Source organism: Novosphingobium sp. RL4, from assembly GCF_035658495.1.
Taxonomy (GTDB): domain Bacteria; phylum Pseudomonadota; class Alphaproteobacteria; order Sphingomonadales; family Sphingomonadaceae; genus Novosphingobium.
The window spans coordinates 1,079,338-1,137,008 of the sequence record NZ_CP141944.1 but is presented as its reverse complement, the minus strand read 5'-3'; the positions used below and the strand labels follow the sequence as shown (position 1 = coordinate 1,137,008).

Annotated in this window: 44 protein-coding genes and 1 pseudogene (2 of these 45 only partly in view); 29 read left to right on the top strand and 16 right to left on the bottom strand. The window is 63.1% G+C overall.

Features of this window, described 5'->3' with window-relative positions:
* Positions 1 to 1,167: the 3' portion of a diguanylate cyclase gene (locus tag U9J33_RS05565; protein ID WP_324698426.1), read on the top strand. The gene continues 621 nt to the left of window position 1, outside the view; only the last 1,167 of its 1,788 coding nucleotides appear in the window; the start codon falls outside the window, past its left edge; the stop codon is at positions 1,165 to 1,167.
* Between the two features lie 22 nt (positions 1,168 to 1,189).
* Here the strand turns inward: U9J33_RS05565 and U9J33_RS05560 are convergent, their stop codons facing one another.
* From U9J33_RS05560 to U9J33_RS05550, 3 genes are all read right to left on the bottom strand, one after another.
* The gene (locus U9J33_RS05560; protein WP_324698424.1) at positions 1,190 to 2,098 is read right to left on the bottom strand and encodes a glycosyltransferase; all 909 of its coding nucleotides are present in this window, start codon (positions 2,096 to 2,098) and stop codon (positions 1,190 to 1,192) included.
* 58 nt (positions 2,099 to 2,156) lie between these two features.
* Positions 2,157 to 2,729: an acyltransferase gene (locus U9J33_RS05555; protein WP_292636229.1), complete on the bottom strand. Its 573-nt coding sequence runs from the start codon at positions 2,727 to 2,729 to the stop codon at positions 2,157 to 2,159.
* Positions 2,730 to 2,830: 101 nt separating this feature from the next.
* Positions 2,831 to 4,282 (bottom strand): TolC family protein, encoded by a 1,452-nt coding sequence (locus U9J33_RS05550; RefSeq protein WP_324698421.1) that lies wholly within the window; start codon positions 4,280 to 4,282, stop codon positions 2,831 to 2,833.
* A 291-nt stretch (positions 4,283 to 4,573) separates the two neighbouring features.
* Between U9J33_RS05550 and U9J33_RS05545 the strand changes: the two genes are divergently transcribed.
* Positions 4,574 to 6,415, top strand: a complete 1,842-nt coding sequence (locus U9J33_RS05545; protein WP_324698419.1) for a type I secretion system permease/ATPase — start codon at positions 4,574 to 4,576, stop codon at positions 6,413 to 6,415.
* A gap of 107 nt (positions 6,416 to 6,522) precedes the next feature.
* The gene (locus U9J33_RS05540; RefSeq protein ID WP_324698417.1) at positions 6,523 to 7,773 is read left to right on the top strand and encodes an HlyD family type I secretion periplasmic adaptor subunit; all 1,251 of its coding nucleotides are present in this window, start codon (positions 6,523 to 6,525) and stop codon (positions 7,771 to 7,773) included.
* A 68-nt stretch (positions 7,774 to 7,841) separates the two neighbouring features.
* Here the strand turns inward: U9J33_RS05540 and U9J33_RS05535 are convergent, their stop codons facing one another.
* Entirely contained in the window at positions 7,842 to 8,021 is a 180-nt protein-coding gene (locus U9J33_RS05535) for a hypothetical protein (protein WP_324698415.1), read from the bottom strand.
* A gap of 55 nt (positions 8,022 to 8,076) precedes the next feature.
* Between U9J33_RS05535 and U9J33_RS05530 the strand changes: the two genes are divergently transcribed.
* Genes U9J33_RS05530 through U9J33_RS05510 form a run of 5 tightly spaced genes read left to right on the top strand, consistent with a single transcriptional unit; the run spans position 8,077 to position 14,463 of the window.
* The gene (locus U9J33_RS05530) at positions 8,077 to 9,261 is read left to right on the top strand and encodes an outer membrane beta-barrel protein (RefSeq protein WP_324698412.1); all 1,185 of its coding nucleotides are present in this window, start codon (positions 8,077 to 8,079) and stop codon (positions 9,259 to 9,261) included.
* Positions 9,262 to 9,289: 28 nt separating this feature from the next.
* Entirely contained in the window at positions 9,290 to 11,521 is a 2,232-nt protein-coding gene (locus tag U9J33_RS05525; protein ID WP_324698409.1) for a GumC family protein, read from the top strand.
* The gene (locus U9J33_RS05520) at positions 11,518 to 12,642 is read left to right on the top strand and encodes a glycosyltransferase (RefSeq protein WP_324698407.1); all 1,125 of its coding nucleotides are present in this window, start codon (positions 11,518 to 11,520) and stop codon (positions 12,640 to 12,642) included. The genes U9J33_RS05525 and U9J33_RS05520 overlap by 4 nt, the downstream gene beginning before the upstream one ends.
* A gap of 29 nt (positions 12,643 to 12,671) precedes the next feature.
* On the top strand, positions 12,672 to 13,220 hold the full coding sequence (locus U9J33_RS05515) for a polysaccharide biosynthesis/export family protein (RefSeq protein ID WP_324698405.1): 549 nt from the start codon (positions 12,672 to 12,674) through the stop codon (positions 13,218 to 13,220).
* Positions 13,221 to 13,245: 25 nt separating this feature from the next.
* Positions 13,246 to 14,463, top strand: coding sequence for a glycosyltransferase family 4 protein (locus U9J33_RS05510; RefSeq protein WP_324698403.1), 1,218 nt, complete (start codon positions 13,246 to 13,248; stop codon positions 14,461 to 14,463).
* An 83-nt stretch (positions 14,464 to 14,546) separates the two neighbouring features.
* On the opposite strand, the gene U9J33_RS05505 is transcribed toward U9J33_RS05510, so the two are convergent.
* Positions 14,547 to 15,272 (bottom strand): sugar transferase, encoded by a 726-nt coding sequence (locus tag U9J33_RS05505; RefSeq protein WP_324698401.1) that lies wholly within the window; start codon positions 15,270 to 15,272, stop codon positions 14,547 to 14,549.
* 726 nt (positions 15,273 to 15,998) lie between these two features.
* Here U9J33_RS05505 and U9J33_RS05500 point away from each other — a divergent pair.
* Genes U9J33_RS05500 through U9J33_RS05490 form a run of 3 tightly spaced genes read left to right on the top strand, consistent with a single transcriptional unit; the run spans position 15,999 to position 19,429 of the window.
* A complete protein-coding gene (locus tag U9J33_RS05500) occupies positions 15,999 to 17,465 on the top strand; it encodes an oligosaccharide flippase family protein (RefSeq protein ID WP_324698399.1) in 1,467 nt (488 codons plus the stop codon).
* 28 nt (positions 17,466 to 17,493) lie between these two features.
* Positions 17,494 to 18,351: a hypothetical protein gene (locus tag U9J33_RS05495; protein ID WP_054440112.1), complete on the top strand. Its 858-nt coding sequence runs from the start codon at positions 17,494 to 17,496 to the stop codon at positions 18,349 to 18,351.
* A gap of 4 nt (positions 18,352 to 18,355) precedes the next feature.
* Positions 18,356 to 19,429 (top strand): glycosyltransferase family 1 protein, encoded by a 1,074-nt coding sequence (locus tag U9J33_RS05490; protein WP_324698397.1) that lies wholly within the window; start codon positions 18,356 to 18,358, stop codon positions 19,427 to 19,429.
* Here the strand turns inward: U9J33_RS05490 and glgX are convergent.
* Genes glgX through U9J33_RS05465 form a run of 5 tightly spaced genes read right to left on the bottom strand, consistent with a single transcriptional unit; the run spans position 19,413 to position 28,546 of the window.
* On the bottom strand, positions 19,413 to 21,227 hold the full coding sequence (gene glgX, locus U9J33_RS05485; protein ID WP_185997902.1) for a glycogen debranching protein GlgX: 1,815 nt from the start codon (positions 21,225 to 21,227) through the stop codon (positions 19,413 to 19,415). The two genes, U9J33_RS05490 and glgX, sit on opposite strands and share 17 nt — an antisense overlap.
* On the bottom strand, positions 21,224 to 22,687 hold the full coding sequence (gene glgA / locus U9J33_RS05480) for a glycogen synthase GlgA (RefSeq protein ID WP_324698396.1): 1,464 nt from the start codon (positions 22,685 to 22,687) through the stop codon (positions 21,224 to 21,226). Before glgA ends, glgX begins: the two co-directional genes overlap by 4 nt.
* Before the next feature lie 16 nt (positions 22,688 to 22,703).
* Positions 22,704 to 23,966, bottom strand: coding sequence for a glucose-1-phosphate adenylyltransferase (glgC, locus tag U9J33_RS05475; RefSeq protein ID WP_132469479.1), 1,263 nt, complete (start codon positions 23,964 to 23,966; stop codon positions 22,704 to 22,706).
* Positions 23,967 to 23,993: 27 nt separating this feature from the next.
* Entirely contained in the window at positions 23,994 to 26,168 is a 2,175-nt protein-coding gene (gene glgB / locus U9J33_RS05470) for a 1,4-alpha-glucan branching protein GlgB (RefSeq protein WP_324698393.1), read from the bottom strand.
* Positions 26,165 to 28,546, bottom strand: coding sequence for a glycogen/starch/alpha-glucan phosphorylase (locus U9J33_RS05465; protein ID WP_207906126.1), 2,382 nt, complete (start codon positions 28,544 to 28,546; stop codon positions 26,165 to 26,167). The genes glgB and U9J33_RS05465 overlap by 4 nt, the downstream gene beginning before the upstream one ends.
* A gap of 277 nt (positions 28,547 to 28,823) precedes the next feature.
* Here U9J33_RS05465 and U9J33_RS05460 point away from each other — a divergent pair, with 277 nt between their 5' ends.
* Both U9J33_RS05460 and U9J33_RS05455 read left to right on the top strand, forming a co-directional pair.
* Positions 28,824 to 30,479 (top strand): alpha-amylase family glycosyl hydrolase, encoded by a 1,656-nt coding sequence (locus U9J33_RS05460; protein ID WP_420719864.1) that lies wholly within the window; start codon positions 28,824 to 28,826, stop codon positions 30,477 to 30,479.
* A gap of 50 nt (positions 30,480 to 30,529) precedes the next feature.
* Positions 30,530 to 31,093: a nucleoside 2-deoxyribosyltransferase domain-containing protein gene (locus U9J33_RS05455; protein ID WP_324698391.1), complete on the top strand. Its 564-nt coding sequence runs from the start codon at positions 30,530 to 30,532 to the stop codon at positions 31,091 to 31,093.
* A 9-nt stretch (positions 31,094 to 31,102) separates the two neighbouring features.
* Here the strand turns inward: U9J33_RS05455 and U9J33_RS05450 are convergent, their stop codons facing one another.
* Positions 31,103 to 32,662, bottom strand: coding sequence for a bifunctional GNAT family N-acetyltransferase/carbon-nitrogen hydrolase family protein (locus U9J33_RS05450; RefSeq protein ID WP_054440105.1), 1,560 nt, complete (start codon positions 32,660 to 32,662; stop codon positions 31,103 to 31,105).
* A 117-nt stretch (positions 32,663 to 32,779) separates the two neighbouring features.
* Between U9J33_RS05450 and U9J33_RS05445 the strand changes: the two genes are divergently transcribed.
* Positions 32,780 to 33,046 (top strand): hypothetical protein, encoded by a 267-nt coding sequence (locus tag U9J33_RS05445; protein ID WP_324698389.1) that lies wholly within the window; start codon positions 32,780 to 32,782, stop codon positions 33,044 to 33,046.
* Between the two features lie 182 nt (positions 33,047 to 33,228).
* Here U9J33_RS05445 and queF read toward each other — a convergent pair whose 3' ends face one another.
* Complete coding sequence (queF, locus tag U9J33_RS05440) at positions 33,229 to 33,690, bottom strand: preQ(1) synthase (RefSeq protein WP_185997907.1); 462 nt, start codon at positions 33,688 to 33,690, stop codon at positions 33,229 to 33,231.
* Between the two features lie 192 nt (positions 33,691 to 33,882).
* Here queF and U9J33_RS05435 point away from each other — a divergent pair, with 192 nt between their 5' ends.
* The 3 genes from U9J33_RS05435 (at position 33,883) to U9J33_RS05425 (ending at position 37,592) form a co-directional block, all read left to right on the top strand.
* Entirely contained in the window at positions 33,883 to 35,196 is a 1,314-nt protein-coding gene (locus U9J33_RS05435) for a hypothetical protein (protein WP_324698387.1), read from the top strand.
* Positions 35,197 to 35,331: 135 nt separating this feature from the next.
* On the top strand, positions 35,332 to 36,546 hold the full coding sequence (gene metC / locus U9J33_RS05430) for a cystathionine beta-lyase (RefSeq protein ID WP_324698385.1): 1,215 nt from the start codon (positions 35,332 to 35,334) through the stop codon (positions 36,544 to 36,546).
* Positions 36,543 to 37,592: a mechanosensitive ion channel family protein gene (locus tag U9J33_RS05425; RefSeq protein ID WP_324698383.1), complete on the top strand. Its 1,050-nt coding sequence runs from the start codon at positions 36,543 to 36,545 to the stop codon at positions 37,590 to 37,592. Before metC ends, U9J33_RS05425 begins: the two co-directional genes overlap by 4 nt.
* Before the next feature lie 6 nt (positions 37,593 to 37,598).
* Here the strand turns inward: U9J33_RS05425 and U9J33_RS05420 are convergent, their stop codons facing one another.
* Together U9J33_RS05420 and U9J33_RS05415 are read right to left on the bottom strand one after the other, a co-directional pair.
* Positions 37,599 to 38,492 carry a GGDEF domain-containing protein gene (locus U9J33_RS05420; protein WP_231636085.1) on the bottom strand — a complete coding sequence of 298 codons (894 nt, stop codon included), beginning with the start codon at positions 38,490 to 38,492 and terminating at the stop codon, positions 37,599 to 37,601.
* A gap of 319 nt (positions 38,493 to 38,811) precedes the next feature.
* Positions 38,812 to 39,513 (bottom strand): helix-turn-helix domain-containing protein, encoded by a 702-nt coding sequence (locus tag U9J33_RS05415; protein ID WP_324698380.1) that lies wholly within the window; start codon positions 39,511 to 39,513, stop codon positions 38,812 to 38,814.
* A 347-nt stretch (positions 39,514 to 39,860) separates the two neighbouring features.
* Here U9J33_RS05415 and U9J33_RS05410 point away from each other — a divergent pair.
* The 10 genes and pseudogenes from U9J33_RS05410 to U9J33_RS05365 form a co-directional block, all read left to right on the top strand.
* A pseudogene (locus U9J33_RS05410) lies at positions 39,861 to 41,633 on the top strand (diguanylate cyclase domain-containing protein); the annotation flags it as partial.
* A 27-nt stretch (positions 41,634 to 41,660) separates the two neighbouring features.
* On the top strand, positions 41,661 to 42,509 hold the full coding sequence (locus U9J33_RS05405; protein WP_324699009.1) for an EAL domain-containing protein: 849 nt from the start codon (positions 41,661 to 41,663) through the stop codon (positions 42,507 to 42,509).
* Positions 42,510 to 42,613: 104 nt separating this feature from the next.
* Positions 42,614 to 42,997: a heavy metal-binding domain-containing protein gene (locus U9J33_RS05400; RefSeq protein WP_132469484.1), complete on the top strand. Its 384-nt coding sequence runs from the start codon at positions 42,614 to 42,616 to the stop codon at positions 42,995 to 42,997.
* 4 nt (positions 42,998 to 43,001) lie between these two features.
* Positions 43,002 to 43,670 carry a hypothetical protein gene (locus U9J33_RS05395; RefSeq protein ID WP_324698378.1) on the top strand — a complete coding sequence of 223 codons (669 nt, stop codon included), beginning with the start codon at positions 43,002 to 43,004 and terminating at the stop codon, positions 43,668 to 43,670.
* A 91-nt stretch (positions 43,671 to 43,761) separates the two neighbouring features.
* A complete protein-coding gene (gene cobA / locus U9J33_RS05390) occupies positions 43,762 to 44,532 on the top strand; it encodes a uroporphyrinogen-III C-methyltransferase (protein ID WP_054440094.1) in 771 nt (256 codons plus the stop codon).
* The gene (locus U9J33_RS05385; RefSeq protein WP_054440091.1) at positions 44,529 to 44,825 is read left to right on the top strand and encodes a DUF2849 domain-containing protein; all 297 of its coding nucleotides are present in this window, start codon (positions 44,529 to 44,531) and stop codon (positions 44,823 to 44,825) included. Before cobA ends, U9J33_RS05385 begins: the two co-directional genes overlap by 4 nt.
* Positions 44,825 to 46,459 carry a nitrite/sulfite reductase gene (locus U9J33_RS05380; protein WP_185997912.1) on the top strand — a complete coding sequence of 545 codons (1,635 nt, stop codon included), beginning with the start codon at positions 44,825 to 44,827 and terminating at the stop codon, positions 46,457 to 46,459. Before U9J33_RS05385 ends, U9J33_RS05380 begins: the two co-directional genes overlap by 1 nt.
* The gene (locus U9J33_RS05375; RefSeq protein ID WP_054440087.1) at positions 46,452 to 46,886 is read left to right on the top strand and encodes a DUF934 domain-containing protein; all 435 of its coding nucleotides are present in this window, start codon (positions 46,452 to 46,454) and stop codon (positions 46,884 to 46,886) included. The genes U9J33_RS05380 and U9J33_RS05375 overlap by 8 nt, the downstream gene beginning before the upstream one ends.
* 25 nt (positions 46,887 to 46,911) lie before the next feature.
* Positions 46,912 to 47,712 (top strand): phosphoadenylyl-sulfate reductase, encoded by an 801-nt coding sequence (locus U9J33_RS05370; protein WP_324698374.1) that lies wholly within the window; start codon positions 46,912 to 46,914, stop codon positions 47,710 to 47,712.
* A 204-nt stretch (positions 47,713 to 47,916) separates the two neighbouring features.
* Positions 47,917 to 49,131 (top strand): MFS transporter, encoded by a 1,215-nt coding sequence (locus tag U9J33_RS05365; protein WP_324698372.1) that lies wholly within the window; start codon positions 47,917 to 47,919, stop codon positions 49,129 to 49,131.
* Positions 49,132 to 49,208: 77 nt separating this feature from the next.
* Here U9J33_RS05365 and putA read toward each other — a convergent pair whose 3' ends face one another.
* Positions 49,209 to 52,802: a trifunctional transcriptional regulator/proline dehydrogenase/L-glutamate gamma-semialdehyde dehydrogenase gene (gene putA / locus U9J33_RS05360; protein ID WP_324698370.1), complete on the bottom strand. Its 3,594-nt coding sequence runs from the start codon at positions 52,800 to 52,802 to the stop codon at positions 49,209 to 49,211.
* Between the two features lie 98 nt (positions 52,803 to 52,900).
* Between putA and U9J33_RS05355 the strand changes: the two genes are divergently transcribed.
* Together U9J33_RS05355 and U9J33_RS05350 are read left to right on the top strand one after the other, a co-directional pair.
* The gene (locus U9J33_RS05355; protein WP_324698368.1) at positions 52,901 to 53,371 is read left to right on the top strand and encodes an Lrp/AsnC family transcriptional regulator; all 471 of its coding nucleotides are present in this window, start codon (positions 52,901 to 52,903) and stop codon (positions 53,369 to 53,371) included.
* Between the two features lie 627 nt (positions 53,372 to 53,998).
* Positions 53,999 to 54,877 carry a hypothetical protein gene (locus tag U9J33_RS05350; protein WP_324698366.1) on the top strand — a complete coding sequence of 293 codons (879 nt, stop codon included), beginning with the start codon at positions 53,999 to 54,001 and terminating at the stop codon, positions 54,875 to 54,877.
* A gap of 215 nt (positions 54,878 to 55,092) precedes the next feature.
* Here U9J33_RS05350 and U9J33_RS05345 read toward each other — a convergent pair whose 3' ends face one another.
* On the bottom strand, positions 55,093 to 57,671 hold the 3' portion of the coding sequence (locus U9J33_RS05345) for a xanthine dehydrogenase family protein molybdopterin-binding subunit (RefSeq protein ID WP_324698364.1). It continues 172 nt past the right edge of the window; only the last 2,579 of its 2,751 coding nucleotides appear in the window; its start codon lies beyond the right edge, outside the window — the gene reads right to left on this strand; the stop codon is at positions 55,093 to 55,095.

Genomic DNA, 57,671 nt, shown 5'->3' with positions numbered 1-57,671 from the left:
TCGCTGCTGACTTTCGGCCAGAATCGCATCCCGCTGGTCCTGATCCCGTTCCTGCCGATGGTCGCCGCAACCCTCAGGCTGGGGCGCTTCGGCGCGGTCTCCTCCATCGTGGTCCTTCTGGCGATCGGCCTGCCCTGCTCGCTCGCAGGCAGCGGACCCACCACTCTGCTCCACGTCAGCATGACGCTGAAACTGCAGGTGCTGCAGATCTACTTTGCCTCTATCGTGCTGATCCTCCTGCCGCTGGCGGCCGAGCTGCGCGCCCGCCGCCGCCTGCTGGACCGGCTGCACGCGGTGGAGGCACTGCACCGGCTGGTGCTTGACCGCACGAGCGACATTATCATGCGCCTCGGCTATGACGGCACCCTGCGCTATGCCTCTCCCGCAACCGAACGCGTACTCGGCTATCGTCCGGAAGAGCTGACCGGCAAGGTGATGTTCCATCTCGTCTCGCCCGACGACCTGCCTTCCGTCCTCGATGCACGCCGCCGAGCCCTGGCCAATCCGGACGAAACGGCGATCGTGGAGTACCGGGTCAGTTGCAAGGACGGCGGAGTCGTCTGGGTTGAAAGCCATATGCGCGCCACCATCGACGATGACGGCCGGGTTATGGGCACCGTCAGCATCGTGCGCGAAGTCACCGGCCGCCGAAAGCTCATGGAAGACCTCGCCCACCAGGCCATGACCGATCCCCTGACCGGAATCTACAACCGCCGTATCTTCGACGAAGCCCTCCCCGCCCTGCTCGCCTCGATCCCGGCCGACGGAGTGCTGGGATGCCTTGCCGTCTTCGATCTCGACCACTTCAAGCGGATCAACGACCTGCACGGTCATGCCGCAGGCGACGTCGTACTGATTCATTTTGTAGAGATTCTTCGCTCGTCCGTTCGGGACGGCGATCTGGTCGCCCGGCTCGGCGGCGAGGAATTCGCCGTGGTGCTCGGCGGAATGGAAGCGGTTCAGGCTCGCGTCGTTTGTGAACGGGTTCGTATTCGCCTCGAAGAAGCCGCGATACCCTATGCCGGCGATACCCTTCGCGCGACGGTCAGCGTGGGCATCGCCTCTCTCGTTCCCGGCCAAAGCTGCGAAGAAGCACTCAGGACCGCCGACACCGCCCTCTACAGTGCCAAACAGGCCGGCCGAAACCAGTCCGCGCAAGCGGCATAAGCCGCGGCATCGGGCCAGCGCCTTATAGACCTTCGATCCGCTCGGGAGTGAGGCGACCTCTCATCAGATCGAACATGCCGATCCAGTTCCCTTTGGCCCGGCCCGCACGATCGACCCAAGGTTCGGGCCTCAGGCATTTGACGTGATTGGCCAGGACGTTTCGGATTATCAGCCGTCCGGCAAAGCGCTTCGACATCGTGCCCTTCTTCACCAGGTACGATGGATTTATCACTTGCGAGTAACCGAGCCTTACACCGGACGTGCGCCCGAACTTCACCCCGCGGTGCACACCGGCAAAGGCGAAAGTCTTCACCAGCCTTCCGTGACGGCTGATCGAAGCGGCGAAATCGACGTCTTCCTGCCAGCCATAAAGGCTCAGTCGTTCGTCGAACCGCGCAGAGCCGATGGCAGAGGAACGATAGGCCATGTTGCAACCGTAAAGACCGTCAAGACCTGTCACGATACAGTTCGGACTGAAATTGCGCTCCTCGTGCTGCTCGACCAGTTCCTGCGCATCCTCGAAAGAGATGCCGGCGCCGTTGATGCCATCGCGGATGACATTGCCCGTCGCGCCGACCACTTCGGGATGTGCTATAAAGAACTGCTTGATCTGCTCGATACTGTGCCTTGAGGGCACGAAATCGTCGTCATAGAAGACGACGAGATCATAGGCGCCCTTCAAGGCGTCGAGCGCGGTATTGCGTTGAGCACAGAGCCCCTTGCGCCCTTTCAGAAGCCAGACCCGCTCCGATTCCTCCAGGCCTTCCGGAACATCTGCATCTCCGACCACGGAAAAGACCAGCACGTCGGCCGGGCAGGTCTGCCGATCTATCAGTCCATGGATCTGGCCGATCAGTTCCGGCCGCCCGAGGCTGGCGACGACCACGGCCACCGTGAGATCGCTTCCAAGATCACCGATTATCGCGTTCATGCTCACGATCCTTCATCATGCCGGCCATACGCGCGGCAGTTAGAGCGCCGACGGCCGCTCAAGGTTGCTCGTCCACATGGCGCAGGAATCTGGCGGGAACGCCGCCCACCACGACTTTGGCAGCCACATCCCGCGTGACGACCGCGCCCGCCGCCACCACCGCGCCCCGCCCGATCGTGACGCCGGGCAGGATTATCGCGCCCGCACCGATCCATACGTGATCCTCGACCACGATCGGCGCCGTTACGGGGGCACGGCTCCGCCCCGGCGCGAAGTCCAGTTCGTGCGATCCGGTCTCGAAGGAAACGTTGGGCGCGATCTGCGCAAATTTCCCGATGGTGATCCCACCGCCCGCACCGAAGCGGACATTGGTGTTGAGAAAAGTGCGCGTCCCGATCACGATCATTTTCCCGGCCCCGGGCGGCATGACCGTGACCGGGCCCATGACGATGACTTTTCCCGAGAGTTTGAGCCCTGCAAGCTTCAAGGCGAAATATCGCGCCTTGGTACCGACCTTGCCCCGCGAAAAGTGGTTCGCAAGCCATACGAAGAACGCTTCCCGCATCATGACCCTCACATGGTTGCTGGCCGGGCGGAACGCCCGCCGAACGGCGCGTAGAGTGGCGGCCATCGCGGCGCGCGCTCAAGGCGGGGTGCATCCATTTCCGCTGCAAAACAGACCTTCGCCATTTCGTGCACCAGCTTCGAGAGCGAAGTGCCGCACCGCGGCGGCTACGGCGCGGCAGGGTCGCGATCCGCCGCGCTCGACACCGGTTGCAGCGGCGATCCGGTTTCGACCGCCCAGTCGAAGTCGGTGGAATATTCGAGCTGGACCGGCGCGGCGGCGACCCTGTCATTCTTGATGAGGCGATCGACAGGTTCGAGGATCGGTCTCAGCGGAAGACCCGCCAACCCCGCAATCGCGTGTTTCCGCGAATTGGGATCGTAGGGCCGCTCGCGAGAGAACATGCCGATCTGGAGCAATCCCGCGTCGCGCAGGACTGAAACGGTCAGGACGTATGCCTCGGCGCGTGCCTGAACCGCCGCCGTGCGAGCAGACAGCAAGTCATTCGTGACGTCCAGAACGTCTCGCAAGGTTCGAATGCCCGAAGTCTCCTGGCGCTTTACACCGTCCACCGCCCGCTCCGCGGCTTCCACGGCAGCTTCGTAGCGCGGCAGGGATTCCCCCGCAGCCTTGAGAGAGGTCCAGTCGGACGCAAGCCTTTCGCGCATGTCTCGGCGCGCTTGTTCCACATACTGCTGATCGGCCTGGTTCCGGTCTTTGGCCTCCCGAAGACGGGACGACATCTGCCCGCCGGAATAGAGAGCCATCGTCAGGTTCACACCGGCGGACACCGCCTCTTCACGGTACGTATTCTGGTAAGGCGTGACCGGAACCCGCGCCGCGGAGGCGTAGGCCCGGACCTGCGGCAGCATGTCTGCGCGTGCTTCCGCCACTCTCGCCCGCGATGCCGCTTCGGTGAACTTCGACAGGGCCAGAGCCGGGCTGTGCGTTTCCGCTTCGACATAGAGTGTTTCGAGAACCGGCAGCGCCGGCAAGGCCGGTAGCGGCATGAGGTCTTCGGGATAGTGGCCGACGAGATTGCGATAGCGCGCCGCGCTCACCTCCACGTTGGCGCGAGAGGAAATCACGCGGCCCGCTGCGAGTTCGAGACGGTTCAGCGTCTGATCGAGGTCGGGCGCGGTGGAATCCCGCAGCCGATAGCGTGAGGCAGTAACGTTGCGCTGCTGCAGGAGGAGATCGTAAATCTCCACCGCGACGCCGTAGAGTTCCATGTCGCGGCGGAGCGAGACATAAGCGGCAACCACGTCCGCGATAACCTGCTGGCTGACGACGTCCAGACGGGCCCTTACCGCCATTTTGTTGGCAGCCGCGAAGTCAACACCCGCAGCCAGCCGTCCGGAAGTGAGCAGCGGCTGCGAGAGAAAAAGCGAGGCGCTCGTGGCGAAACCATCCTGTTCCGATGGCAGGATATACCCCCGGATGCGCGCAGACGTGTATTCATGCTGCGCACTGAGGCTCAACGTGGGACCATAAGCCGCCCGCGCCTGCACCTGCCCTTCGTCCGCCGCGCTGGCCAGATCGCGCGCGCCCTCAAGCGAAGGATTATTCCGATAGGCTGCACCAAGAGCGTCCTCAAGAGTATCTGCATGAGCCCTCACCCCCGAGCAGAGGCAAGCCAAAGCGCAAAGCACGCGAATTCTGATCGAATTCACTAAGTAATACCCCCTATATTACGCGGAACTTTTCGGAACGTGCCCGGCGGAAAGCGCCAAAACTGATGCATCGGCCCTAGTTCTCTACAACCCGCCCTGATCTAATGCAGCGCGAGATTGTTCCAGAGAGGACGTAATCATGCAGCTTCACACGCTTCTCGCGATCAAATCGGATCTATCCGGAAGATCGCTTCCGAGGGGCCTTCGTCGCTCTCCGAATTCAATAAGGACATTCCCGTGATCCTTGCCGTCCGGCTCTCTTCCGAACTGAAGACCGCGGTCGCTCCGCTCAGACGTACGCTCCTGCCGATCCTGTTGATCAGCAGTGTCTACAACGTGCTTCTGCTTGCCGGCTCGTTTTTCATGCTGCTTGTCTACGACGACGTTCTGCCCAGCCACAGCGTGCCCTCTCTCGTGAGCCTGCTGGTGCTGGTGATGATAGCCTATGGCTTCCAGGCCCTGCTCGACGTCACGCGGGGCCGGATCATGGTTCATGTCGGCTCGATGTTCATGCGGTCGGTCAGCACGCGAATTCTCGACCTTGTCTCCGAGTTCGAGCTGAACCGCGGCCCCATGCCGCAGGGCACCCAGATCGTCCGCGATGTCGAGACCGTGCGCGGCTACCTCTCCGGCCCCGGCCCGCTGGCGATCCTCGACCTGCCGTGGATCGTGGTCTACCTCCTGATTCTCAGCGTTTTCCACTGGAGCATAGGGCTGCTCTCGCTAATCGGCGTGGCAGCGCTGGTCGCGCTGATGCTGGTCAACAATCGCCTTACCGCGCCGCTCGCGCAGGCAACCGTGCGCGCATCGGCCAGCCGCAGCAATCTCGCCGAAACCACCCGCCGCAATGCCGAAACCATAAAGGCACTGGGCATGGCAAGCGCCAGGCGCATCCAGTGGTCTGCCGCCGAAGCGGACTACCTTCGCGCGAACGACCGCTTTTCCTACATATCCAGCACGATGAGCGGCCTGACAAAGGCCTTCCGGATGTTCCTCCAATCCGCGACCCTGGCGCTAGGCGCCTTCCTCGTGATCGAAGGAGAGGCAACCGGCGGCGTGATCATTGCCGGGTCCATCCTGTCCGCGCGCGCGCTCGCCCCTGTCGAACAGGTGATCGCCAACTGGAAAGGTCTCATTGCCAGCCGTCTCGCGCTCGGCCGCATGCGCGATATCATGGAAGCCATGCCCGACCGGGTGGAGCCGATGGGGCTGAATCGTCCCGGCCGCGAGCTCGACGTCAAGGCACTTTCCTCTGCCCCGCCCGGCACCCGCAGGGTGACGCTCGCGGACGTGACTTTCAAATTGCAGGCCGGAGATGCTCTTGCTGTCGTGGGCCGCAGCGGTTCAGGCAAAACGACACTGGCGCGGGTTCTCTGCGGTGTCTGGCCGATCCTGCGCGGAACGGTGCGCATGGACGGGGCCACGATCGACCAATGGTCTGCAGACGAGATTGCGCGGATCATTGGATATGTGCCGCAATCGATCGAACTTTTCGAAGGAACGATCGCACAGAACATCGCCCGCTTCCAGACACCGCCAGACCGGGATGCCATCCTGAAAGCCGCGCAAGCCGCTGACTGTCACGACCTGATAATTCGTCTCGAAAATGGATACGATCATCTCATCGGCCCTCAGGGCGGAGGGCTTTCAGCAGGCCAGCAACAGCGCATCGCGCTCGCAAGGGCTCTCTATCGCGATCCGTTCCTCGTCATCCTGGACGAACCGAACAGCAATCTGGATTACGATGGCGAAGTAGCCCTCGGTGCAGCGATAGGCCGCGTACGCGAGCGCGGCGGCATAGTCGTGGTCATCGCGCACCGTCCCAGCGTCATTGCCAACGTCAGCCACATTCTGGTGATGAACCAGGGCAAGGTCGAACGCTTCGAGACGCGCGAGGATTTCGAGAAACGCATCCGCCCGCCCGCACCGATCGCCAAACCCGGTCGGCCCACCGGGGAGAGAAGGCAGACAGGGAAAAGTGACGCAGCAACTCAACAGCCCTCAGGCACACAAGCGCGTGAACAAGCCATGGACGACGCCGGCGAGCGAACCGATATTCCTGCGGAGATCAGGGAATGAACCAAGCGGTAGATTTTCTGAAGCCAGCCGAGACGACATCCACACTTGCCGAACCTCCGCCACCTCCGGCGGACGACGCAGGCCTTTCCCGACTGCTCCGAAGAGGAATGATCTCGGTAGCCGTTCTGGTGCTGGGCTTTGGCGGGCTCATCGCATTCCTGCCCATGGCTGGTGCGATCATTTCACCGGGTGAAGTAACGGTCGAAACGCACGTGAAGGAAATTTCACACCCATTCGGCGGCGTAGCGGCTGAAATTCTGGTCAAGGATGGCGACACTGTCCGCAAGGGGCAACCGCTGATCCGGCTCGACAACACAGTTGCCGGGGCCGTTGCGGAGTACACAGGCCTGAACCTGGACCAGCTTGTTGCAAAGGCCGCCCGCCTGCGGGCAATCCAGGATGGCGCGGGCGACGTGACGTTCCCTGCGGAACTGGTCAGGAAAGCAACTCACGACCCGGGAACCAGAGCGGCGATAGAGGATGAGCGGCGCAGCTTCGCCCTCGCCCGCAACGCAAGGCTCGACCAGATTCGCCAACTCCAGGCCCGTATTGCCCAGACCCGCGCGGAAGTGGCGACATTCGCAAGCCAGTCCAGCGCTTATCACCGTCAGGCCGATCTCGTGAGGCAGGAGTTACAACAGACCCGCGAACTCTACGAAGGCCGCCTGACAACTCTCGATCGGCTCAATGCGCTCGAAAGATCGGCAGTCGGCGTGGACGCGCAGCGCTCGACGGCACAATCAGGCATCGTCGAAGCGAACGCGCGAATTGCCGAACTCGGCACCCAGATGGCACTCATAGGCAGTGGCGCTCGAAGCGAGGCGGCGCTGGAACTCGCTCAGGTACAAAGCGCGATTTCGAACCTGCGAAAGGAGGATGCCTCCGCCAGCGATCAGAACGACCGAACAGTGATCCGTGCACCGCAGGATGGCATCGTCGACAAGCTTCAGGTCAGGACCATAGGAAGCGTGGTCCGCCCTGGCGACACCCTGATGGAGATCGTGCCCTTGCGTGATCGCCTGGTCGTTCGCGCACATGTCCGTCTGATCGACATCGACAAAGTCTCGAAGGGCCAGCCGGCAAGGCTGCGCTTCACCGCCCTGAATGCGCGCACCACCCCTGAAATCAGAGGAACAGTCAGCCAGGTCGCGGCAGACCGAACCGTCGACACCGTCACTAATTCCGCCTTCTATCCTGCCACAATCACCATTTCGGACGCAGAGTTCAGGAAGCTCGGAAATGTGCGAATTTCCGTAGGCATGCCCGTGGAAACCTTCATTCGAACCGACCAGAGAACCATCCTGCAATATATTATTAGACCGCTTTCGGACCAATTTCAGCGCGCACTGCGCGAATAGCCGATGTAGTAAATAGACATATTCCCTAAGTCGGTCATCGGACCTTCCCGTTATTCCATACTTATTAATCAAAGAAACGGATCAACGGGCAGCGAACGCATCTGACTGCGCCGGAATAGTAACTGATTTTTCTCATCCTGCATCGCCTTGGCCGCAGCAACCTGCTTCGCGGCGCCCGGGCGCCTGCACGCAGCCGAGGCCTGATCGATGGTTCGTGACGCTATCAGAGGATTGTTGACGTCAGGCATCGTCCTGACGCCAGCCACCTCGTTCGCACAAACCGTTGGCGCAGGCACAACGATCGTGATCGCTCCGGAACTGGATCGCAATGACGTTGCCGGTGCCCGCATCGAACCGGAATACCAACCCCGGACAATCAGGCTCGGCCCGTTTCTTGCGCAGCCGGCCCTGTCGCTGGCATCGGCCTATGCCTCGAACGTCTTCAACAAGGCCGATGCGCGCACGGATGCGGTGGCGATGGTCATGCCCGCGCTTGAGTTGACGGCAGACACCACCCGGCACGAACTCAAGATGACGGCCGCCGGAACGATACGCAGATTCGCACGGTATCAGCCGGAAAACAGTGAAGAATGGGACGTAACTGGGAAGGGGCGCCTCAACCTGTCGCCCCGTCACGCGATCACCGCCACCGCCGATTACGCCCACCTCATCGAACCGCGCAGCAGCGCCGGCACGGCCGCAGATGCCAAAGAACCCGTGAACTATTCGCGCGCCACCGGCAAACTCGGGACCGATCTGGAGTTCGGGAACTTCAGGCTTTCGCCATCTGCAGGCTATCAACAGGTCCGCTATGCCAGCCTGCCGCTTAGTTCCGGGACCAGGATAGACCAGTCGTTTCGCGATGCCAGAACGCTTCAGGGCGAAGTACGGATCAGCTACGATTTCTCCGGCATGGTCGCGGCTTATGCGGCTGCCTCCTATGGTGCCATCCACTCGACCTCCGCGCCGGCGGATATCCGGCGCGATGCCCGCAACACTATGGCCATCGTCGGTCTCAAGGGAGCGCTGAGCCCCGTTGTCACGGGAGAAATCGGACTGGGCTATCAGTCGCGCAGTTTCGAACTGCCCATCTATCGCGACTTTGCCGGATTCACGTTCAGGGCCGACATGCAGTGGTTCGCAACGCCGCTGCTTACCTTGCGCGCGCAGGCCAACCGGATCTTCCAGAACAGCGGCGACCGCTCCGTAGCAGGCATCCTGACCGACACCTTCCAGGTCAGCGCCTACTACGATCCACTGCGCAACTTCAGGATCGCGGCAAGCACCGCTCTCGAACGGGGCCGCTACCGTGAGGTCGATACACGGACCACGCGCGGAATGGCCCGCCTCAACGCCCAATACCGCATGAACCGGGGCATCTCGCTGGGTGCCTACGTCTCGCTCCTTCACCAGGAGGTCCGGGGGACCCCGCTGGTGAGCGAGTTCACCGCCCTCAACGCGGGGATCGGCATCACCATCACGCCATGATCAGGCGAACTCGAAGGAGTGCTCAATTTTGAACCTTCCCGCGATCTATGAAGCGTCCGGAGCGGTCCCGCAGGTCATCGAAGGGTCCGAGAGCTATCGCTATTCGGACGACCAGATGACTGTGCGCTATCTGATGGCGATGCTGCGCAGGCGCAGGGAAGTGCTTGTGCTGACACTGGCCATCTGTGTGCTTCTCGCACTGCTGTGGACCACGGCGCTGCCCAAAACCTACCTTTCCACCGCCGACGTCGTCATGATCACGAAATCGACCCAGCTCGTTCCCCAGGACAAGGATTCAGACACTCCAGGGCCAGTCCGCTCCGAAGACGTGGAAACGCAGATCCAGTTGATCGCATCGCGCGAAATGGCCGCCCAGGTCCTGGAAACAACCGGCTTGTTGAAGGACCGCGTTTTCCTGTCTGATGTCATAGCCCCGCGTTCCTTCCTGGACAATTTCCTGGCCTCGTTGGGGATCGACCGCAGCGACGATACCGCGCTCGCCAAAACAGATCGCGCCGTGCTGATCGAAAGGGCCACGACCTATCTCCTGAAGCACCTCAATGTCGCGCGGGTAGGCGAGTCCTTCAACTTGCGCATCTCGTTCACCGATTCCAGCGCGGAGAGAACGACAAACGTCGCCAACGCATTCGCACGCCTCTATACGACGGACGACGCCCGCGAACTTGCCAGGACAAATGCCACTGCAGCCAAAGTCCTGAAGGCACGCGTCGATGAACTGCGCAAATCCGCGAACGAGGCTTTCGCGGCCGTGCAAGACTATCGCATTCGCAAAGGGCTGCTCAGTTCCGCCGCAACAAGCCTCACCGAGCAGGAAATCTCGACCTACAACCAGCAGATCGCCGAGGCCCGTGCAGAAGCCGCCCGCGACGCCGCTTCCCTATCCAGCGCACGCCGCCAATTGCAGAGAAGCGGCGCAAACGGAGTGGGCGAGGCTGTCAGTTCCCCTGTCGTCACGTCCCTTCGCGCGGAACGCGCCCAACTCGTCATCCGCGAACGGGACCTGTCGCAGCGCTACTTCGACAACAACCCGGACCTCGTGACCACTCGCCAGCAAATTGCCGATATCGACCGGCAGATCGCCACGGAAGTCACACGATCGATCAAGGCACTGGAAAGCCGCTCGGATTCGTCCGGAAAACGCCTGTCCTCCCTGCTGTCCAGCCGCAGCGGAACCCGCGCCCAGCTCAGCACCGACAATACCGCGCTGGTAGCTCTGGCAGACCTGGAAAAACGCGCAGACGCGACCCAGCTGCTCTACCAGTCCTATTTGCAACGTTACAATTCGGTCGTTGCCGAAAGCGGCTCGGAGCAGCCGAGCGCTCGCCTGGTATCCGCAGCGACTACGCCTCTGCTGCCGATTTCACCCAACCTGCCGCTCAACCTGGCACTTGGCTTCGTGGTCGGGCTTCTCGCAGGCGCAACGCTCGCGGTCGTCTCTGAGCTTTCCTACCGCGGCTTCACAACCCTGGACGATATCGAGAACCGCCTCGGCATCCGCGCACTGGGCTTCATTCCCTCGCATCGCTCCGTCGATCCCCATGCTGCTACGCCCCTCGATACCGTGCGAGACCATTCCGACGGCGCCTTTTCCGAAGCCTTGCGCAACGTAATCGTCTCGGTCCGCCAGTCCGGCCCTTCGAGCAGCAAGGTAATCGCCATCACTTCGGCACTGCCCGGCGAAGGCAAATCGACAATCGCCTCTTGCCTGGCCCGTTCGCTTGCCATGGCCAACGAGCGGGTCGTCGTGATCGACTGCGATGTCATCCGTGCGCAGTTGAGCAAACAGTTCGGCTTCATCAGCGGCGAACAGGGTCTCTACGAGGCGCTGCATTCGGAAAGCGGCGCAATCGCCCAGTACACGGATTCCGATTCCCCGATGCGCATCATCCCGATCACCCGCCCCTTCGCGAAGGGTGAGCGGTTGACCGAAAGAGGCCGCCTCAACCGCGTCATCGCCCGCCTTCGCGAAGACTTCGACATTATCGTGCTGGATTGTCCGCCCATTCTGCCCATCGCAGAATCCCGTGAAATCGTATCGCTGGCCGACCATGTCGTCCTTGTCGTCCATTGGCGCAAAACCGTCGATCGCGTGGCCAAGGCTGCGATCCGGCAATTGCCGATCCGTGCCATCAAAGGCCTCGGCATCGTCCTCAACAAGGTCGACATGAAGAAGCAGGTCCGCTTTGGGGGAAGCGACATCGCCAGCTTTTACAAGCACTATCGCGGCTATTACGCATGACGCGCGAAGGCCTCCCATTCAAGCGCGTGGCGCTGATCCACTATTGGCTGGTTTCGATGCGGGGTGGCGAGCGCGTGCTGGAGCGCCTCCTGGATCTGTTCCCTCACGCGGACATCTTCACGCACGTCTACGATCCGGCCAGGGTTTCGCAGAAAATAAGGTCTGCCAACGTCCGCCAGACATTCGTCGGCGCCCTCCCCGGTGCGCGGCGTCACTATCAGAAATATCTTCCTTTCATGCCCATGGCCTTGGAAGAACTTGATCTGCGCGGTTACGATCTCGTTATCAGCAGCGAATCCGGTCCAGCCAAGGGCGTCATCACCAGCCCTGACACACTTCACCTCTGTTATTGCCATTCCCCCATGCGTTACTTGTGGGATCATTATCAGGACTATAAAGCGTCGGCGGGGGCCGTCAGCCGCATAATGATGCCCGCGATGTTTCACCGGATGCGTCAGTGGGATGTCAGCTCTGCCAATCGCGTCGACACGCTGGTCGCGAACAGTTCGTTCGTTGCCCGCCGTATCCGGAAGGTATGGGGCCGGGAAGCGCGGGTTGTGCACCCCCCGGTCATGGTCGATGCCTTCACACCTTCCGGCCAGATTTCCGACCGCTACCTCTGGGCCAGCCAAATGACCCCCTACAAGCGGGCGGATATCGCCCTAGAAGCCTTCAATCGCCTTGGTGTACCCGCATTGATGGTTGGCGATGGCGAGATGTTCAAATTCATCTCTGCCAATGCCGGCCCGAACGTGGAAGTGCGCAAACGCCTGTCATTCCAGGAACTCAAGGAAGCCTACGCAACCTGCAGGGCTCTCGTGTTCACGCCTGAAGAGGACTTCGGCATCGTCCCCGTCGAAGCGAACGCCAGTGGCCGCCCGGTCATTGCCTATGGTCACGGCGGCGTCACAGACTCAATTCTGGACGGGAAAACCGGGCTGTTCTTTCAGGAACAGACCGTTTCCGCTCTCTGCGAAGCGCTGCAGCGTTTTGACCAGTGGCTGCCCACCTTCCAGCCTGAAGACGCCATTCACAACGCACGCCGTTTCGCGCCGGAAGTGTTCGACAACGGCATTCTGGACGCACTCCGGTCATACCGCCCCATTGGCGAGTTCGCCTGAAGCTGCGCCTTACGAGCCTAGGAGAAATCATGATGCTACGCGCGATCGCTCTCATCCTCGGCGTTTGCCTGACCGGATGCACAACGGCAGCTTCCAACGAATTGCCAAGCGTCAACGTCGTGCAATATCGCCTTGCCGCCGGGGATCGGATCAAGATCGAAGTCTTTCGCGAGAAAGATCTCTCGGGAGAATATGTCATAAACGACGAAGGCCTGATCGGGCTGCCTATGGTCGGCAATGTAACGGCTGCGGGGAAAACCCCTGCCGAACTGCGCGGCGAACTTACTCGCCTTTTCGGCACTGAATATGTCCGTGACGCGAAGATCACGCTCGACCTTGTCAGCTATCAGCCAATTTATATCCTTGGCGAAGTTCAGAAACCGGGAGAATATACATATTCCGAAGGCATGTCCTTATTCGCTTTGATCGCGAAAGCTGGCGGCTTCACCTATCGGGCCAATGAGAAAATGGTCTATATCCGCCATTCCCGAGAGGGCGCGGAACATTCCTATAAGCTCACAAGCGGAGCAGCGGTTCTTCCCGGCGACACGATCCGGATCGAACAACGCTTCTTCTGATATTCAGACCAAGGCCGCACCCTTTATGCCAGACAAGATCGAGCGCGTGGTTCTATTCCACGATTACAGCGAAGCGCTGGGTGGTGCTTCCTATCTTGTGCAGGTTCTGATCGAAGAACTCCGGAGCCGTGACGTACCCGTCACCTTCTTCGCGGGAGACACCGGCACGAATTTCGGCAGAGATGATGTCGAGTTCATCCCGCTGAACGGGAAGTCCCTGCTGGACCGCTCCACGATAGGCGCCTTGACGAAAGGCCTTTTCAATCCGCCATCACTATTCCGCGTGCGAGACTGGATACGGAAAAACGATACGCCGGGGACGATCTATCACGTTCATGGCTGGACGAAAATTTTGTCCCCCGCGGTGTTCGGCGCTCTTCGCGATGTGTCGCTGCGCGTGATTCTGCATGGACACGATTACTTCAACAGCTGCCCCAACGGAGCCTTTTTCAATTATGTGACCGAGCAGGACTGTTCGCTTACCCCACTTTCGGCGGCATGCCTCAGCTGTCGGTGCGATAAATCATCATACGCACACAAGCTCTGGCGCTCAGGCCGGGAGGCTGTCCGGCGAGTGCAAACGGTAGGTGCGAATGCTAATCGCATGTTACTGATCCACCCTGGCCAGGCCCGAAATTTCGCACTTGGTCACTGGCCTGCCGAAAAATTGGTCGCGGTGCGAAACCCCGTCACCCCCCTTGCACCCCAGCGCATCGAGGCGGAACGAAACAACGGGATCATCTACATTGGCCGGATTTCAGCCGAGAAAGGCGCCGATCTCGCTGCCAAGGCTGCTGCCATGGCAGGAATTCCAATTACGTTCGTGGGAGACGGCAGCGAAGTCGATCATGTGCGTGCAATAAATCCAGACGCGATCATGCTCGGTCGTCAGGATCGTGCAGGCGCAGCAAAGGCACTGTCTCGCGCCAAGCTTGCCGTAATGCCCAGTCGCTGGGCAGAGCCCTTCGGGCTGGTTGCGCTCGAAGCCATCGGATCAGGTGTGCCGGTCATTGTAAGCAACCGCGCGCTCGTTGCGCCCGAGATCGAGCGCGCCGGGTTTGGGCTTTCCGCTAATACTGCAAATCTGGAAGAATTCGCGCGTACCCTGCTGGACCTCCATGCCGACAATGCGCGGGTCAAACGCATGTCCACCCATGGGCACAAGAACTATCTCAATCTGTGCAACACACCAGAGAGCTGGGCGAATACAATCGTGAATCAATATGAACAGGCATTACTCTGAACATTAAAATCCACGCCACATTTCCTGTTCGCACAAAAAAGGGGCACAAAGCCCCTTCCCCCCACTTCCCTGAAGTGCGCAGCTCAATATGATCCTCGGGCAAACATGACTGCCGGGAGAGTTTTTAAAAGCAGCCATGCATCTAAAGCGAGACCTTTTCGTTCAACATAAGATACGTCCATGTCAACGCGCTGTTGATAGGATGTGTCGCTACGACCGCTTGTCTGCCATATTCCGGTTAGCCCCGGCCTGACCTGACAGTAGTATTCGAAATATGGGCCATATCGAAGAACTTCTTGTTCAACTATAGGGCGAGGCCCAACGATACTCATGTCTCCGGCCAGAACATTCAAAAGCTGCGGAAACTCATCAAGGCTCAATTTTCGCACGATTGCCCCAATGGGTGTCACGCGCGGGTCTCGGCGCAGTTTCCGGGTGCGTTCCCACTCGAAACGCGCTGCGAGATTGCTTTGCAGATGCTCCTTCAGGATCGCATCGCCATCAACCTTCATCGTGCGGAATTTAAGACAGCCGAAGTAGCGTCCGCGGCAGCCGATGCGGCGATGCCGGTAGAATATGGGGCCAGGATCACCGAGGTAAGTGACAATGGCCAGGACAATCAGGAAGGGCAGCATGAACATCAGGATTGCGCTGGCCACCAGTACATCAAAAAGCCGCCAGAGCATCGCTTCCCCAAAGTTGATCGACCTGGGTTGTGCAACAGAAGGGCGTGCATTGCTTGGCCGAAGACCGTCAGCCAAGTACACATCTTCCTGCAGACACAATGTGCGTAGTGCCGTTTCCGCCACTCAATCACTCCCTCTGACAACGCTCAGGAAGCCTGACGAGCATCCTTACTGCTTGGTTAATCAGAGCTATCACCCCCCTCTTCGCATCCGCAACATGATCTGGCTCCACTTTGGACGCGTAAAACAAAACCCGCCAAAATAGCGACATGATGGTCATTTCTGCGCAAAATCACGTAGTAAAAATCCGAGAATTAGGCACGTAAAAGCAGATTCTCGTCAACGACGGATTATTCGTTGCTCGCTGCGTAGATCGACAAGCGCTCCGCTCTCCGAGAAAGATCTGTGGTCAGCAACCTGCGCCGAATTCGTCGAATTCAACGTGCGTCCGCCTTGCAGATTGCCTGAAACCCGGCGACATCAATCGCCGAAACGACCAAAATACGTCGTTGATAAGCGAAAATGCGACCCACGAAACCGTGTGGTGCGCAATCGTAACTCCGAACAATCTTCATCCAACTTGGGGGGAGTTTCACGAACGGAAACTTCGCTTGATGATAGGGTTAACCCTCACCAGCGATCGGAATGGCTTTCAGAATCAAGTCGAAATCGCTGCACGCCCCGAAATCACGCAGGACTATTGTCAATTGAATCATCCTCATGACAGCCTCCCGCCCTCGACCGTTCAACGCGAGCCAAGTCGTGGCAGGATCGGGAACGTTCCCACATGAAGAGCCGCCAGCAAACGCGGGTGCAAGGTGCACGTTCACCCGATAGGGCCCCAGCGGCATGAGCGTTGCGGTTCTGAGACGCGCCAACCTTCGGATCGTTCGCAATCGCGGTGGGTTCGCCTTGTTCGCGTTTTCAGCCCGTGCGCTGGAACAAGTCTCGACCCTGGTCATAACGCTCCTCGCAGCGCGATTTCTGGAGCCAGCCGATTTTGGGGTGTTCAGCCTCGCGAACGTCTTCGTCATTCTCGTTCAGACGCTCACTTATACAGGAATATTCCAGTTCGTCCTCGTTGCGAAAGCGGAAGATTCGCTGGTCGTATCAACGTGCTTCTGGCTGATACTTGCGCTGGTCGGGGCAGCATCGCTGTTCCTGGCCGCTATCGCATTTCCCCTGGAGTGGCTTTTCGGCGCCAAAGAACTCGGCCTTGTTCTGCTGCTGCTCGCAATGGCACAGCCCGTCGCCTCGATCGTTGCCTGGTCTTCGGCGACATTGCTGCGGCGGCAGGCGGTAGCACTTAACTTCAAGTTCGTCTTCGTAGAGAACCTGGTTGCGCTGATCAGCGGCGCAATCTTGCTGTGGTACTGGCATTCGCTCTATGCCTTGGTCGCCGCGCGCTATGTGCGCATTCTGTTCGGCGCAGTGCTGTTCGTCGTGGCGGGCCGAACCTGGCCGATGTTCCAGTTCAGCATGGCTTTGGCGCGCAAGGCCACGGCCTTTTCCAGCAATCTCTATGGATCGCGCTTTCTGGCGTTTCTAGCGCGATATGCCGGCGATGTGATGCTCGGCCTGTTCCACTCGCCCGCCGATGTAGGGCTGTACCGTTTCGGCAATCGCATCGCTACCGGCGCAACTGACATTCTGACGCAGCCGATGAGCAACTTCGCCGCAACCCAATTCGGCAATTCCGCGCGTCAGGAGCAGGATCTGGCCGGACCGCTGGCCCGGTTCTCGGGCACCGTCGCCTTGCTGACGGGCATGGCGGGTGCCGTTATCATAGTTTTCGGACGAGACATCGTTTCCGCATTCTTCCAACCTTCCTATCTTGCCGCGCTGGTCGTCACTTATGCGATGAGCCTGCGCGGCGTGGCAGGTGCGGGCCAGTTACTGGTTGAACCCGCCTTCGCGGCGCTGGACCGGACGCACTGGGTCATGATGTTCAATCTGATCGCTGCCGCCCTGTCCGTGGCGGCGATCCTCATCGCCACACCTTTCGGCATCGCGGCGCTCGCATGGTCGCAAGCATTCGTGGTGCTTATCACCACGATCTGGGGCTTTCATCTCATTCGATGGAAAGGCCATGTGCGCGTCGGCCCCGCGGTCAGGAAATTCATCGCCGCCGGCGCACTCGGTCTGGCCTATTTCCTGATGCTTTACGCGCTGCGCCACTGTGGGTTCCTCATAATGTCCGCTCCCCCCATCACCACACTTGTCATCGGCCTCCTCGCTTCCGCGATGCTGGGACTCGTGTTCCTCGCCATGGCCTACCGGCTGCGCATTTTCAGCCTGGAGGTCTTTTCCGGTTAAATTCAGACCCTACGAAGGAGATGAAACCGTGCTCTATATCCAAGCTGCCCGCCTGGCATTCATCCACATTCCCAAGAACGCAGGCCAAAGCGTTCGCAATGCTCTGGCCCAATGCGATGCGCTGTGTTTTGCCGCGATGGCCACGGACCTCGGCGTCAACGAACCGGAAGCGGAGAGACTCATGGAGGCCGGCGTAACCGGCATGCCGGGGCTGGGCCGGGTCCAGCCAGAACATGTGCCGCTCGCCTTTCTCGAAAGGCACTTTCCGGCGACGTGGTCCACCCTGGTAGGTTCTCGCAGCTTCATCCTGGCGCGCCCTCCACGCGATCGCTTCTTTTCGGCGCTCTTGCAGCGTCTTCGAGAACATCGCGGGATGACAGCACTGCGCGCGGACGACCCCATATTGAAAGAGGAGGCACGGCATGTGTGTGACTGGCTCGATGCCCGGGGGCACTTCTGCGACATGGAATATATCCACTTCTCCCGCCAGTGTGACTATGCCGAGTTGGGCGGCGAACGCATCGTGACCAAGATTTTCCCGATCGACCGCATCGATGCCGCCGCGCTTTGGGTGAAGACAGAGACCGGCCTCACGATCGACATCCCGCACGATCATGCCCGGCACGAGCCGCGAAAATGGGCGGGTCCCATCCAGCCAGCGGCCCGTTTCGTTGGCCGCAAGCTGCTCCCCCCATCCCTGAAGCAGGCGATCTATCCTTTCTGGATGAAAAGCGGCGCCTTCGCCAAGGCCGCGAACCGCTACGGCTCAATCACATTGGGCGACGAAGTGGAACGGTTTATCGCCGAATATTACGCCCGCGACGAAACGCTTTACCGGGAAGCGAAGGACAACGCCGAAGCCTTCTGCAAACGCAAGGTAGCGTGAAGCAATGGCCAGCATCGATATCAACGGCAAGTTCCTGGGCGCCGGCCTAAACGGGGTTCATCGTACCGCCGCCCATTACTGCGAACAGCTCATCAAGCGAACCGCAGGCGAACATGATGTTCGCCTGCTTTCGCCGTTTGCCGCAGCATCGGCCGCCGAATTTGCACATCTTACCCCCACGCAGGCTCGCGGGCGTTGCGGCAGCGGGCAGGGTTGGGAAATGCTGACGCTGCCGAAACTGGCGCGCAGCAACCTGCTGGTCAATTTCTGCAATCTCGCTCCGCTGCTTCATGGCAACAGCGTGGTCATGATCCATGACGCGCAGACGTTCCTCTATCCGCAAGACTATTCCGGCCGCCAGGCGGCTGCCTATCGCCGCATGCTGCCGTGGATCGGACGGCGGGCCCGCCGCATATTGACCGTATCCGCTTTCGCTCGCGATGCGCTGGCCGCACATGGCATCGGGCACCACGACAAGATCGATGTCGTGCATAACGGCACGGATCACCTGCTCGGCGTGCCCGCTGATAGCACGATACTGCAGCGGCTCGGGCTGCAATCGGGGCGCTTCGTCCTGACAATGGGTTCGATCAAGGGCTACAAGAACATGCGCAGCCTGTTCCGCGCCATGCACCAGCCATTGCCCGAAGGATATCGATTCGTCGTTGCTGGCGGACCATCCGGCGATCGGTACAGCATGGCTGGTTGGACGCCGCCTCCGGGCACGGTTTTCACGGGCTTCGTATCCGATGCCGAACTACGGGCGCTCTACTCCGCCGCCTCGGTATTCGTCTTCCCCTCCCTGACGGAAGGGTTCGGCCTGCCACCTGTCGAGGCGATGCATTGCCGCACCCCGGTTGTGGCCGCGCGCGCGGGAGCCATGCCGGAAGTCTGCGAAGGTGCTGCGGTGCTGGTCGATGCTGAAGATCCGTCGGCATATCGGCAGGCAATCAGCGCCATTCTGGATGATCCCATGCTCGCTGACGATTTCCGTGCGCGTGGCGCCCGCCGAGCCGCAGCGTTGACCTGGGACACTGCAGGAGAGCGCCTTCACTCCCTGATCAGCGGGCTGGTGTAACCTCCTGGCCGAGCAGAACTTCCCGAGCCTCGCGCCTGACGCTTACCTTCAGGGCCCCGCCGCCCAATTGCCAGCAAAGGGTCTCTGCGAAGGGACTTTCCCAATCCGCCACCGTCATATCCTCGCCATTGGATGTGACCCAGCGCAGATCTTCGGCTTGGCGCGCGAACTCGGTCCGGTTAGCCGCGCGGAATGCGGCCAATTCCGCGACGTGATCTTCCAGTTCGCAATCGCGCCGTTCCCAGTCGATCCAACCGATAGCGTTATCCTGGCAATAGGCATTGTTGTTACCGTGCTGGGTTCGCCCGAACTCGTCTCCTGCAGTGAGCATTATCGTTCCGGTGGAAACGAACAGCGTGCCCAGCATGGCCTTGATGTCGGCATGGCGGGCAGCAAGCACCTGCGGATCGTCGCTCGAACCTTCTACGCCGTTGTTCCAACTGAAGTTATCGCCATGACCGTCGCGGTTCTGTTCGCCATTGGCCCAGTTGTGACGGTTTTCGTAAGATACGGTGTCAGCCAGAGTGAAACCGTCATGCGCGGCCAGGAAATTGATGGAGCGGCACGCTTCATCGGGCGTGACCGGGCCGAACACATCGCTGGAGCCCGCCAGCCGCGTGGCCAGCTTGCCGATACCTTCCTCGGCCTTCCAGAAACGTCGCACATCGTCGCGGAAGCGATCGTTCCATTCAAGCCATGACGCTGGAAAATTGCCGAGTTGATAGCCGCCCGGCCCGATATCCCACGGCTCTGCGATCATCACGCGGGTGGAAAGCACCGGATCCGCCGCGATTTCCGCGAAGATCGGAGCGGCTGGATCGAAACCGGGCCCGCGCGCCAGCACCGGCGCAAGATCGAACCGAAAGCCGTCCACACCGCAGCGCGTGACGAAATGGCGCATGGCGTCCAGCGCGAGGCGCCGCACTGCGGGATTGGCGAAGTCCAGCATATTGCCGCAGCCGGTGTCGTTTATCAGTGAACCGTCAGGGGCATGGGCATATGCGCCATTATCGAGCCCACGCAGCGAAATAACACCGCCCGCCACGTCACTCTCCCCGCTGTGGTTGAACACGAGATCGAGCAGAACGCCGATGCCCTCGGCGTGAAGTGCGGCCACTGTTTCGCGCAGTTCGGCGATGCCGCCCGGACACAGGCCGGGGTCGAGCGCCATCATCGCCACCGGATTGTAACCCCAGGCGTTGACGAGCCCCAGTGGCGGCAAGTGCCGCTCGTCAATCCAGGCGACCACCGGCATCAGTTCCACCGCACTCACATGCAGTTTCCTGAGGTGCGCGATCACGGAGGGATGCGCGAGGGCGGCAACTGTGCCTCGCATATGTTCCGGCACGTCGGGATGAAGGCGCGTGAAACCGCGCACGTTGAGTTCGTAGATCAGCCCGCCGGGCGCGAAGTGCGGCGGCCCCGACATGAGCGGTTCGGCCGGAGCCGGGACAATGGCGCGAGGAACGATGTTCGCGGTATCCGACCCGAATTCGGCCAAAGTGCCATCCTGCACGAAACGCCGATCGAGTTCGACTGCATAGGGATCGACCAGCAGCTTCGCGGGATCGAACCAGAGCCCTTTCGGCGGCGCCCACTCGCCTGCCGCGCGGTAGCCGTAACGGCCGCCCGCCATTTCCTCCGGCAGTGTCAGAACCCAGTCAGGCCCGCTTCGCTCCATCGGATGGCGGACCTCATGCTCCCCTGCGAAAAGGCAGAGCCAGACCATGTCGGCGCGCGGCGCGCGCACCGCAAATCGCGTGCAGCCTTTCCCGACTGTCGCTCCCAGTGCGGTCATGCGATCAGGGAACGATAGAGCCGGGCATAGGCGGCCCCGCTGGCCTTCCAGGAAAAATCGCTCTTCATCGCGTTCTTCTGGATCGCCCGCCAGAGATCGCCACGTTCGTAAAGCTCCACCGTGCGGGTAAGTGCAGCCGCGAAGGCATCGTAGTTCACGCCATCGAACTGGACCCCGGTGGCCACACCTGCCGCCAAGGCCGCCGGGTTGGCATCTATCACCGTATCGGCAAGTCCGCCGGTCCGCGCCACCACCGGCACGCAGCCATATGCGAGCCCGTAAAGCTGGGTCAGGCCGCAGGGTTCGAAGCGTGAAGGGACGAGAATCGCATCGCCCCCTCCCTGCATCCGGTGGGAAAGATCCTCGTCGTAACCGATCCGCACGGCTATGCGCCCGGGGTGGCGCGCCGCCGCTTCGTGCAGGGCCCGTTCGATCGCGAGATCGCCGGAGCCCAGCAGCGCCAGTCTCCCGCCGATGCCGACGAGGTGATCCAGCACCTCCAGGAGGACATCCATGCCCTTCTGCCAGGTCAGGCGGGTCACGACGATGAACAGCGGGCCATCGTCGATTTCCAGGCCGAACTCGGCTTCGAGCGCCCGCTTGTTCGCGATCCGCTTATCAAGTTGGCGAGCATTGTAGGAAACGGCCAGCGCCGGGTCGTTCGCCGGGTTCCAGAGCGCGGTATCGATCCCGTTGAGAATGCCTGAAACCGCATGACCACGCGCGGCGATTAGGCCTTCGAGCCCCATGCCGAAAGCAGCCGAGCGGATTTCACGCGCGTAAGTGGGGCTTACGGTCGTCACGGCGTTTGCGCAGGCCAGCCCCGCCTTCAACATGCCGATGCCGCCGTGATACTCCACCCCGTCCAGCGTCCATGCCTCTGGCGGAAGGCCGAGGCGCGGAAAGACTTCCGCACCGAACCAGCCCTGGAAGGCCATGTTGTGGATCGTCACGACCGAGGGGACACGCCCGCCCTCACCGCCATAAGGCGCAAAATGGAGGTAGGCATTGGCCATCGCCCCCTGCCAGTCGTGCGTATGGACAAGATCGAAGCGCTTAGGCTTGCCCCGGCTGACCACGGCGCCGCCGGCGATATCGGCAGCCGCACGCCCGAGCGCGGAAAAACGCTGCCAGTTGTCGCCCCAGTCCTGTCCGGCCGTGTCGGCATAGGGCGCGCCCTCCCGCGCATAAAGCGCCGGCGCGTCAAGCACGAGCAGCGGATAACCGTCGATCCTTGCCGAAAGTAGCCGCGCGGGCGACCCTACCAGCGAGTCCCACGAATGGACGGGGCGGGCCCGGCCGATCGCCTTCATCACTGAAGGATAGCCCGGAAGCAGCGTCGTCATCTCCACGTCGTGTTCGGCGAGAGCTGCGGGAAGTGCCCCTGCGACATCGGCGAGGCCACCGGTCTTGACCAGCGGCACCGCTTCGGAAGCGACGGATAGAACCTTCAACGGCATTCGCTATCCAACCCGATCACAGGCCGAGCCGGTCGATCATCGGCTTGGTGATGAGACATACTCCGTTGTCGGTTCGGCGGAAGCGCCGGCCGTCCAGTTCAGGATCCTCGCCAACGACGAGCCCCTCGGGGATACGGACGCCGGAATCGATCACCACGCGCGAGAGGCGGGCATGGCGGCCGATGTTGCAATAGGGCAGGATCACTGCCTCGTTCACGGACGAAAAGCTGCCCATCTTGACCCCGGTGAACAGCAGCGAGCGCCGCGCGAGCGCGCCGGAGACGATGCAGTCCTGGCTTATCAGCGACGAGATCGCCTGCCCGCGCCGCCCCTCCTCGTCATGCACGAACTTGGCGGGCGCGGCGACGACAGTGTCGGTCCAGATCGGCCAGTCCCGATCGTACATGTCGAGCTTGGGAACGGTATCGGTCAGGTCCAGGTTGGCGTCGAAGTAGGCATCGACAGTTCCGACGTCGCGCCAGTACTCCTCGATTTCCTCGGCCGCGCGGATGCAGGAATTGGTGAAACGGTGGGCCTGTGCCTTACCGTGCCTGACGATGTAGGGAATGATGTCCCCGCCGAAATCGCGCCGGGAATCAGGATCTGCGGCATCCCTGCGAAGCTGTTCGAACAGAAACTCGGTGTCGAAGACGTAAATGCCCATCGAGGCGAGGCAATTGCCCGGGTCGCCCGGGATCGAGGGCGGATCGGCGGGCTTTTCGAGGAACGAGGTGATCACGTCGTTCTCGTCGACATGCATGACGCCGAAAGCGGTCGCTTCTTTGCGCGGCACGACGAGGCAGCCGACCGTGACGTCCGCCCCCGAATTGACGTGCTGTTGCAGCATCAATTCGTAGTCCATCTTATAGATGTGATCGCCTGCAAGGATCACCATGTATTTCGGGCTGTAGGAGGCGATGATGTCGATGTTCTGGAACACCGCATCGGCCGTGCCCTCGTACCACAGCAACTCGGATATGCGCTGGCTGGCGGGGAGGATGTCGAAGCTCTCGTTCCGCTCGGGCCGCATGAAGTTCCAGGCACGGTTCATGTGCCGGATCAGGCTATGCGCCTTGTACTGCGTGGCGACCCCGATGCGACGGATGCCCGAATTGATCGCGTTCGACAGCGCGAAATCGATGATCCGGCTCATGCCCCCGAAATAGACTGCCGGCTTGGCCCGATTGTCGGTCAGTTCACTAAGCCGGCTGCCGCGTCCGCCGGCAAGGACATAGGCCATGGCATCGCGCGCGAGTGGCGATCCGGTCGGCGTCCTCATTGCACTCACTCTCCTTCGTATCTCGTTTCAGCCTGCGTATTCGAGCATGATCGTTGCCAATGGCGGCAGTGTTACCATGGCTTGCCCGTCCGCGGCCTTGACTTGCCCCAAGTTGCCTTTGCCGGTCCCGCCATAATGACGGGAATCGCTGTTGAGGATTTCGTTCCATTTGCCGTCATGCGGCAGCGGCAGTCCATACCCCGTATGCATGGCCGAGGTCATGTTGGAGATCACCGCGATCGGCCTGGAACCGGGCGCCTTGCGCAGCCAGGCGAAGACGGAATTCTGCGCATCGTCCACCACCAGCCACTCGAACCCCTCGCCCTCGCAGTCCCCGGCGTGGAGCGCGGGTTTCTGGCAATAGATGCGATTGAGGTCCTTCACGAGATTGCGGATGCCCTCGTGCGCAGGCGCATCCCGCAGCTCCCAGTCGAGCGCGCGCTCCTCGCTCCATTCGCGGCGCTGCGCGAACTCCTGCCCCATGAACAGCAGCTTCTTGCCCGGATAGCCCCACATCAAGCCGTAGTAGGCGCGCAGATTGGCGAATTTCTGCCAGTCGTCTCCGCTCATCTTGTTGAGCAGCGAGCCCTTGCCGTGCACCACTTCATCATGGCTGAGCGGCAGGACGTAGTTCTCCGAGAAGGCATACATCAGCCCGAAGGTCAGATCGTCGTGGTGATAGCGCCGATGCACGGGATCGCGCGCCATGTAGCGCAGCGTGTCATGCATGAAGCCCATGTTCCACTTGAAGCCGAAGCCCAGCGCCGAAGCCCGTTCTCCCTCGGGCACGTCGTAGGCGGGCTGAGTGACGCCCGGCCAGGCCGTCGATTCCTCGGCGATAGTGAAGACGCCGGGATGCTGGGCATAGATCGCCCGGTTCGTCGCGCGCAGGAAGTCCACCGCTTCCCAGTTCTCGCGTCCGCCCTGGGCATTGGGGATCCACTCCCCTTCCTTGCGCGAGTAATCCCGGTAGAGCATCGAGGCCACCGCATCCACGCGCAGCCCGTCGATGTGATAGCGCTCTGCCCAGAACAGCGCGTTGTTGACGAGGAAGCTCGCCACTTCGCGCCGACCAAAATTGTAGATCAGCGTGTTCCAGTCCGGCTGGAAGCCAAGTCGCGGGTCCTGATGTTCGTAAAGCGCGGTGCCGTCGAAACGGACCAGCCCATGGTCGTCGGTCGGGAAATGGGCGGGAACCCAGTCCAGGATCACGCCGATTCCGGCCCGGTGCGCGCCATCCACGAAACGCGCGAAGCCCGCCGGTTCCCCGAAACGGGAACTGGGGGCGTAGAGCCCGGTCGTCTGATAACCCCAGGATGGATCGTAGGGATGCTCGCTGATCGGCAGGAATTCGATATGGGTGAAACCCATCTCGACGACATAGGGGATCAGGCGGTCGGCAAGGTCGTCCCAGTTGAGGAACCAGTTGAAGCGATCCCGCTGCCACGAACCCGCGTGGACTTCATAGATCGAGACGGGAACCTTGCGTGGATCGATCGAGGCCCAGTGCGCGCGGTGCGCTTCGTCACCCCAGTCCAGCTTGGCGGGGTGCGCGGTCATCGAGGCGGTGGCGGGCCGGATTTCCGACATGAAGGCGAAGGGATCGGCCTTGAGCGGCTGGACCATACCGTCGGCACCGATGATATGGTACTTGTAGGCACGGTAATCCGCGATATCCGGGATGAAGATTTCCCAGACGCCGATGTCGCTGCGATCGCGCATGACATGGCGGCGAGGGTCCCAGTCGTTGAAGTCCCCCACGACGCTTACCAGTTGCGCATTGGGCGCCCAGACCGCGAAGTGAACGCCGTTCGCGCCTTCGTGGCGGATGATATGAGCGCCGAGCTTGTCGAACAGCCGGAAATGCGTGCCTTGCGCGATCAGCAGGTCGTCGACAGGGCCCAGCACCGGGCCGAAAGTATAGGGATCGGTGACAAGCCAGTCGCTGTCCCGCGCCGTGCAGCGATAGCGGATCGGCTGGGGCTTTCCCACCAGCTTGCCTTCGAACAGGAACCGGTCATCGACCTTGCCCAGCATGCCCAGCCGGCGGCCGTCGAGGCTGAAGGCCTCCACCGTCTCTGCGCCCGGCAGGATCGCGCGGGCATACGTCCCGTCAGGACCGGAAAGCGCGCCGAGAAGCGAGAACGGGTCGGCGTTGAGGCCTTCCAGCAGGGATTCGATGGCGCTTTCTGGTGGTTTCACAGGACTTTCCAAATATCTCTGGCATATTCGGAAATCGTCCGATCCGAAGAGAACCAACCGACGTTGGCAATGTTCCTGATCGCGGCAGCGCGCCACCCGGCGACATCCTCCCACCGGGCGTCGATGGAGCGCTGTGCAGCGGCGTAACTGTCGAAATCGGCGGCGCACATGAACCAGTCATGCTCATGAATGCCGCGGATCAGGTCCTTGTAACGGTCCGGATCATCGGGCGAAAATACGCCGGATGCGATGGCGGTTAGCGCCTGGCTCAGTTCGCGCGAACCATCGATCACTTCGCGCGGATTGTATCCGTTGGCGCGCTTGTGGGCGACTTCCTCGGCGGTAAGGCCGAAGATCACGATATTGTCGTCGCCGACATGATCCTTGATCTCGACATTCGCGCCGTCAAGCGTGCCGATGGTAAGCGCACCATTGAGCGCGAACTTCATGTTGCCCGTGCCCGAAGCCTCCATGCCCGCGGTCGAAATCTGTTCCGACAGGTCAGCGGCGGGAATGATCCGTTCCGCCAGGCTGACATTGTAGTTCGGCACGAACACGACCTTGAGCAGCCCGCCCACTGAAGGGTCGGCATTGATGCGGCGCGCCACGTCGTTGGCCAGTTTGATCACCAGCTTCGCATTGTGATAGCTGGACGCAGCCTTGCCGCCGAAGATCTTCACGCGCGGCACCCAGTCGCGCTCGGGATGGCTGCGGATCTGGTCGTAGAGCGCAACCGTTTCAATCAGGTTCAGAAGCTGGCGCTTGTATTCGTGAATGCGCTTGATCTGGACGTCGAACAGCGCGTCCGGATCGAGACGGATCCCCATGGTCTTCTTGATGTAGTCCGACAGCACGACCTTGTTGGCCCGCTTCACTTCGGCCACCCGCTCGCCGAACTGCCTGTCGTCCGCGAAGGCGTTGAGGTCAGCGAGCCGGGCCGCATCGTCGAGGAAGGCATCGCCGATCGCCTCGCGGATCACCTTGGTGAGCCCCGGATTGCACTGTTGCAGCCAGCGGCGGGGGGTGACGCCATTGGTCTTGTTGTTGATCCGGTCAGGGTAGAGCTTGTGGAGATCGGCAAAGACCGTCTCCTTCATCAGCTCCGTGTGAAGCGCCGCCACGCCGTTCACCGAATGGGCGCCGACGAACGCAAGGTTCGCCATGCGCACGCGGCGCTCTCCGTTCTCGTCGATCAGCGAGATCGCGGCGATCTCCGCGTCGCTGCACCCCGCCTTGCGCGCTTCGCGAAGGACGCGGCTGTTGATCGCGTAGATGATCTGCATGTGGCGCGGCAGAAGCCGTTCGAACAGCGGCAGGGGCCAGGATTCCAGCGCCTCCGGCAGCAGCGTGTGGTTGGTATAGGACACCGTGCGGCGGCAGATGTCCCAGGCTTCGTTGAACTCCAGTCCAGTTTCGTCGACAAGCAGGCGCATCAGTTCGGCCACGGCCACTGACGGATGCGTGTCGTTGAGCTGGATCGCCGCCTTGTCCGGCAGGGTGCGGATATCGCCTTCGTACTGGATATGGCGGCGCACGATGTCCTGGATCGAGGCGGCCGTGAAGAAATACTCCTGCCGCAGGCGCAGTTCCTGTCCGGCGGAGCTGGAATCGGCGGGATAGAGCACGCGCACGAGACTATCCGCCCGCACCTGTTCCGACAGGGCACCGAAATGGTCACCTGCGTTGAAGGCATCGAGCTTGATTGGGTCGAGCGGGCTCGCCGTCCAGAGGCGCAGGGTGTTCACGCGCTTGCCGCGCCAGCCCACCACAGGGGTATCGATCGCGGTCGCCTCGACATGTTCGGCCGGATGCCAGAAAACGCCGTCCCCCTCGGCCACGACTTCGCCGCCGAAACCTATGCGGTATGTGCTTTCGAGCCGCTCGAACTCCCATGGATTGCCGTGGGCCAGCCAGGTTTCCGGCAGTTCCACCTGCCAGCCGTCGTCAATGCGCTGACGGAACATCCCGTTCACGTAGCGGATACCATAACCGTAAGCCGGGATGTCGAGCGTCGCGAGGCTCTCCATGAAGCACGCGGCGAGACGGCCAAGGCCGCCGTTGCCGAGCGCCGCATCAGGCTCCAGCTCCTCCAGCGCGGCGAGATCGAGCCCATGGGCGCGAAGGGCCGCCTCGAACTCGCGCGTCATGCCCATGTTCGAGAGGGCATCGCGCAGGAGGCGGCCGATCAGGAACTCCATCGAGAGGTAGTAGACCCGCTTCCCGCTGGAATCGTAGGTGCGCCGGGTGGAATCTATCCACTTCTCGATGATCTCGTCACGCAGGGCGAGGATCGAGGCGGTGTACCAGTCATGCTGCTTGGCGGCACGCTCGTCCTTTCCGACGCGCTGGCGAAGCACTCTGACGATATGCTTGTCCATTTCCGAGGGAATTGCAGCCTTGCTGCTGGCAACAGGATCGGTAGCCACGGGCGCACTCCTGATCTGGCCGTCGCAGGCGCGTTCGAAAAAGCCCTGCAATCAGTATAGTTTAGAGCCGGGATCCGAAGAGGTCGCCTCCGCATTTTCCCATGCTTTCATCCAATGGCTACCACAGCGCTGCCTTGCGGCAAGCATCATTGTGCAGCGCCGCAAAAAATTCGCGCAAGCGGCCGCTCGATGGTATGGGCGAAGGGCAATCCCATCGCGGAAGGTGTGCATGAGCCTGACCGAAACCGAAGATGCCCTGCCTGCGCCCGGCGCGTCCGCGGAGCCCTGCTCCGCCCCTGCCCCCGACATGCCGTGGTGGAAGGGCGCATCGATCTACCAGATCTACCCGCGCAGCTTCCAGGACACCAACGGAGACGGCGTGGGCGATCTCGCGGGGATCACGCGGCGGCTGCACCATGTTGCCCGGCTGGGTGTAGATGCGATCTGGATATCGCCCTTCTTCACTTCCCCGATGCGCGACTTCGGCTACGATGTGGCCGATTACTGCGGGATAGACCCGGTGTTCGGCACCATGGCCGATTTCGACGCGCTGGTGGCGCACGCCCATGCCCTCGGGCTCAAGGTCATCATCGACCAGGTCTACGCCCATACCTCGGACCAGCACCCCTGGTTCGCGGAAAGCCGCTCCGACCGCGGCAACCCGAAGGCGGACTGGTACGTCTGGAACGATCCGAAGGAAGACGGTACCCCGCCCTGCAACTGGCAGTCGGTGTTCGGCGGTCCCGCATGGACCTGGGACGGGCGCCGCCGCCAGTACTACATGCACACGTTCCTCAAGGAACAGCCCCAGCTCAACATGCATAACCCGGCCGTGCAGGACGCGGTGCTCGGCGTAGCGCGATTCTGGCTGGAGCGCGGGGTCGACGGGTTCCGGCTCGATGCGCTCAACCACGCGATGCACGACCCGCTCCTGCGCGACAATCCGCCCGCCCCCGCAGATGGCCGCCTGCGTACCCGGCCCTTCGACTTCCAGCTCAAGACCTACAGCCAGTCCCACCCCGATATGGTGCGCTTCGTCGAACGCCTGCGCGCGGTGTGCGACGAACATGGCGCGGTTCACACCGTAGCCGAAATTGGCGGAGATCATCCGCAGGCGGACCGGCGCGCCTATACCGAAGGCGAACGCCGCCTCAATAGCGCCTACGGGTTCGACTTCCTCTATGCGCCCGCGCTCACGGCGCAGTTCGTCGCCGACACGCTCCGGCGCTGGGAGCTCGCGCCGGGCGAAACCGGCGGCTGGCCAAGTTGGGCATTCGAGAACCACGATGCGCCCCGCGCCGTTTCACGCTGGAGCGCCCCGCAGGATCAAGCGCCGTTCGAACGCGTGAAGATGGCACTGCTCATGGCGCTGCGCGGCAATGTTATCCTCTACCAGGGAGAGGAACTGGGCCTCGTGCAGGACGAGATTCCGTTCGAACAGCTCCAGGACCCGGAAGCCATTGCCAACTGGCCCCTCACCCTTTCGCGGGACGGCGCCCGAACGCCCCTGCCGTGGGACGATGCCCCGCTGGGCGGCTTTACAGGCGGCGAGCCGTGGCTACCGCTTTCGGCCGAGAACCTCACCCGCGCGGTGTCTGTGCAGGAAGCCGATCCTGCCTCGCTCCTGCACTTCACCCGCAACGTCCTGGCCCTGCGAAATGCAAGCCGGGCGCTTCACCATGGCACGCTGGCCGAATGCACTGCCGATGGCGCTCTGCTCTCGTTCGACCGCGCAGAAGGTGGGGAGCGCGTGCGATGCCTGTTCAATCTCTCCGCCGATCCGATAGCCTTTGCCCTGCCCGCCGAGGGCGAGGTGCTGCTCGCGGTGAACGGGGCAACGAAGGCCGGTCTTCCTGCCTATGCCGCGCTCTGGCTTACGATATGAGATGACGTTTTCACTGGCCCGCAGCACGCTGCTCTGGCTAGAGGCGGGCCATGAGACCAGTCCTCCTCGCCGCTGCTGCCTCGCTCTGTGCGATCCTGATGCCGGCCCCTGCCATGGCTGAAGCGATCGTAGTCACGTCCCCGCAAGCGCTTCCCGCCGCTCATGACCGTCCGCGCGTGTTCCTGGGCGGAAGCATCGACATGGGTTCTGCCCCGGACTGGCAGAAGCAAGTGATCGCGGCTCTGCAGGACGAGAACGTGACCCTGCTCAACCCGCGCCGTCCGGACTGGAACCCGGCCTGGAAGCCCGAGGCGGACGAACCGGAGTTCCGCAAACAGGTGGAATGGGAACTCGCCGCGCTGGAAAGTGCCGACGTGATCGTTCTCTATCTCGCTCCGGGATCGCAGAGCCCGGTGAGCCTGCTCGAACTCGGCCTCCACGCACGGACAGGCAAGGTCGTGCTGCTCTGCCCGCCCGGCTTCTGGCGCAAGGGCAACGTCGACATCACGGGTGAGCGCTACGGCGTGGAGCAGGTCGCAAGCCTGGACGAGTTGATCGCCGCGACGCGCAAGCGCGTGGCACACGCCGCCGCGCGCCTCAAGGCCGCGAAATAGCCCGGCCCTTTACTGCTGGGTCCATTCCACGCGGTACAGATCGAAACGGCGATCCTTGAGATTCTGCACCGCGCCCGACTGGCGCGCGGTGAGCAGCGCGTCGAGGCTGAGGTCGGCGATGGCGATCGTCTCCGTGTTCGGCGCCGTATCCGCCGCCACCCCGTCACGCGCGAAGGGGAAGTCCGAAGGGGTCAGGATCGCGCTCTCGGCGTAGTGGACATCCATGTTCTCGACGTTCGGCAGATTGCCCACGACGCCCGAGGTGACGACGTAGCACTGGTTCTCCACCGCCCGTGCCTGACAGCAGTAGCGAACGCGCAGGAAGCCGCGCCGTTCGTCCGTGCAGAAAGGGACGAACAGCATGAGCGCGCCCTGGTTGACGAGGTGGCGGGAAAGCTCCGGGAACTCGCTGTCATAGCATATCATCACCCCGATGGGTCCGCAGTCGGTGGGGATCACATTGGCGCCGTAGCCGCCCTTGATGTTCCACCAGCGGCGCTCCGAAGGGGTGGGGTGAAGCTTCTGCGTTTCGTGCACGGCGCCGTCCCGCAGGAAGGTATAGGCGATGTTGCGGATCTCGCTCTTGCCCTGCCCCAGCTTCACCCTGGTCGGGTGCGATCCGCCGATGATGTTGATGTTGTAGCTCACCGCCATGCGCTGCATGAATTCGACGAAGCGCTCGGTGTAATCCGCAATCTTTTCAATGGCGGCGGCGGGTTCGAGCTTGGTCTCCTCGATCGAAAGCAGCTCCAGCGTGAACAGTTCCGGAAACACCACGAAGTCGCTCTCGTAATCGGCGGCCACGTCGATCCAGTATTCGACCTGCTCCTCGAACTGGTCGATCGCCTCGATCTTGCGCATCATGAACTGGACGGTCGCGACGCGCACGGTGGACGGCACGCGTTCCTTGAATCCCGGCACAGCCTTGCCGGTATCGCGCGGCGCAAGCGGGTTGGTCCAGTACATGATGACGGCATTGCCGCCGCTTTCCTTGTCGTTGGGGATGTAGTCCGGCAGAATCCCGCGCGGCTCGTAACCCTCGTTCATCTGGAACTGGATGACCTGATCGCGGACCTTCTTGTCCTTCACCGCCTGCACATAGTCAGCCGGGTTGGGATACTGGCGCCTGCGGCGCGAATAGCCCGGCATGCGTCCAGCGAAGGCGATGCCCTTCAGTTCGAAGTACTGGCACAGTTCCTTCCGCTTGCGGTAGAGCCGCTGGCCGATGCGCAAGCGCCGATAGTCGGGGTCGACGCAGACCTCGAAGCCGTAGAGCACATCCCCGTCGTCAGCGGGGGGGCGACCGTAGCCGCCGTTGCTGATCTCCTCCCAGCTATGCGGGCGAAAGGCCTGCTCCGCCGTGACGATCATCGTCGCACAATGGCCGACCACCCTGCCGTCGTATTCGGCCACGAACTGGCCCTCGGGAAAATTGATGATCTGCCCGCGAACTTCGGCGCGGGTGAAGGCGTCCGCCTTGCCGTAGACTTTTACCGAGAGCCTCGCGATGGCCGGAGCATCGGCGACGGTGGCGGCGCGGATGATGAGTTTGGCTTTGGTCTGGTCCATGGCCCAACACTACGCGCGGCGGGGCTCGGGGTTCCAGTCCTGAAAATGACTCTTTTCCCGTCGCTTGCGGGATATTTTTGCCAGGTCGCTCGTTATCCCTCTCGAAAGGAGAGAGATATGAGCGTCACACTCATTGCCCTCGCCCTGTTTGGTTGCAGCGATGATGGAGCGGCTTGCGAAAGATTGCCTGCTCCCTTGCAGACCTATGAATCGCGCGCTGCCTGTGCGGCTGGCATCGAAGGCGCCCTGGCCACCGATGCCGCGCTGAAGGCGGACGCTCCGACCGTTTATGCGCAGTGCCTGTCGAACAGCCAGCTTGCCGCTCTCGGCAAGGGAACGGTCGATCTCCGGCAGATCAACGGAGTTCAGTTCGCGGCAAGATGATGAAATACGTATCCCGGCACGGACCTTGGGAAATCGGTAGCCACGCCCTGCCGTCACCTGAGGGAAAGTCCGGGGGCACAGGGGCGTCGGCGCATGTCGGCGCCCCTGCTATTTGGTGAATTGGCCCACCCCGGCCTTGCGCAGAAGCTCCGGGCCGGAATTGGCCGGGGCCTTGGAAAGGGTCAGCCCCGGCCGCGGTAACCCTGTACGCCCTGATCCGGCACCCAAAGCCCTTCCGGGGCCGCGCCGGACTGCCAGAACACGTCGATGGGAATCCCGCCGCGCGGATACCAGTAGCCGCCGATACGCAACCAGCGAGGCTTCATTTCGTCGAACAGGCGCTGGCCGATGCCGACAGTCACGTCCTCATGGAAACCGTTATGGTTGCGGAACGCGCCGAGGAACAGCTTGAGGCTCTTCGATTCGACGATCGTTTCGCCGGGCGCATAGTCGATCACGAGATGCGCGAAGTCCGGCTGTCCGGTCACCGGGCAAAGCGAGGTGAACTCCGGCGCCGCGAAACGCACGAGATAGAGGCTGCCCTGACGCGGGTTCGGCACATAATCAAGCACGGCCTCCTCGGGCGAGGCAGGCAAGGCACTGTTCTGGCCGAGGTGCAGCGGGTTCATGGAAATGTCAGTCATGCCCGTCTTGATAGGAGCCGCGAGCCCGCGCTTCAACCCGCCCGGTCCTTGGGGAAAGCTGCCAGCGGCGCGATTGCCCCGCATGGCTTGTTTCGGCTATGATCGCCAACGTCTCGCCGCGCGGCCCAAGGGCATTAACTCGGGGTTCAGCGCGGAGCCCTTTTGGGGCTTGGGAGGATGATGCGGGGCACTGTGACTGAAATCGCGACCACTCTTTCACGCGCGGCACTGACGCTGGGTCTCTTGGCGGGACCGGTTGCAGTTCATGCGCAATCGACGACCTGGAGCCTGCCGCCCGGCGCGCAGGACAGCCAGAACCCGCCCCGCGCGCAGGGACCGGTCGATCCGCAGGTGCCGGTCGTTGCCCCGCGCGAAACCGCGCCTGACGCAGCGGCAACCCCGCCAGCCAGCAAGCCATCGGCGCGGCCAGGCCCCGTGCCCACGGTAACGCCGCCGCCGCCCCCCGCCGCGCGCGCCACCGAGCGCCCGCAGCCGCGCCCTGCTGCCTCGGCCACCCCGGCACGCCCGGCGATCGCACCCGAAACCCCGCCATCGGCGGGTCCCGAACCGGCAAGCCCTTCCCCGGAAGTCTCAGCCTCACCCGCAGCCATGCCGGCGCCCAGCGCGAGCGAACCCCCGGTTTCCGAAGGCAGTCCGGCAACGGCCTCCCAAGCTCCGTCGGAACCCGCCGCCTCGCCGCACTGGCCCGAATGGTGGCTGGCCATTCCCGCTGCGCTCCTTGCCGCTGCCGGGGGCGTATTCGTTCTGCTGCGCCGCCGCCGGACACCTGCGACCGCATGGGAAGAAGCCGGTCTCGAACCTGAGGCGGAACCCGAGGACGAACTTCTCGACGAACCGGCGAAGCCTGCCGCACCTGCCGCCGTGACCGCCCTTGAACCGCCGCCGACCGCTGCCCCGGCTGGCCCCGGACCCGTTCCTGTTACCCAGTCCTTCTCCGGTGAAGTTCAGGGCAACGACATCGAGATCGTCTTCGAGCCGGTCGCCCTGCGCCTGTCGCTGGTCTACGCCACGCTGCAATACCGCCTCGCGGTTACCGCACCGCCTGCGGGCCTGCCCGGAGGCCTTCGCATTTTGGCCGACATGATCTCCGCTCACGCCTCGCTCTCGCAGGCGGAACAACTCGCCCCCGATCCGTCGGCCCAGCCGCTCCGGCACAGCGTAGAGGCCCTGACAGCCGGAGAAACGCGCGAATTCAAGGGCGAACTGCAATTGCCGCTCAGCGCCATCCGCGTGATGCGGCAGGGACAGGCCAGCCTCTTCGTGCCGCTGGTGCGGCTGTCCTTCTTTGGCGAACATGGCCTTTCCGCACGCCGCGTCTTCACGCTCGGCCTTCCCGGAGAGGGACCGGGGGTGTCTCCGCTGCGTCTCGATACCGGCCCGCGCGATCATGCCCAGATTGCCTCGCGCGAAATCGAGGCAGCCCGCACGATGGGCGTCGATACTACCGGCCTCTTGCCTCTCGACCCGCGCCGCGCAGCGGTTTAAGCCTTTCCGCGCAAGCGGGCTCCTCCCCGCAAGAGTCAGTTTCCGATAGCCCCGCGCCTTGCGGAACTTGACGATGCCGGCCACACGAAAAATGCCTCCCGGGGCATTCTCGACCAGCCCCTAGCGGAGAGCACTTTGAGCGATTTGGACAATTTCGACGACCTCGCCACCTTCACCAAGCTGGTCGGCGGTGGCCGCCGCAAGGAGTGGACCGGAGCCGTCGTCAACCCGCCGGTCTGGCGGGCCAGCACGCACCTTTACGAAAACACCGCAGCGCTGGCCGAAGGCCCGCGCCGCAACGAGGACGGCCGCTTCTTCTACGGTCGCCGCGGCGCGCCGACGCAGTGGGCACTCTGCGAGGCGCTGACCAAGATCGAACCCGGCGCTCACGGCACGGTGATCTACCCTTCGGGCGTAGCGGCCATCGCGGGCGTCATGCTCACGCTGCTGCGGCCCGGCGACGTGGTGATGATCACCGACAATGCCTATGACCCCACCCGCTCCATGGGCACGGGAATGCTCGCCGACTTCGGCATCGAGACCCGCTTCTTCGACCCGCTGGACCTTGCCGCATACGAAGCGATGTTCTGCGAGCGCACACGCGCAGTGCTGATCGAAGCTCCCGGCAGCCTGTCGATGGAAGTCTGCGACGTGCCGGAAATGGCCCGGATCGCACGGAGCAAGGGCGCGGTGTCGGTGCTTGATAACACCTGGGCCAGCCCGCTCGGCTTCGCGGGACTGAAAAAGGGCGTGGACATCACCGTGATGGCGCTGACCAAGCATGTCGGCGGCCACTCCGACCTGATGATGGGCAGCGCCAGTGCAGGCGAGGAACTCTACGGCAAGCTGCGCGAACGCGCGCAGCAGCTTGGCATCGTGGTGTCTCCGGACGATGCCGCCCTCGCCTTGCGCGGGCTGCGCACGCTGGGCGTGCGTCTGCGACAGGAGGCCGAATCCGCCCTCAGGATCGCCCAATGGCTCGATGCGCGGCCGGAAGTGGCGCAAGTGCTCTGCCCGATGCTCCCCTCCTCGCCTGGCCATGACCTCTGGACGCGCGATTTCACGGGCGGCTGCGGATTGTTCAGCTTCGTATTCAAGGGCGGCACACTGGCCGACCGCAACCGCTTCATCGACGCTCTCAACCTCTTCGCGATCGGCTACTCCTGGGGCGGCTTCGAAAGCCTTGTGGTGCCGATCGAGCCTACCAGGCACCGCAGCATCATGCCCTGGCCGCCCCAAGCGCAGGACGAGGCCAACCGCTTCGGCGTGCGCCTCGCCGTGGGCCTCGAAGATACCGACGACCTCATTGCCGACATCGAGCAGGCGCTCGCGGTGATGGCGCAGGGATGAGCAACCCGGTCGCCCGCATGGTCATGGCCAGCCCGACGCCTTCGGCCACGGCTTCGGCGGCCGCCCATCGGCCGGTCGATCAGCCTCTGGCAGGGGCGGACGGGCTGAAGCACGCCGTGACCTCGCGCGGCGGCTTTCTCAGCGATTTCGTGGACACGCTGGACCGGCTGGCCGTGCAGGTCGGCTCCAGCCGCGTATCTGTCTGGGATCTCGTCGTGCTGCTGCTGGTGCTCGCGCTGGTGGTTTCCACGGCATGGTTCGCCAGCAGGCTCTCCAGCCGCCTGCTCCGCTCTGCCACGGGTCTGGACCAGACGCAGCGCCTGCTGGCGGAAAAGCTCGTCAGCCTGCTGATATGGACGATCGCGATCCTCGTCGGCATCGACGTGTTGGGCATCGACCTCACGGCGCTCACGGTGTTCTCGGGCGCGTTCGGCCTTGCCATCGGCTTCGGCCTGCAGAAGACCTTCGGCAACCTGATCGCGGGCATCATCCTCCTGATGGACAAGTCCATCAAGCCGGGCGACGTCATCACCATCACCGATGCCGGCGGCATGTCCACATTCGGCCAGATCCGCCGGATCGGCATCCGGGCCGTCTCTCTGACGACACGCGATCAGAAGGAATACCTGATCCCGAACGAGAACCTGATGATCAATCAGGTCGAAAACTGGTCCTATTCCAGCAAGAACGTCCGCATCCAGGTGCCGGTGGGCGTCGCGTTTTCGGCGGACATCGTGAAAGCCGAACAGCTCATGCTCGAAGCGGCACGCAGCGTACCGCGCGTGCTGGTCGCGCCGCCGCCCACGGTGTGGCTGGATTCCTTCACCGAGAACGGCGTCCGCTTCGTGATCCATTGCTGGATTACCGATCCGGAGGAAGGCGTCGGCAACGTGCGATCCGACGTCCTCAAGAAGCTATGGGAACTGTTCCGGGACCACGGGATCGAAGTCCCCTATGCCAAGCGAGACATCAACCTGCGCGACACCGACGCATTCCGCGCCCTGCTGGATGCCATGAAGAACCGCAACGAGGAACCGTCCCGCTGACCGGGATCACGAAGCCATGCGCTTCGGCTTCTCCATTTCCAGCCGGTTGCGCCCCTTGGCCTTTGCGCAGAACAACGCGAGTTCTGCCCGCTCGATAGTGCTGTCGAGACTGTCCGCAATGCGGGCCACGCTGCCGCTGGTGGTAATGGCGAAGCGGCTCTCGCCGATCTTCTGCCGCAGGTCCGCCAGAGTGGAAACCACGCGGCTGCAGATCGCCTGCGCCTGTTCCGGCGTGGTACGCGGCAACAGCACGGCGAAACGCTCCGAGCCGATCCGCGAGATGATGTCGTCCGAGCGAAGTATCTCGCGCAGCAGATCGGCAAAGACACGCAGCACATCGTCGCCGGTGGTCTGGCCGTATTTCATGTTGATGGTGCGGAAGAAGTCGATGCTGAACATCGCCAGGCACCCTTCCATGCCGGAAGCGATCATATGCTCCAGCATCGATATGAACGCCGCGCGATTGGTAAGGCGGGTCAACGGATCGGTGTAGGTCGCGGCGAAAAGCTGGTCGCGCAGTTCGCGGCGCTCATCGATGGAGCGCATCACCGCCAGTGCCCCGTAGACGGTGCCGTCGTCATTACGCAGCGGACGAATCTGCATCTCGAACCAGCTTTCCCGCGCATCGGCGGTGATGGCCGGGAATTCAACCCAGCGGTCGGGCTGCTCGCCCGCGATGGCCGCCTTCAGCGCGCGCGAGACCACACCCCGTCCGGTCTCCGCCACGAGGTCCAGCAGATGCGGCCCCATCGGCTCCGGCAGCAGGCGAATGCCGAGCTTGCCGATGCCCGGCGAAGCATGAAGGATCAGGCCTTCGCGATTGGTCTTCAGAATAATGTCAGACGTGGTTTCCGCCAGCAGCCCGTACAAAGCGGAACTTTCCTGAACGGTGAAATTCATGCCCATCTTGGTAACGCCCCGGATCCGAGGGATCGCAACTCGATCCAAAGAAGGTTCAGCCGAAAGGAACCCGGCCAAATAAATTCGACGCTTGGATCGCCGAACCTGTTAGCCAAAACCCCTCATTGAAATGAGAAAATCCAGCCATCCAACTTCCGAAATCCAGCGACCCTGCAATAACTTCGCAAAAAAAGAATTAGCCCCGTTATCTAACTCACTTTAATACAAAGTATTGTTATTTATGCATTTACCATCAGAGGATTGAGTCGGAAAGAGGCTTGTCCCCATCTATGGGAACTTGATCAATCCGGTGCTGATTTCAGAGTTCGATCATGATCCGGACCTTGTCCGGGCTGGTCTCCACGGCGGCGGCGATCTGTTCACGGCAGCGGGCGATGAGTTCGGGCAACCCGGCAACGGTGCGTCCGGGACGAAGCTCCGCCGCGGTTACGCCCAGTTCCTCGGCAATGGCGTCCAGACGCTCTTCGATGGGCCGGGCCCGGCCCTGCTCCCAGGCCCAGACCGTGGGTTTGCTGACGCCGAGGCGCGCAGCCAGCTCGCCCTGGGTGAAACCGCGCAGCTTGCGAAGCCGGTGAAGACGCTCTCCGAAGCTCTCCCCGCCGATTGCGGCCGGAGCACTGGTCATGGGAGAGGCGCCGAGATCGACCTCCTGCACTGCACTGCGCAGCTGCGCCGCACTGAGGACGGACGAGGAAATCGGGGCATCGAAGGCACAGCCGTACAGCTTGCCACTGGCCCATACGACGCGAGCCCGCGTGATACCGGCCTGCGGCAGCTCGACGTCGATGGTCTCGCCGATCTCCAGATCGATGCGGCTCTCCATCAACATCCCGCTTTCCGAGAAATTGTGGATCACCACCGGCATCTCCACGCCGGATGCCAGCGCACCCTGCGTTTCCAGGAGCAGGCGGCGGCGCTGCGCGCGCGGCTTAACACCCTGCTGGTCGCCCCTGGGACCGTTTTCAGCGAGATTTTCTTCAAAATGTGCCGCTATGGGCATGGCGCATTCTCCACGAGAATCGCAACGTGAGCGCAGGGGATTAAAATTCCGTTAGCAGAACAGCTAATTTCGGCACGCAAAAGCACGGAAATATGAGGCCTCGGGGCCACAGGTGCGACGAAATCGAGAATCCGGCGTTAAGGACTTTCTAACCGGGATATCCGTAGCTTTCCGGGCAATTAAACGGGGTTGCAGTGTTCGATATCTATCTTTGCATCCGCGATGGGCATGACCTGCGACTGGTCCTGCTCGCCGCCTTGATCTGTCTGCTTTCTTCGCTGACGGCGCTGCTTCTCCTACGCCAGGCAAAGCGCTGCGAAGGAGCGGTCCGCCGACGCTGGTGGACCATGGCGGGCGCCAGCGCGGGCTTCGGCATCTGGGCCACGCATTTCGTGGCCATGCTCGGATACGTCCCCGGCATGATCGTCGGCTATTCCCCGGCGCTGACGCTCGTGTCACTGATCATCCCGATCATGACGACCGGCCTCGCCTTCGCTCTGACCCTCGGAAAGCCCGGTCGCAGGACGGTGGCGTTCGCCAGCGCGATCTGCGGCTCGGGCATTGCCGCGATGCATTACACCGGCATGCTGGCGATGGAGCTTCCGGCAGCGCCGCACTGGAACACCGGCTATGTCGCAGCCTCTGTTGCCCTTGCCATCCTGCCGCTCTACCCCGCGCTGACGCTGGCACTGCGCGACGGCCGTTTGCGCAGCCTGCTCGGCGCAACGGCCCTGCTCGCCGGCGCCGTCGTCGCCCTCCACTTCACCGGCATGACGGCACTTTCGCTTACACCGGCGCGCGTCGTCATCACCGAACAGTCTATCTCCCCGCGCGAGATGATCGGCGCGGTCACCACCGTGACCCTGCTCATCATCGCGCTCTCGGCGATCTCGCTTGCCATCAGCCGTCGCACCGCAGCCGCAGTGGCGGCCAGCGAGCGCCAGTTCTCGTTCCTGGTGCGCGGGATTTCCGACTGCGCGATCTACATGCTGGACCGCGAAGGCCGGGTCGTGAACTGGAACGCCGGTGCCCAGCGCCTCAAGGGCTATGCCGAATCCGAAGCCCTGGGCCTGCCCGTCGCCACTTTCTACACGCCTGAGGACCGCGCCGCAGAGCTGGACAGGCTGGCACTGGAAACCGCGCGAACGGAAGGTCGCTTCTATGGCGAGGGCTGGCGCGTTCGCCGCGACGGCAGCCGCTTCTGGGCCCATGTCACGATCGAGCCGATGCTTGGCGAGCACGGCGAATCGATCGGCTTTGCGAAGATCACCCGCGACATGACCCGTTTCAAGGAGGCGCAGGACCGCATTGCCGAGGCCAGCCGCCAGCGCGACGCCGCCCTGGGCCACATGCACCAGGGACTTTGCCTGTTCGACGCCAAAGAACGCCTTGTCCTGTGCAACCCCCGTTTCCTCGAAATGTACGGATTGCCGGACGGCGCACTGCCCCCCGGCCTCCTGCTGGAGGAAGTGATCGGCCGTTGCAGCGTGAACCGCTTCGAGCCGCAGGCCGTCACCGAACGTGTCGCGCATGTCCGGCGGATGATCCGCGACAATCTCGCCGCACCGTTGCATCCCCCGATCCTCGCCCAGTATCCCGACGGTCAGGTCGTTTCTATCGCCAACCGCCCCATGCCCGATGGTGGCTGGGTCTCGACGTTCGACGACATCACGCGCCAGCACGAATCGGAAGCGCGCATCGCGCACATGGCCATGCACGACGGCCTCACCGGCCTGCCCAATCGCACACGCTTCAACTTGTGGATCGACGAGATGCTCGAACAGGCATCGCGCTACGGCAAGCGGCTGGGCGTGACCGCCATCGATCTCGACCGTTTCAAGGAAATCAACGACACTTATGGCCACGCCTGGGGTGATGTCGTGCTTGCGTAACTGGCCCGGCGGCTCCAGTCGGTGATCGGCGAGGACGAGATCGCCGCGCGCCTCGGCGGCGACGAATTCGGGCTCGCCAAGCTTTTCGACACCGACGAACAACTCGCGGACTTCCTCCGCAGGATCGAGCCTTGCTTCGCTTCTCCCGTCGAGCATGAAGGGCAGGAACTCGTCTTCGGGGGCAGCCTCGGCATCGCCGCCTACCCGCATGACGGCGCGAACCGCGAGACCCTGCTCAACAACGCCGATCTCGCGATGTACCGCGCCAAGCTCCAGATCGGCGAACGCATCTGCTATTACGAGCCCGGCATGGACGAAACCGCCCGTGCCCGCCGCCAGCTTGCCAACGATCTGCGGCAGGCCGTCGAGAAGCAGGAATTCGTCCTCCTCTACCAGCCGCAATGCCAACTGCGCAGCGGCGAAACTTCCGGCTACGAGGCGCTCGTCCGCTGGCACCACCCGCTGCGCGGGCTCGTCTCGCCGGATGAATTCATTCCCATCGCCGAGGAATCCGGCGCGATCCTCCAGATCGGTGAATGGGTGCTCGAAGAGGCCTGCCGGGAAGCGGTTAGCTGGCATTCCGAACACCGGATCGCCGTAAACGTCTCTCCGATCCAGCTCGTCCAACAGGATCTGGCGCCGATCGTCGCCCGCATCCTGATCGAGACCGGCCTGCCTGCCCACCGGCTCGAACTGGAAATCACTGAAAGCGCCATCATTTCCGACAAGACCCGCGCACTTCACAACTTGCGCCAGTTGAAGGAACTCGGCGTCGCCATCGCGATGGACGATTTCGGCACCGGCTATTCCTCGCTCGACACGCTCCATTCGTTTCCGTTCGACAAGATCAAGATCGACAAGTCGTTCCTGCTCGAATCGGACGACAACGAACAGGCCCGCGCCATCATCCGCGCGGTGCTCGCCCTCGGGCAATCGCTGCGCATCCCGGTACTGGCCGAAGGCGTGGAGACCGAGAGCCAGTTCGACCTCCTTATCCGTGAAGGCTGCGAGGAAGCGCAGGGCTATTTCCTCGGCCGCCCCGACCGCGCGCCCAGCATGTCCCTTTCGGAAAAATGGCAGCCAGTCGCGGCCGAAGCCGGCTAGGCAGCATCGCTGGATTGAAAAATAAAAACCCTCTCAATTACCCAATTGACGGAACGCATATTCGGCATATGTCTCGCATTGGGCATTTCACGAGGGGGAAATTCATGAAATCCGTAAATACCATCAAGGCTGCTTTCGCAGCCGTACTGTTGCTGCCTGCTGTTCCGGCACTCGCGGCAGACAAGCCTGCTTCGGCTCCCGCTTTGGTCAACGAGGAATTCGGCGTTCCCGTATTCCCCTACGACATGACCGACCGCCCTTACGAGGTCGTCGGAGAAGTGAAGGCCGGGGTCCGCAAGGCCACCATCTTCAGCAAGGCCCCCGATCAGGGCAAGATCTACCGCGAACTGTGGGAACGCGCGCAGAAACTCGGCGCCGATGCCGTGATCAAGGCCCAGTACGGCGACGCTCACGTCACCGCGATGAGCTGGGGATCCGTGACGGCCACCGGAGTGGCTGTCCGCTTCACCGACAAGCCGGCCCAGTAATTTCGTGGTTCTGGCACTGCTGACCGGAGCGGCGCTCGTCGCCGCGCCGGTTTCTGCCCAGCCGGTTTCTGCCCAGCCGGCTCCTGCCCAGCCGGCGCCGAGCACATCGGCAGAGTCCGTTCCGCCTGCAACCGCGACGATCGCTGTCACAGGCGGAGCCAGCGCTCAGTCGGTGCCGCCGGGAACCCCGGTTCGGCTCATGGTTCTGCGGGAAATTTCCAGCCGCACGGCCAAGGCGGGAGACCGATTTCTCCTGAGGGTCGACGAACCGGTCTACATCGACGGGAGGCCGGTCATTCCGGTCGGCACCAAGGCCTGGGGCGAGATCGTCAGCCTCGAAGGAAACCGCGCGGTCGGCAAGGGCGGACGTCTTGCCGCCCGTTTCGTCGAGCTTGAGCTGGCGGATGGCATGAAACTGCCCTTGCGCGGAGACATGAACGAGCGGGGCGCTGGAAACGGAGCCGGCGTCGTGCTCGCCGTTGTCGGTTTCGGGCTGCTCGGCCTGCTCACTGCGGGCGACAGCGCCCGCTTCAAGGGCGGCCAGACGATCACCGCCTATGTGGACAGGATCGCCGAGCCTGTTCAAACCTCGCTGCCAGCCACCCCTCCGGTCGGTCCGGGCACCGAGGCATCACCGCAAACCCTTTCGGAACCGCCGGAACCGGCCGCCTGAACGGCACCTAGCGGCAGTCTAAAGCCCCTCTTGCCCCGCACAAAGCCATTCTGGCTGGCAATCGGAAGCAAGGGGGATCATCTGCGCCACCATGCAAGCGAATCCCGCCTCTGTCGGTCGAGTCTTCCTGGTTGGCGCCGGTCCCGGCGATCCCGACCTCCTGACCCTGCGCGCCGCGCGGCTGCTGATGAATGCCGCGATCATCGTGCATGACGGCCTCGTCGATCCGGCGATCCTCGCCATGGCGCGTCCGTCTGCCCGGCTGATTTCCGTCGCCAAGAGCCGCGCGCGGCACACCATGAAGCAGGAGGAGATCAACGCCCTCCTCGTGCGCGAAGCCCTCGCCGGCAATGACGTCGTACGGCTCAAGGGCGGCGATCCCTTCGTTTTCGGCCGTGGCGGCGAGGAAGCCGAAGCCTGCCATGCCGCCGGCGTGCCGGTGGAAGTGGTGCCGGGAATCTCCTCGGCGCTGGGCGCTTCCGCTGCCGCACAGATACCGCTGACGCACCGGGACCATGCCTCGATCGTCACGTTCGTCGCCGGCCAGTGCAAGGGGCTGACCGATCAGGACTGGTCGGGACTTGCCGGCAAGGGCCGTACGCTGGTGATCTTCATGGGAATCGCCACCTCGGCCCAGATCGCGGAAAAGCTCATGGCCGACGGGCTCGCGCCCGATGTGCCGGTTGCGGTGATCGAAAACGCCACCCGTTCGCGGATGCGTGTGCTGCGCGGTCCGCTTGCGGGCCTTGCCGACCTGATCGCCGATGCGAAGGTGCAAAGTCCGGCGCTTATCGTTATCGGGCACGTCACCGCAGAACCCGACAACACCATTCGCGCCCTTGCGCTGGAGGCAACAAAGTGAAGATCCTGACGGGCAACGACCTGAAGACCGGAGCGGTCATCTGGTGGACCGGCGTGGGCTGGTCGCTCGACGTCAACGAATCCGCCGACGTGGGCGAACATGGCGCCGCGCTCCTCGCGCGCGAGGAAGGCGCCCAGAATGTCGTCGGCGGCTATATCGTCGATGGTGCGAAGACCGAGGAAGGCATTCGTCCCGCCCATATCAAGGAGCGCATCCGCGCCCTCGGGCCGACCGTGCGCCTAGACCTGACGCTCAAGCCGTCCGACCCCGAAGCCGTGAACTGGGTGATCTGATGTACAAGTACGACGAATACGACCAGCAGATGGTCGATACGCGCGTCGCGGAATTCCGTGACCAGGTGCGCCGCCGCCTTGCCGGTGACCTTACCGAGGACCAGTTCAAGCCGCTGCGCCTGCAGAACGGCCTCTACCTCCAGCTTCATGCCTACATGCTGCGCGTCGCCGTGCCCTACGGCACGCTGAACTCCGCGCAAATGAAGCTGCTCGGCGATATCGCGGACAAGTACGATCGCGGCTACGGCCACTTCACCACCCGCCAGAACATCCAGTACAACTGGATCAAGCTGGAAGACACGCCCGACATCCTGGCCGAACTCGCCAAGGTGGAGATGCATGCCATCCAGACCAGCGGCAATTGCATCCGCAACATTTCCTCGGACCAGTACGCGGGAGCGGCCGCCGACGAGATCATCGATCCGCGCCCTTACGCCGAACTGCTGCGCCAGTGGTCCAGCTTCCACCCGGAATTCCTGGTGCTGCCGCGCAAGTTCAAGATCTGCGTCATCGCCTCCGAAACGGACCGCGCGGCGATGCGCCTGCACGACATCGGCATCAAGATGGTGCGCAACGATTCCGGCGAGATCGGCGCACAGTTCTATGCGGGCGGCGGCATGGGCCGCACCCCGATGATCGCGCCGCTGATCCGCGAATTCGTGCCGCTGGACCAGCTCATCACCTATTCCGAGGCATGCCTGCGCGTCTACAACCGCTACGGCCGCCGCGACAACAAGTACAAGGCGCGCATCAAGATCCTCGTCCATGAACTGGGCCGCGACGAATATGTCCGCCAGGTCGAGGAAGAATTCGCGCACCTGCTGACCCAGCCGATCGAGCCCCCGCTCGCCGAGCTGGAGCGCATCGAGGCGCACTTCACCGGACCCGACTTCGAAGCCGGCGCTTCGAACGATCTGGACCTGTCCGATCCCGACTTCCGCCTCTGGGTGGAGCGCAACACGCACGCCCACAAGCAGGCCGGCTATGTGATCGCCACCGTCAGCCTCAAGCCCGTCGGCGGCATTCCGGGCGATGCCACGGCAGACCAGATCCGCCTGATGGCGCAGCTCGCCAAGGACTACAGCTTCGACGAACTGCGCGTCACTCACGCGCAGAACATCGTCTTCCCGCACGTGAAGAAAGCAGACCTCTACACCCTGTGGCAGGCGCTGGACGAAGCAGGCCTGTCCACCGCCAATCTCGACACCGTGGGCGATATCATCGCCTGCCCCGGCCTCGACTATTGCGCGCTGGCCAATGCCCGCTCGATCCCGGTGGCGCAGAAGATCTCCGAACGTTTCGGCAGCGCCGAACGCCAGGCCGAGATTGGCGAGCTGAAGCTGAAGATCTCGGGCTGCATCAATGCCTGCGGCCACCACCACGCGGGCCACATCGGCATCCTCGGCGTCGACAAGAAGGGCCTGGAAAACTACCAGCTCCTGCTTGGCGGCAGCGAGGGCGCGGACACTTCGCTCGGCCAGATCACCGGCCCCGGCTTCACCGAGGACGGCGTGGTCGATGCCATCGAGAAGGCCACCGAGGTCTATCTCGCCAACAAGCAGGGCGAGGAACGCTTCCTCGACACCTATCGCCGTATCGGCATGGCCCCGTTCAAGGAGGCGATCTATGGTTGACGTTCAATTCCGCTTCCGTGACGACGAGGCGGTCAACGACCCGGCCATCACGGTCGACGCCTTCTCGGAGCAGACCAACGCCACGGCCGTGCGCATCGAGCCGGGCGACGATGCCCGCGATCTCCTGCCGCATCTCGACCGGCTCTCCCTCGTGGAAGTGAGCTTCCCGGCGTGGACCGACGGGCGCGGATACTCCTCCGCCCGGCTTCTGCGCGAAGCAGGCTACCAGGGCGAGATGCGGGCCGTGGGCGATCTGGTGATCGACATGCTCTCGCACCTCAAGCGCTGCGGTTTTGACGCTTTCGCGCCCGACAAGGCACTCAACGCGGAAGATGCGCAGAACGCATTCGATCGCTGGGAAAACGTCTACCAGGCCACCGTCGTCGACGGTCGCCAGGCGATCTGGGCAAAGCGCCACCCGGCGTAACCGTCCTTCCGGAAGGGAACAATCGATGCCCCACACCGAAGTTGCACGTATCCGCGACCTGATCGACACCGGTCCTCGTTTCGACGAGGCCGATGCCGTTCGCCTCAACCGCCTCTTCCGCGGCACCGAAACGACCGAAATGCTCGAAACGGTGCTCAAGGAAGGCATGGCGGGCGATGTCGCTATCGTGTCCAGCTTCGGTGCGGAATCGGCGGTGCTGCTGCACCTCGTCTGCCGCGTCGATCCGGGCGTGGCGGTGCTGTTCCTTGAAACCGGCAAGCATTTCCCCGAAACGCTCGCCTATCGCGATCTTCTCGTCGAGCGGCTGGGGCTGACCAATCTCATCAACCTGCTGCCCGACGCCGAGGAACTGGCGAAAAAGGACGAGAACGGCCTGCGCTGGTCCTACGACCCCGACGGCTGCTGCGAGATCCGCAAGGTCAAGCCGCTGGAGAAGGCGCTGCTGGGCTATGACGCCTCCTTCACCGGCCGCAAGGCATTCCAGGCCTCCACCCGCGCCACCCTGCCGCGTTTCGAGGTGGACACGACCGACACACAGGGCCGCCTGAAAATCAACCCGCTGATCGACTGGTCGCCCGAGCGCATCGCCGCCTATATCGCCGAGCATGATCTGCCTCCGCACCCGCTGGTGGCGCAGGGCTATCCGTCGATCGGCTGCATGCCCTGCACCAGCAAGGTCGCCGAAGGCGAGGACCCGCGTTCGGGTCGCTGGCGCGGATGGAACAAGACCGAGTGCGGCATCCATGTCGCCACCCTCTCGGAACACACCACCAAGAACGCACCGGAGTTCGACCCCGGGCTCTGAACCGGAAGGCCTGCCCCCGATCAGGCGGGCCTTTCTCCTTTCCGGCAAGACCGGGACGGCCAGGCGCACGCCGGGGTTTCGGCGACGATCAGGGCAACACATTGCAACGAACGCGACAAGGCGTGCAAATATTGCACGGCCCGGCGGGTTGGCATTGCCAAGCGCTGGACTAGATCGCAGATGCCCCCAATATTGCAGTGCAACATGACCGATCAGCTCGATACTCCCCGCCACACCCACCCCGCGCTCGTCATTCTGGCGCTGGCGATGGGTGCCTTCGCCATCGGCACCACCGAATTCGCGGCCATGAGCCTCGTGCCCTATTTCGCGCGCGATCTCGGCCTGACGGAGCCGGAGGCGGGCCATGCCATCAGCACTTACGCGCTGGGCGTCGTCGTCGGGGCGCCGGTGATCGCCGTACTGGCGGCCAAGCTGCCGCGCCGGGCGCTGCTGATCGGGCTCATGGCTCTCTTCGCGGTGGGCAACGCGCTTTCCGCGATGGCGCCGACATATCCCCTGCTCCTGCTGTTCCGCTTCATCAGCGGCCTGCCGCATGGCGCCTACTTCGGCATCGCCGCGCTGGTGGCCGCCTCCATGGTGCCCGCGAACAGGCGAGCGCAGTCCGTGGCGCTCGTCATGTCGGGCCTGACCGTGGCGACGATCATCGGCGTGCCGCTGGCGAACTGGCTGGGACAGGCGTTCGGCTGGCGCACCGGATTTGCCATCGTCTCCGTGCTGGCCATCATCACCATGGCCCTCGTCGCGCTCTATGCTCCGCACCAGAAGGCGGCCGAAGGCGCCAGCCCGATGCGCGAACTGGGCGCCCTGCGCCGCCCGCAAGTCCTGCTGACCCTGCTGACCGGGGCCATCGGCTTCGGCGGCCTCTTCGCCGTCTACACCTACATCGCCTCGACCATGATCGAAGTGACCAGGGTGTCCGAACACCTCGTCCCTGTGGTGCTCGCGGTCTTCGGCGTGGGCATGACGGTGGGCAACCTGTTCTGGGCATGGGCCGCGGACCGATCGCTGAACAAGGCTGCCATCGGCGCCCTGCTGTTCAGCGCATTCGCGCTCGCCCTGTTCCCGATGGCCGCCGGCAACGTCTGGACGCTCAGCGTGGTCGTCGTCATGATCGGTTTCGCTGGCGGCCTCGGCACGATCCTCCAGACCCGCCTCATGGACGTTGCCGGAGACGCGCAGGCGCTCGCAGCGGCAGCGCATCACAGCGCCTTCAACATGGCGAATGCGCTGGGCCCGTGGCTCGGCGGCCTCGCGATCTCGGCGGGCTATGGCCTGACCTCGACCGGGTGGATCGGCATGGGCCTGTCGCTGGGCGGTCTCGCGATCTTCCTCGTCACGCTGGCCTTGCACAAGCGCGAGGGCGAAGTCGGCGGCCAGGCCGTTCCCGCCTGCGGCTGACCGGCCCTACGCCGCAAGAAAAAGGCCCGCGAGTTCGTCACTCGCGGGCCTTTTCGTATCCTGACCGGGGCTGAACGTCAGCCGATCATCATCAGGCTGGCGTTGCCGCCCGCTGCCGTGGTGTTGATCGAGGTAGACACCTCCTCCAGCAGCCAGACGAGGTTCGGCCCGGCCGAGGTATGGACCGGAACGATCGGCCCCGGCATCGCCGCAACCGCCTCGCAGGCCGCGCGAACCGCCTCGGCATCGCCTTCCACGAGACAGGCGGAGAAATGCTCGGCCGCATCCGGCGCGAAACGGGCGGCGACCGCCTCGGGCAGCCCGCCCGGAAGCGCCATGCCCACAACCGTCGCCGTATTGCCGCTGGCCAGCACCGCCGCCATCTGCGCGTAGAGACCCTCTTGCGTTGCCGGGCGCAGCAGCACGCGGCCGCGCGGGTGAAGGGCGTAGAGATTGGTTTCGCCCACGGGCCCCGGAAGGCTGACTTCGAGGCCCAGTGCCGAACCGCTCGCAAGCGCGCGCGCGGCTGCTGCCGAGGCCGCATCGCCCTGCCCGCTCAGCCAGGTCGCGAAAGCCTCGACCAGCGGAGCGGCGCGGGCGGGGGCATCCAGCACTTGCGGAGCCTGTTTGGCGAGGCGGCCGAGATAGAGCGGTCCGCCCGCCTTCGGCCCCGTGCCCGAAAGCCCGCGCCCGCCGAACGGCTGGACGCCGACGATGGCACCGATCGTGTTGCGGTTGACGTAGAGGTTGCCGGCGCGGATCGCGGAAGTGACCTGCTCCACCGTTGCATCGAGGCGGGTGTGCAGGCCGAAGGTAAGACCGTAGCCGGTGTCGTTGATGGCCGCGATCAGTTTGGGCAGTTCATCGCGCTTGAAGCGCACGACATGGAGCACGGGGCCGAACACTTCGCGTTCGAGCTGGGCGATGCTCGCGATCTCCACGATGGTCGGCGCAACGAACGTGCCGGCATCACATGCCGCCGGGATCGCCACCTGTTCCACCTTGCAGCCGCGCGACTTCATCCGCGCGACATGGCCGTCAATCGCGCCCTTGGCCTCGGCGGTGATGACCGGCCCGATATCCACCGCGAGTTCCTGGGTATTGCCCACGCGCAGTTCGGCAAGCGCGCCCTTGAGCATCGTCAGCGTGCGATCGGCCACGTCCTCCTGAAGGCACAGGACGCGCAGCGCCGAACAACGCTGCCCGGCGGAATCGAAGGCCGAGGCGATAACGTCGGCCACGACCTGCTCGGCAAGCGCGGAGGAATCGACGATCATCGCGTTCTGGCCGCCCGTTTCCGCGATAAACGGAACCGCGCGCCCGTCTGCCGAAACCCGGCCCGAAAGCTGCTTCTGGATCAGGCGCGCCACTTCGGTGGAACCGGTGAACATCACCGCAGCCACTTGCGGTGCCGCGACCAGAGCCGCCCCGACCCGGCCATCGCCCGGAACCAGCTGAAGCGCGTCCTTGGGAACGCCCGCCTCGTGCAGCAGGCGAACGGCCTCGGCAGCGATCAGCGGGGTTTCCTCGGCGGGCTTTGCCAGGACCGGGTTGCCCGCCACGAGCGCGGCGGCCACTTGCCCCGCAAAGATCGCGAGCGGGAAATTCCAGGGGCTGATGCAGACCACCGGGCCCAGCGGTGCCTGTTCGGCGCCGAAAGTCTCGCGCGCCTGCTTCGCGTAATAACGCAGGAAGTCGATCGCCTCGCGCACTTCGGCGATGGCATTGGCGGCGGACTTTCCGGCCTCGCGGATGACCAGGCCCATGAGCAGGCCGATCCGCTCCTGCATGGCATCGGCGGCAGCGTCCAGCATGGCGGCACGCTCGGCAACGGGCACACCGCCCCAACGGCTGATCGCGGCCCGCGCAACCGCAACCGCAGCCGCTTCCGGCGCGACCTCGATCACCTTGCCCACCACGTCGTCATGATCCGCCGGATTGAGAACTGCACGCGCCTCACCCTGTGCATTGGCGGGCATGGCGAACCATTCGCGCGCGGCGGACCGCCGCAAGTCTTCCGAAAGCGCGGCAAGCGCAGTCTCGTCGGCCATGTCGATCCCGTCCGAATTGCGGCGGCCGGGGTAGAGATCCGCGGCAAGCGGGATCAGGTCGTGACGGGCACCGGGATCGGGCATGGCGCGAACCACGTCCACCGGATCGGCCACCATGTCCGCCACCTGCACGGCAGGATCGGCGATCCGGTTCACGAACGAGGAGTTTGCACCGTTCTCCAGCAGGCGGCGCACGAGATAGGCCAGCAGCGTCTCGTGCGTTCCCACCGGGGCGTAGATACGGCAGGGACGGTCGAGATTGTCCTTGCCGACAACCTGCGAATAGAGCGGCTCGCCCATCCCGTGGAGGCATTGAAACTCATAGCGGCCAACCACGAAGTCCGGCCCGGCGAGATGGTAGATCGTCGCCAGCGTCTGCGCATTGTGCGTGGCGAACTGCGGGAACACGGCGTCCGGCGCCGCCAACAGCTTCTTCGCGCAGGCAACATACGACACGTCGGTATGGACCTTGCGGGTATAGACCGGGAAGTCGGCAAGCCCGTCCACTTGCGCGCGCTTGATCTCGGCATCCCAGTACGCGCCCTTGACCAGCCGCACCATCATGCGGCGGCCCGAACGGCGGGCGAGATCGATGATCCAGTCAAGCACGAAGGGGCAGCGCTTGCCATAGGCCTGCACCACGAAACCGAGGCCATCCCAGCCCTTGAGTTCGGGATCGAGCGCCAGCGCTTCGAGCAGGTCGAGCGAGAGTTCGAGGCGGTCGGCTTCCTCGGCATCGATGTTGAGGCCGATGTCGTAGCCCTTGGCCAGCACCGCCAGCGCCTTAACGCGCGGCAGCAATTCGGCCATCACCCTGCCGGCCTGCGCGCGGCTGTAGCGCGGGTGGAGGGCCGAGAGCTTGATCGAGATTCCCGGGCCTTCGTAGATGCCCCGCCCCGCGCCGGCCTTGCCGATGGCGTGGATCGCATTGACGTAATCGGTGTTGTAGCGTTCGGCATCGGCGGCGGTGGTGGCCGCTTCGCCCAGCATGTCATAGCTGTAGCGGAAGCCCTTGGCCTCCAGTTCGCGGGCGCGCTTCACGGCCTCGCCGATGGTTTCGCCGGTCACGAACTGCTCGCCCATCAGCCGCATCGCAAGATCGACGCCGCGCCGTATCACCGGCTCGCCCGCCCGGGCGACTAGGCGCGTCAACGCCGCGCCCAGTCCCGTGTCGTCGACCGATCCCACCAGCTTCCCGGTCACCACCAGGCCCCAGGTCGCGGCATTGACGAACATCGACTTGCCGCCGCCGAGATGCGCGCTCCAGTCGCCATCGGAAATCTTGTCGCGGATCAGCGCATCGCGGGTCGCATTGTCGGGAATGCGCAGCAGCGCTTCGGCGAGGCACATGAGCGCGACGCCTTCCTGGCTGGAGAGAGAGTATTCCTGAACCAGCCCTTCGACGCCTGTGCCCTTGTGATTGGCGCGCAGCGTGGTGACGAGCGCGCTCGCGGTCTCACGCACGTCCCGGCGCTGAGCATCGGGCAAGGTCGCCGCTTCGAGCAGAGGTGCCATGCAGGCGGCCTCGTCACGGCGGAAAGCCTCGGTGATGGCACGGCGCAGCGGGGTGGGCTCGCTGACGGCGGGGGCGAATGCGGCGAAGCGGGGCGTGTGGGTCATGAATCGCCAATATCCCAAGACCGCTTGGCAATCCGCCTTTTCACAGGCACAGATCGGACCATATGAACTTATATTTCGGCATCATGCAGGCCAAATGAATGGTAAATAGCCAGAAACAGGTCAATCTGGATGAGCTTGACCGCAAGATCATTGCCGCCCTGCGCGCAGATGGCCGCATGAGCGTGACCGAACTCGCCCAGGTGGTGGGCCTGTCAAAGACGCCCTGTCAGGTGCGGATGCGGCGGCTGATCGATTCGGGCGTGATCCGCGGCTTTCGTGCGGTCGTCGATCCCGCCACCCTCGGGTTCGACCACGTGGCCTTCACCGAAGTGAAACTGTCGGATACGCGCGAACAGGCGCTGAAGGAATTCAACGCCGCCGTCCGCCGCATTCCCGAAGTGGAGGAGTGCCACATGCTCGCCAGCCATTTCGACTACCTGCTGAAAGTCCGCACCACCGACATCCGCCGCTACCGCGAGGTGCTGGGCGAAAAGCTGTCGAACCTGCCCCACGTTTCCAGCACATCAACTTATGTGGCGATGGAAACCGTGAAGGATGCAAGCAGCTAGGCGGCAAGGACAAGCAGGCCATGCGCAAGATAGCCTTGGCGTCATGAGGGGGCCGGTTGCGGAATGGCGGCTCATCTTTGGGGGAAGGGCAGATGGCTGCCCGTCCGCTGACCAACTACCTTACTTCGATTAGGAAAAGCTGTCTGACGGCCTCCTCCCCCAAGCAGACATATTCTGTTCAGCGGTCCCGGACTTCATCCGGGACCGCTGAAGCGTCTTTAGGCTATAGGTTTCGATCGGTCGCTGCGACGCGGCGTTTTCACGCATCCGCGCGCGGCTTTGCCAGCGGTTCCCGATCAAGTCCGGGACGACGGCTTGGAGATGGTAGCTCTCCCCTATTAAGGACGCTCAGAGGGAAAATTCTCATTCCCGAATGAAGATAGTCTGCGCTCCATCTACGGATCCGCGATCGGTCAATTTGCACCAAATTATTATCGTTGTCAGAAGCGTTTGTTATCTGAGGAAGCGCTCGGCAAAGAACATCCAATTCATACAGTAACGCGCAAACCGCTTCGGAATTCAACGTTCGCGAGGTTGTCTCGGCGGAGGCCTTGGACTAGCAATTGATGCTGTGGCCGAGAACAAGTCCGAGGGCGGCATCTCGATCCAAAGTCTAGGGGGAATTAGATGAAGCGTACAGTCATTCTCGCGATGCTCGCGGGTGCATTCGCATTGGCGCCGCAGGCGGTCGCCGCGCAGGATAACTCGGAGGTAGCGTCGGCTCCCGCATCGGCTCTGCCGACGGCTGTCGTCTTTTCGGAAAAGGGCGCGAACGGGATGAGCGATCTGCCCATGGGCGTCCATCGCATCCCTGATAGCAACGTTGTCATCTCGGGGCATCAGGGTGGCGGCGCAATCGGGATGCTATTAGGCCCGGTCGGCATGCTGGTACAAAGTTCGATCAACGCCGAGAGCGGCACGGGCAAAGTCCACAATGTCGAGGATGACCTGCGCTTTGACGTCCGGGCAAAGGCGATCGAGATGACCAACACGCTCATGGCGAGCGACAAATTCCGGACTGCCTATACGCTCGCACCCCAGCCGGGCGGCAGCACGATGACGGTGACACCGTATGTCGTGCTTACGTTCGTCAAAAAGACCGAGGATGTTCGTCCCTATATCGTGCTGAAAACGAAGGTCGCGACCGACAGCGACTCCGGCAAGACGATCAAATATTTCTGCTGCGAAGGTAAGCCGCTTCCGCTCGCGAGCTTGATCGAAAATGACGGCGCCGGTCTGAAGGACTTGCTGACTCGCGAGCTAGACACCGCCATCAACGTGATGCTGCTAGATCGTTCGCAGCCTCTCCCTCGGAACGATGAAGCGAAGGTCGATACCAACGGCTTTCTACCGTTCGTCGGTAAGTCTTTGAAGTGGAGGGGATTCGATATGGGCCGTTATAATGATTACAGGCTGATCGAGTTCCGCGGCGGGATGATGGTCTTCTCCGGAGTGAATATCGTCGAGCCGGATGGCCTGGAAATTACGCCTGTGGTCAAGAAATGAGAGCCGATACCGAGATGGTCTGAAGCCTGATCGAGCGGTCCCGACATAGCTCGCTCCACGTTGGAAGGTCCGCTCATCACCTTTCTCAGCTGCTCATCGATCATGCCTGCACGGGGAAGCGGACGGTCGGCTCTCCGGCGGGTTCAATCGGCCCTGGCGCGACCGACTTGGGCGCAATGCTGTTGTTAATCCCACCAGCTCGGAAAGAGCCTGCTTCAGCCGGCCCGCTCGCCCGTCACCTTGGCCGAGCCGAACATGCCCATCTTGCACTTTCCTGCGATGGTGTTGCCGGTCACGGTCAGGTCGTATTTCAGGGTGATCTTCATCGGCTTCTCGACCTTGAGGTCGAAACGAACGCGGTTTTCATCGACGGTGCCACCCTCGAAGTCCTGCGTGCCTTCCGGGCTGGTGAAGCGGCCCGAAACGGCTGCGCCCTCGGTACGGAAGGTGACGACCATCGCCTGAGGCCCCATCGGGGTCTTGAGCACCATGTTCCAGTCACCGTCGAGCCCGGCGGGCGGCGCCTCGGGTTCGGGAACCGAGGCCGGCTCGGCCTGAATGACGGGCTCCATCGCCGGCACTGGCGCCGGGGCTTCTCCCGACACCATACCCGACTGCCCTCCATCTTTGCGCACGCCTGAAACATCGCGTTGCTCGATCACGTCGAGGATGCGGGCAGGCGTGAGCGGAAGCACCAGGTCCTCGATCTCGCCAAAGGGGCTGAGCGCATCGGCGATGGCGTTCACCAGCGTCGGCGGGCCGATGATGGCACCGCCTTCACCTACGCCGCGCATGCCGCCGATCGTCTGCGACGGGGTATTGGCATGGACGAACTCGAACACCGGCACGTCGCTGATCGACGGGAGGAGATAGTCCTTGAACGTCGCCGCCTGGGGATTGCCGCGCGCATCGTATGGCATCTCTTCCAGCAGGACCATGCCGATCGCCTGCGCCAGCCCTCCGGATATCTGCCCCTCGACGACGCCGGGGTTTATGACGGTCCCGCAATCCTCGCTCGATATCCAGCGCAAGATCTTCACGAAGCCGGTTTCCGCATCGACTTCCACCACGCAGGCATGCGCCGCGCTGGTGAAGGTCATCGGCGGGGGCTGGTAACGGAACTGCGCTTCCAGCCCGGCCTCGAAACCGGGTGGCAGACGGTGCGGTTCGCCATAGGCGATGTTCGCGATCTCACCCAGCGATCGCGACATTTCCGGGGCGCCGGCGATGTGGACCATGCCGTCCTCGATGGTCACGGTGTCGATTGAGGCGTTGTACAAGTGGGCTGCCAGAACCTTTACCTTGTCCGCCAGCAGTTCCGATGCACGGATCGCCGCGCCCCCACCGATCACCCCCTGACGGCTACCCGCCGCGCCGGGGCCGAAGCCGCCGCGCGAACTGTCCCCCTCGAACACGGTCACGTCGTCGTAAGCCACGCCGAGCCGGTCGGCGATGCATTGCGCCATGGTCGTGGCGGTGCCGTGGCCCTGGGAATGGGTGGACATCAGGGCGGCTACCTTGCCGGTCGGCTCGATCCGCACTTGCGCCAGTTCCCCGGTCATCGTCACCATACTGCCCGCCGAGCCGGTCGGCTCGATATAGGCGGCAACGCCGAGGCCGAGATAGCGCCCCTCCCCCCGCGCCTTCGCCTGTTCGCGGCGGAACGCGGCCACGTCGAAATGCGCAACGAGCTTTTCCAGACATTCGCCGGGCGTGATATCCTCCAGCGGGATGCCCATGCTCGACACCGCCGGCTGATCGGAAAGATAGACGAGATTGCGGCGGCGCAGTTCGATCGGATCGATGCCGAGCTTCCTCGCCGCCTTGTCCAGCAAGGTTTCACGAATGAGCGATTCCATCGCCCACGGCCCGCGATAAGCCGCCAGCCCGTTGGTATTGCTGTACCACCCGCGTGAGACAAAAGCGTAGGCGGGCATCCTGTAGGCCGCCCAGACGAACATATGGACGGCGATATTGCTGTCCGCCCCCTGAGGATAAGCGCCGTTGTTGCAATCATAGATGCCGTGGCTGGCGATCAGCCGCCCCTCGCCGTCAAACCCGGCCTGGAGGCTCATCTCCGCTTCCCGGCACTGGCTCGACGCGGTAAGCGCCTCGTAGCGATCCTCGGTCCATTTGAGAGGACGCCCCAGCAGCATGGCCGCGCAGATGACTGCGCATTCCTCCTTCCACGGTGTGTTCTTGAGCCCGAAGGAGCCGCCCACGTCCTTGGCGATCACCCGGATCGCGGCATCCGGCAGGCCAAGCGCCAGGCTGACCCAGCGCGCGATGTTGTGCGGGCTCTGGCAGGTGATCCAGAGGTTGAGCTCCTCGGGTCCGTCCCGGCTCGCCAGGATCGCGCGGTTTTCCATCGGCGACTGCGAGATGCGCTGGTGGACGACCTTCTGGCTAACCCGCAGCGCCGCGCCCGAAAGCGCCGCTTCCAGCTCCTCGTCAAGCTCCTCGTCGCCGATCTCCGCCGCGACATTGCTCTCGGTGCCCGGATGGATCGGCGCTGCCGCCTTCGCCTGGGCAAGGGTGACAACCGGTTCGAGTTCCTCGATCTCGACCTCGACGAGCGAAGCGGCATCTTCCGCCTGGGCGCGGGTCTCGGCCATGACCATCGCCACCGGCTCGCCCACGTATTGCACCAGCGTATCCGCCAATGGAGCGACCGGCACTTCCGAGGGCGTGAAGAAGAAGCTCATCATCGTGATCGGCCGCAGCGCCAGGTCGGCGGCGGTCAGCACCGCGTGGACGCCCGGCATCTGCACCGCTGCGGCGCCATCGATCGAAA

What these genes read in the sequence shown, in the direction of transcription:
- U9J33_RS05560 (WP_324698424.1), bottom strand. Translation starts at nt 2,098, where the DNA reads ATGAACGCGATAATCGGTGATCTTGGAAGCGATCTCACGGTGGCCGTG.
- U9J33_RS05555 (WP_292636229.1), bottom strand. Translation starts at nt 2,729, where the DNA reads ATGGCCGCCACTCTACGCGCCGTTCGGCGGGCGTTCCGCCCGGCCAGC.
- U9J33_RS05540 (WP_324698417.1), top strand. Translation starts at nt 6,523, where the DNA reads ATGATCTCGGTAGCCGTTCTGGTGCTGGGCTTTGGCGGGCTCATCGCA.
- U9J33_RS05535 (WP_324698415.1), bottom strand. Translation starts at nt 8,021, where the DNA reads ATGCCTGACGTCAACAATCCTCTGATAGCGTCACGAACCATCGATCAG.
- U9J33_RS05520 (WP_324698407.1), top strand. Translation starts at nt 11,518, where the DNA reads ATGACGCGCGAAGGCCTCCCATTCAAGCGCGTGGCGCTGATCCACTAT.
- U9J33_RS05515 (WP_324698405.1), top strand. Translation starts at nt 12,672, where the DNA reads ATGATGCTACGCGCGATCGCTCTCATCCTCGGCGTTTGCCTGACCGGA.
- U9J33_RS05510 (WP_324698403.1), top strand. Translation starts at nt 13,246, where the DNA reads ATGCCAGACAAGATCGAGCGCGTGGTTCTATTCCACGATTACAGCGAA.
- U9J33_RS05500 (WP_324698399.1), top strand. Translation starts at nt 15,999, where the DNA reads ATGAGCGTTGCGGTTCTGAGACGCGCCAACCTTCGGATCGTTCGCAAT.
- U9J33_RS05490 (WP_324698397.1), top strand. Translation starts at nt 18,356, where the DNA reads ATGGCCAGCATCGATATCAACGGCAAGTTCCTGGGCGCCGGCCTAAAC.
- glgX (WP_185997902.1), bottom strand. Translation starts at nt 21,227, where the DNA reads ATGACCGCACTGGGAGCGACAGTCGGGAAAGGCTGCACGCGATTTGCG.
- glgA (WP_324698396.1), bottom strand. Translation starts at nt 22,687, where the DNA reads ATGCCGTTGAAGGTTCTATCCGTCGCTTCCGAAGCGGTGCCGCTGGTC.
- glgC (WP_132469479.1), bottom strand. Translation starts at nt 23,966, where the DNA reads ATGAGGACGCCGACCGGATCGCCACTCGCGCGCGATGCCATGGCCTAT.
- U9J33_RS05465 (WP_207906126.1), bottom strand. Translation starts at nt 28,546, where the DNA reads ATGGACAAGCATATCGTCAGAGTGCTTCGCCAGCGCGTCGGAAAGGAC.
- U9J33_RS05460 (WP_420719864.1), top strand. Translation starts at nt 28,824, where the DNA reads ATGAGCCTGACCGAAACCGAAGATGCCCTGCCTGCGCCCGGCGCGTCC.
- U9J33_RS05455 (WP_324698391.1), top strand. Translation starts at nt 30,530, where the DNA reads ATGAGACCAGTCCTCCTCGCCGCTGCTGCCTCGCTCTGTGCGATCCTG.
- U9J33_RS05450 (WP_054440105.1), bottom strand. Translation starts at nt 32,662, where the DNA reads ATGGACCAGACCAAAGCCAAACTCATCATCCGCGCCGCCACCGTCGCC.
- U9J33_RS05445 (WP_324698389.1), top strand. Translation starts at nt 32,780, where the DNA reads ATGAGCGTCACACTCATTGCCCTCGCCCTGTTTGGTTGCAGCGATGAT.
- queF (WP_185997907.1), bottom strand. Translation starts at nt 33,690, where the DNA reads ATGACTGACATTTCCATGAACCCGCTGCACCTCGGCCAGAACAGTGCC.
- U9J33_RS05425 (WP_324698383.1), top strand. Translation starts at nt 36,543, where the DNA reads ATGAGCAACCCGGTCGCCCGCATGGTCATGGCCAGCCCGACGCCTTCG.
- U9J33_RS05420 (WP_231636085.1), bottom strand. Translation starts at nt 38,492, where the DNA reads ATGAATTTCACCGTTCAGGAAAGTTCCGCTTTGTACGGGCTGCTGGCG.
- U9J33_RS05415 (WP_324698380.1), bottom strand. Translation starts at nt 39,513, where the DNA reads ATGCCCATAGCGGCACATTTTGAAGAAAATCTCGCTGAAAACGGTCCC.
- U9J33_RS05405 (WP_324699009.1), top strand. Translation starts at nt 41,661, where the DNA reads ATGTACCGCGCCAAGCTCCAGATCGGCGAACGCATCTGCTATTACGAG.
- U9J33_RS05400 (WP_132469484.1), top strand. Translation starts at nt 42,614, where the DNA reads ATGAAATCCGTAAATACCATCAAGGCTGCTTTCGCAGCCGTACTGTTG.
- cobA (WP_054440094.1), top strand. Translation starts at nt 43,762, where the DNA reads ATGCAAGCGAATCCCGCCTCTGTCGGTCGAGTCTTCCTGGTTGGCGCC.
- U9J33_RS05380 (WP_185997912.1), top strand. Translation starts at nt 44,825, where the DNA reads ATGTACAAGTACGACGAATACGACCAGCAGATGGTCGATACGCGCGTC.
- U9J33_RS05375 (WP_054440087.1), top strand. Translation starts at nt 46,452, where the DNA reads ATGGTTGACGTTCAATTCCGCTTCCGTGACGACGAGGCGGTCAACGAC.
- U9J33_RS05370 (WP_324698374.1), top strand. Translation starts at nt 46,912, where the DNA reads ATGCCCCACACCGAAGTTGCACGTATCCGCGACCTGATCGACACCGGT.
- U9J33_RS05365 (WP_324698372.1), top strand. Translation starts at nt 47,917, where the DNA reads ATGACCGATCAGCTCGATACTCCCCGCCACACCCACCCCGCGCTCGTC.
- putA (WP_324698370.1), bottom strand. Translation starts at nt 52,802, where the DNA reads ATGACCCACACGCCCCGCTTCGCCGCATTCGCCCCCGCCGTCAGCGAG.
- U9J33_RS05355 (WP_324698368.1), top strand. Translation starts at nt 52,901, where the DNA reads ATGGTAAATAGCCAGAAACAGGTCAATCTGGATGAGCTTGACCGCAAG.
- U9J33_RS05350 (WP_324698366.1), top strand. Translation starts at nt 53,999, where the DNA reads ATGAAGCGTACAGTCATTCTCGCGATGCTCGCGGGTGCATTCGCATTG.